This is a genomic window from Delftia sp., from assembly GCF_059499305.1.
Genome location: NZ_JCABYI010000024.1, coordinates 180,367 through 236,579, shown reverse-complemented (window position 1 = coordinate 236,579; position 56,213 = coordinate 180,367). Strand labels below are relative to the sequence as shown.

At 66.5% G+C, this 56,213-nt stretch carries 51 protein-coding genes and 1 tRNA gene (2 of these 52 only partly in view); 28 read left to right on the top strand and 24 right to left on the bottom strand.

The features are described from left to right. Positions 1–302, bottom strand: the start of a protein-coding gene (hemA, locus tag AC5I49_RS15315; RefSeq protein ID WP_017405531.1) for a glutamyl-tRNA reductase. The gene continues 1,024 nt to the left of window position 1, outside the view; the window shows 302 of its 1,326 coding nt (coding positions 1–302); it begins with the start codon at positions 300–302; its stop codon lies off the left edge, out of view. A gap of 72 nt (positions 303–374) precedes the next feature. Here hemA and AC5I49_RS15310 point away from each other — a divergent pair, with 72 nt between their 5' ends. Continuing rightward, positions 375–650 (top strand): hypothetical protein, encoded by a 276-nt coding sequence (locus AC5I49_RS15310; RefSeq protein WP_016445659.1) that lies wholly within the window; start codon positions 375–377, stop codon positions 648–650. Between the two features lie 55 nt (positions 651–705). On the opposite strand, the gene AC5I49_RS15305 is transcribed toward AC5I49_RS15310, so the two are convergent. Continuing rightward, positions 706–1,629 (bottom strand): LysR substrate-binding domain-containing protein, encoded by a 924-nt coding sequence (locus AC5I49_RS15305; protein ID WP_133072239.1) that lies wholly within the window; start codon positions 1,627–1,629, stop codon positions 706–708. Between the two features lie 140 nt (positions 1,630–1,769). Between AC5I49_RS15305 and AC5I49_RS15300 the strand changes: the two genes are divergently transcribed. After that, positions 1,770–2,762 (top strand): tripartite tricarboxylate transporter substrate binding protein BugE, encoded by a 993-nt coding sequence (locus tag AC5I49_RS15300; RefSeq protein WP_016445661.1) that lies wholly within the window; start codon positions 1,770–1,772, stop codon positions 2,760–2,762. Next, positions 2,762–3,667, top strand: coding sequence for an N-formylglutamate amidohydrolase (locus AC5I49_RS15295; RefSeq protein WP_310041521.1), 906 nt, complete (start codon positions 2,762–2,764; stop codon positions 3,665–3,667). The genes AC5I49_RS15300 and AC5I49_RS15295 overlap by 1 nt, the downstream gene beginning before the upstream one ends. On the opposite strand, the gene AC5I49_RS15290 is transcribed toward AC5I49_RS15295, so the two are convergent. From AC5I49_RS15290 to ugpB, 6 genes are all read right to left on the bottom strand, one after another. Then, positions 3,664–6,099: a DUF3772 domain-containing protein gene (locus AC5I49_RS15290; RefSeq protein WP_495789585.1), complete on the bottom strand. Its 2,436-nt coding sequence runs from the start codon at positions 6,097–6,099 to the stop codon at positions 3,664–3,666. The two genes, AC5I49_RS15295 and AC5I49_RS15290, sit on opposite strands and share 4 nt — an antisense overlap. A 150-nt stretch (positions 6,100–6,249) precedes the next feature. After that, positions 6,250–7,014, bottom strand: coding sequence for a glycerophosphodiester phosphodiesterase (gene ugpQ / locus AC5I49_RS15285; RefSeq protein WP_016445664.1), 765 nt, complete (start codon positions 7,012–7,014; stop codon positions 6,250–6,252). Positions 7,015–7,104: 90 nt separating this feature from the next. Continuing rightward, complete coding sequence (gene ugpC / locus AC5I49_RS15280; protein ID WP_016445665.1) at positions 7,105–8,115, bottom strand: sn-glycerol-3-phosphate ABC transporter ATP-binding protein UgpC; 1,011 nt, start codon at positions 8,113–8,115, stop codon at positions 7,105–7,107. A gap of 86 nt (positions 8,116–8,201) precedes the next feature. Further along, complete coding sequence (ugpE, locus tag AC5I49_RS15275; protein WP_310041515.1) at positions 8,202–9,050, bottom strand: sn-glycerol-3-phosphate ABC transporter permease UgpE; 849 nt, start codon at positions 9,048–9,050, stop codon at positions 8,202–8,204. A gap of 2 nt (positions 9,051–9,052) precedes the next feature. Next, the gene (gene ugpA, locus AC5I49_RS15270; protein ID WP_016445667.1) at positions 9,053–9,934 is read right to left on the bottom strand and encodes a sn-glycerol-3-phosphate ABC transporter permease UgpA; all 882 of its coding nucleotides are present in this window, start codon (positions 9,932–9,934) and stop codon (positions 9,053–9,055) included. Positions 9,935–10,057: 123 nt separating this feature from the next. Then, positions 10,058–11,362 carry a sn-glycerol-3-phosphate ABC transporter substrate-binding protein UgpB gene (gene ugpB / locus AC5I49_RS15265; RefSeq protein ID WP_012207263.1) on the bottom strand — a complete coding sequence of 435 codons (1,305 nt, stop codon included), beginning with the start codon at positions 11,360–11,362 and terminating at the stop codon, positions 10,058–10,060. Between the two features lie 421 nt (positions 11,363–11,783). Between ugpB and AC5I49_RS15260 the strand changes: the two genes are divergently transcribed. From AC5I49_RS15260 to AC5I49_RS15160, 21 genes are all read left to right on the top strand, one after another. Beyond that, positions 11,784–15,698 (top strand): DUF3683 domain-containing protein, encoded by a 3,915-nt coding sequence (locus AC5I49_RS15260; protein ID WP_016445668.1) that lies wholly within the window; start codon positions 11,784–11,786, stop codon positions 15,696–15,698. After that, on the top strand, positions 15,698–16,153 hold the full coding sequence (locus AC5I49_RS15255) for an HIT family protein (RefSeq protein ID WP_034364054.1): 456 nt from the start codon (positions 15,698–15,700) through the stop codon (positions 16,151–16,153). Before AC5I49_RS15260 ends, AC5I49_RS15255 begins: the two co-directional genes overlap by 1 nt. Positions 16,154–16,163: 10 nt before the next feature. Then, positions 16,164–16,586 (top strand): gamma-butyrobetaine hydroxylase family protein, encoded by a 423-nt coding sequence (locus AC5I49_RS15250; RefSeq protein WP_047217082.1) that lies wholly within the window; start codon positions 16,164–16,166, stop codon positions 16,584–16,586. Positions 16,587–16,825: 239 nt separating this feature from the next. Then, positions 16,826–17,557: a bifunctional demethylmenaquinone methyltransferase/2-methoxy-6-polyprenyl-1,4-benzoquinol methylase UbiE gene (gene ubiE, locus AC5I49_RS15245; protein ID WP_012207259.1), complete on the top strand. Its 732-nt coding sequence runs from the start codon at positions 16,826–16,828 to the stop codon at positions 17,555–17,557. A 53-nt stretch (positions 17,558–17,610) separates the two neighbouring features. Further along, positions 17,611–18,633: a Tim44 domain-containing protein gene (locus tag AC5I49_RS15240; RefSeq protein WP_495789584.1), complete on the top strand. Its 1,023-nt coding sequence runs from the start codon at positions 17,611–17,613 to the stop codon at positions 18,631–18,633. A gap of 30 nt (positions 18,634–18,663) precedes the next feature. Beyond that, entirely contained in the window at positions 18,664–19,302 is a 639-nt protein-coding gene (locus tag AC5I49_RS15235; RefSeq protein WP_026062830.1) for a ubiquinone biosynthesis accessory factor UbiJ, read from the top strand. Beyond that, entirely contained in the window at positions 19,299–20,864 is a 1,566-nt protein-coding gene (gene ubiB / locus AC5I49_RS15230; RefSeq protein ID WP_016445674.1) for a ubiquinone biosynthesis regulatory protein kinase UbiB, read from the top strand. Before AC5I49_RS15235 ends, ubiB begins: the two co-directional genes overlap by 4 nt. 58 nt (positions 20,865–20,922) lie before the next feature. Next, positions 20,923–22,371 carry a high affinity choline transporter 1 gene (locus AC5I49_RS15225; protein ID WP_034364059.1) on the top strand — a complete coding sequence of 483 codons (1,449 nt, stop codon included), beginning with the start codon at positions 20,923–20,925 and terminating at the stop codon, positions 22,369–22,371. Positions 22,372–22,547: 176 nt separating this feature from the next. Then, the gene (locus tag AC5I49_RS15220; protein ID WP_267178046.1) at positions 22,548–24,566 is read left to right on the top strand and encodes a DUF7933 domain-containing protein; all 2,019 of its coding nucleotides are present in this window, start codon (positions 22,548–22,550) and stop codon (positions 24,564–24,566) included. A 219-nt stretch (positions 24,567–24,785) separates the two neighbouring features. Continuing rightward, positions 24,786–25,103, top strand: coding sequence for an FmdB family zinc ribbon protein (locus tag AC5I49_RS15215; RefSeq protein WP_016445677.1), 318 nt, complete (start codon positions 24,786–24,788; stop codon positions 25,101–25,103). Between the two features lie 16 nt (positions 25,104–25,119). Then, entirely contained in the window at positions 25,120–25,743 is a 624-nt protein-coding gene (locus tag AC5I49_RS15210; protein WP_016445678.1) for a DUF502 domain-containing protein, read from the top strand. 41 nt (positions 25,744–25,784) lie between these two features. Then, the gene (gene aspS, locus AC5I49_RS15205) at positions 25,785–27,587 is read left to right on the top strand and encodes an aspartate--tRNA ligase (protein ID WP_016445679.1); all 1,803 of its coding nucleotides are present in this window, start codon (positions 25,785–25,787) and stop codon (positions 27,585–27,587) included. A gap of 78 nt (positions 27,588–27,665) precedes the next feature. Next, a complete protein-coding gene (locus AC5I49_RS15200; protein WP_016445680.1) occupies positions 27,666–28,487 on the top strand; it encodes a CsgG/HfaB family protein in 822 nt (273 codons plus the stop codon). Between the two features lie 8 nt (positions 28,488–28,495). Then, the gene (gene nudB / locus AC5I49_RS15195; protein WP_047468134.1) at positions 28,496–28,972 is read left to right on the top strand and encodes a dihydroneopterin triphosphate diphosphatase; all 477 of its coding nucleotides are present in this window, start codon (positions 28,496–28,498) and stop codon (positions 28,970–28,972) included. Between the two features lie 27 nt (positions 28,973–28,999). Next, complete coding sequence (locus tag AC5I49_RS15190) at positions 29,000–29,770, top strand: endonuclease/exonuclease/phosphatase family protein (RefSeq protein WP_016445682.1); 771 nt, start codon at positions 29,000–29,002, stop codon at positions 29,768–29,770. A 129-nt stretch (positions 29,771–29,899) separates the two neighbouring features. Next, a complete protein-coding gene (gene folE, locus AC5I49_RS15185; protein WP_016445683.1) occupies positions 29,900–30,622 on the top strand; it encodes a GTP cyclohydrolase I in 723 nt (240 codons plus the stop codon). Positions 30,623–30,727: 105 nt separating this feature from the next. Next, on the top strand, positions 30,728–31,609 hold the full coding sequence (locus AC5I49_RS15180) for an EamA family transporter (protein WP_016451038.1): 882 nt from the start codon (positions 30,728–30,730) through the stop codon (positions 31,607–31,609). A gap of 14 nt (positions 31,610–31,623) precedes the next feature. Further along, on the top strand, positions 31,624–32,478 hold the full coding sequence (locus AC5I49_RS15175; RefSeq protein ID WP_203400989.1) for a DUF429 domain-containing protein: 855 nt from the start codon (positions 31,624–31,626) through the stop codon (positions 32,476–32,478). A gap of 42 nt (positions 32,479–32,520) precedes the next feature. Next, complete coding sequence (locus AC5I49_RS15170) at positions 32,521–33,165, top strand: LysE family translocator (RefSeq protein ID WP_495789583.1); 645 nt, start codon at positions 32,521–32,523, stop codon at positions 33,163–33,165. Between the two features lie 97 nt (positions 33,166–33,262). Then, on the top strand, positions 33,263–34,288 hold the full coding sequence (locus AC5I49_RS15165; RefSeq protein ID WP_026062612.1) for an AraC family transcriptional regulator: 1,026 nt from the start codon (positions 33,263–33,265) through the stop codon (positions 34,286–34,288). A 142-nt stretch (positions 34,289–34,430) separates the two neighbouring features. After that, positions 34,431–35,444 carry a Bug family tripartite tricarboxylate transporter substrate binding protein gene (locus tag AC5I49_RS15160; protein WP_495789582.1) on the top strand — a complete coding sequence of 338 codons (1,014 nt, stop codon included), beginning with the start codon at positions 34,431–34,433 and terminating at the stop codon, positions 35,442–35,444. Here the strand turns inward: AC5I49_RS15160 and AC5I49_RS15155 are convergent. The 6 genes from AC5I49_RS15155 to AC5I49_RS15130 all read right to left on the bottom strand — a co-directional run bounded on the left by AC5I49_RS15155 (position 35,431) and on the right by AC5I49_RS15130 (position 42,398). Then, complete coding sequence (locus AC5I49_RS15155) at positions 35,431–36,882, bottom strand: amidase (protein WP_016445689.1); 1,452 nt, start codon at positions 36,880–36,882, stop codon at positions 35,431–35,433. The two genes, AC5I49_RS15160 and AC5I49_RS15155, sit on opposite strands and share 14 nt — an antisense overlap. 100 nt (positions 36,883–36,982) lie before the next feature. Then, on the bottom strand, positions 36,983–38,476 hold the full coding sequence (locus AC5I49_RS15150; protein ID WP_034364072.1) for an ABC transporter substrate-binding protein: 1,494 nt from the start codon (positions 38,474–38,476) through the stop codon (positions 36,983–36,985). A gap of 136 nt (positions 38,477–38,612) precedes the next feature. Continuing rightward, entirely contained in the window at positions 38,613–39,455 is an 843-nt protein-coding gene (locus tag AC5I49_RS15145; protein WP_212644863.1) for an ATP-binding cassette domain-containing protein, read from the bottom strand. Next, positions 39,452–40,507, bottom strand: coding sequence for an ABC transporter ATP-binding protein (locus AC5I49_RS15140; protein WP_212644864.1), 1,056 nt, complete (start codon positions 40,505–40,507; stop codon positions 39,452–39,454). Before AC5I49_RS15140 ends, AC5I49_RS15145 begins: the two co-directional genes overlap by 4 nt. Before the next feature lie 14 nt (positions 40,508–40,521). Further along, complete coding sequence (locus AC5I49_RS15135; protein WP_212644865.1) at positions 40,522–41,439, bottom strand: ABC transporter permease; 918 nt, start codon at positions 41,437–41,439, stop codon at positions 40,522–40,524. After that, positions 41,436–42,398, bottom strand: coding sequence for an ABC transporter permease (locus AC5I49_RS15130; protein WP_016445694.1), 963 nt, complete (start codon positions 42,396–42,398; stop codon positions 41,436–41,438). Before AC5I49_RS15130 ends, AC5I49_RS15135 begins: the two co-directional genes overlap by 4 nt. Positions 42,399–42,688: 290 nt before the next feature. Between AC5I49_RS15130 and AC5I49_RS15125 the strand changes: the two genes are divergently transcribed. Continuing rightward, positions 42,689–42,952, top strand: coding sequence for a YfhL family 4Fe-4S dicluster ferredoxin (locus tag AC5I49_RS15125; protein WP_016445695.1), 264 nt, complete (start codon positions 42,689–42,691; stop codon positions 42,950–42,952). A gap of 4 nt (positions 42,953–42,956) precedes the next feature. Here the strand turns inward: AC5I49_RS15125 and pth are convergent, their stop codons facing one another. The 7 genes from pth to AC5I49_RS15090 form a co-directional block, all read right to left on the bottom strand. Beyond that, positions 42,957–43,580: an aminoacyl-tRNA hydrolase gene (gene pth / locus AC5I49_RS15120; protein WP_016445696.1), complete on the bottom strand. Its 624-nt coding sequence runs from the start codon at positions 43,578–43,580 to the stop codon at positions 42,957–42,959. A gap of 124 nt (positions 43,581–43,704) precedes the next feature. Further along, positions 43,705–44,334, bottom strand: coding sequence for a 50S ribosomal protein L25/general stress protein Ctc (locus AC5I49_RS15115; protein WP_046240492.1), 630 nt, complete (start codon positions 44,332–44,334; stop codon positions 43,705–43,707). Between the two features lie 172 nt (positions 44,335–44,506). Next, a complete protein-coding gene (locus AC5I49_RS15110; RefSeq protein ID WP_026063011.1) occupies positions 44,507–45,466 on the bottom strand; it encodes a ribose-phosphate pyrophosphokinase in 960 nt (319 codons plus the stop codon). A gap of 44 nt (positions 45,467–45,510) precedes the next feature. Continuing rightward, positions 45,511–45,587: transfer RNA gene (locus tag AC5I49_RS15105), tRNA-Gln, on the bottom strand. A gap of 29 nt (positions 45,588–45,616) precedes the next feature. Further along, positions 45,617–46,480 (bottom strand): 4-(cytidine 5'-diphospho)-2-C-methyl-D-erythritol kinase, encoded by an 864-nt coding sequence (gene ispE / locus AC5I49_RS15100; protein WP_461608407.1) that lies wholly within the window; start codon positions 46,478–46,480, stop codon positions 45,617–45,619. A gap of 71 nt (positions 46,481–46,551) precedes the next feature. Then, on the bottom strand, positions 46,552–47,064 hold the full coding sequence (locus AC5I49_RS15095; protein ID WP_047326560.1) for an outer membrane lipoprotein LolB: 513 nt from the start codon (positions 47,062–47,064) through the stop codon (positions 46,552–46,554). Between the two features lie 44 nt (positions 47,065–47,108). Then, positions 47,109–48,896: a tetratricopeptide repeat protein gene (locus AC5I49_RS15090; protein ID WP_026062311.1), complete on the bottom strand. Its 1,788-nt coding sequence runs from the start codon at positions 48,894–48,896 to the stop codon at positions 47,109–47,111. A 62-nt stretch (positions 48,897–48,958) separates the two neighbouring features. Here AC5I49_RS15090 and mutM point away from each other — a divergent pair, with 62 nt between their 5' ends. The 3 genes from mutM to mutY all read left to right on the top strand — a co-directional run bounded on the left by mutM (position 48,959) and on the right by mutY (position 53,197). After that, positions 48,959–49,786: a bifunctional DNA-formamidopyrimidine glycosylase/DNA-(apurinic or apyrimidinic site) lyase gene (gene mutM / locus AC5I49_RS15085; RefSeq protein WP_016445702.1), complete on the top strand. Its 828-nt coding sequence runs from the start codon at positions 48,959–48,961 to the stop codon at positions 49,784–49,786. 338 nt (positions 49,787–50,124) lie between these two features. Next, positions 50,125–52,122: a dynamin family protein gene (locus AC5I49_RS15080; protein WP_017405122.1), complete on the top strand. Its 1,998-nt coding sequence runs from the start codon at positions 50,125–50,127 to the stop codon at positions 52,120–52,122. A gap of 4 nt (positions 52,123–52,126) precedes the next feature. Further along, positions 52,127–53,197 carry an A/G-specific adenine glycosylase gene (gene mutY, locus AC5I49_RS15075; RefSeq protein ID WP_495789581.1) on the top strand — a complete coding sequence of 357 codons (1,071 nt, stop codon included), beginning with the start codon at positions 52,127–52,129 and terminating at the stop codon, positions 53,195–53,197. A 22-nt stretch (positions 53,198–53,219) separates the two neighbouring features. On the opposite strand, the gene AC5I49_RS15070 is transcribed toward mutY, so the two are convergent. The 3 genes from AC5I49_RS15070 to creC form a co-directional block, all read right to left on the bottom strand. Further along, the gene (locus tag AC5I49_RS15070; RefSeq protein ID WP_495789580.1) at positions 53,220–53,480 is read right to left on the bottom strand and encodes a hypothetical protein; all 261 of its coding nucleotides are present in this window, start codon (positions 53,478–53,480) and stop codon (positions 53,220–53,222) included. After that, positions 53,477–54,910 carry a cell envelope integrity protein CreD gene (creD, locus tag AC5I49_RS15065; RefSeq protein ID WP_495789579.1) on the bottom strand — a complete coding sequence of 478 codons (1,434 nt, stop codon included), beginning with the start codon at positions 54,908–54,910 and terminating at the stop codon, positions 53,477–53,479. Before creD ends, AC5I49_RS15070 begins: the two co-directional genes overlap by 4 nt. A gap of 124 nt (positions 54,911–55,034) precedes the next feature. After that, positions 55,035–56,213 carry the 3' portion of a two-component system sensor histidine kinase CreC gene (gene creC / locus AC5I49_RS15060; RefSeq protein ID WP_495789578.1) on the bottom strand. It continues 282 nt past the right edge of the window, so the window shows 1,179 of its 1,461 coding nt (coding positions 283–1,461); the start codon falls outside the window, past its right edge — the gene reads right to left on this strand; it ends in the stop codon at positions 55,035–55,037.

Below are 56,213 nucleotides of genomic sequence, written 5' to 3'. Positions count from 1 at the left end.
ACATGGCCGTCTTCCAGCAGATAGGAGTGCGAGCGCAGCAGTTCGGACGAGATGCCGCCGCTGTTGGCCAGCCAGTGCAGCGTATGGTCCATGGCCGGCATTTCGGCCGCGCAGTAGATCTCGGTACGGTTGCAGGTGGAGAGAATGGCGGTCTCGACGGCGCTGTGCTGGCGGCCGGGGCCGGTCAGCGATTCGCGCAGGCCCTGCAGCGTGGGCACGATCTGGTCGAGCGCGAACGCGAAACGTCCCCGCATATCGAGCGGAGCCGTGTGGTGGTTGATGCCGAGTGCCCAGACTGCCATAACCCGGGATTATAAAATTTCGCGCAGTTTCAGGCATCCCTGATCACAACACCCTGGAATCGGAGCCCGTAGATGGGATGGATTGCGAGTACGAATCATTGGCTGAACTTCCTGGCGCCTGCACTTTTCCTGTCGCCGGCCCTGATGTTGTGCGCGCTTTTGATCTATGGGAAATCGCAGCAATCCATGGCCTGGTGGTCACAGGTTGCTATCAATTTCATTGTTGGTGCACTGGTGCTGCTGGCGGGGCTGTGGTGGTTCGGGCGCGATGCAAAGATGGCCACCTATGCTGCGCTGGTCGTGGTGATGGCGCTTTGCCAGTGGGTGTTTTCACGCGGCTGGCGCTGATGGCTGACAGCAAAGATTGATGCAGATCAACGGAAGAGGGCGTTTCTCCTGGCGATCAAGGGACTGAGACTGCGGCTGGAGGCACGGCGCCCGGCGCGGCCTGCTCCAGCAGCCATTCGCGGAACTGCGCAAAGGCTTCGGAAGGTGCCCGCGTGGCGGGACGGCACAGAAAGTAGCCGCGTTCGATGTGGACGGGCGCAGGCAAGGCAAGGGCCACGCGGCCGGCGGCCAGGTCTTCCTCGACCAGGCAGCGCTGCACCAGGGCCACGCCCATGCCGGCGGCCACGGCCTGTACCAGCAGGGCCACCAGCTCGAAGTCGGCTGCCGGTGCGGGGCAGGGTCCGGGCAGGTTCAGGTGGGACATCCAGCGGGCCCAGTTGCCCGGATAGTTGGTGTGGAACAGCAGCGGGCGTGCTAGCACGTCCCGGGGGCTGCGGATGGGCCGCGGGCCCTGCAGTTCTCTCGGATGGCAGATGGGCACCAGATCGCGGCCCACCACATAGTCGGCCACCACATGGGCGGGCCAGGGCTCGCTGCCCACGCGCAGCCAGCCGTCTATCTCGGCGGCCGACAGCGGATCGTCGCGCCGATAGGGCGCGAACGACAGGGCGATGCCCGGATGCAGGGCGTTGAAGTGCGGCAGGCGCGGAATCAGCCAATGGCTGAACAGCGTGGGCACCACCGACAGGCGCAGTTGCGGGCCGAAGTGGCGCCTGCGTGCGGCCGCGGATGCCGATTCGATGGCGTGTACGGCGGGCTCCACGGCCTGCAGGTATTCGCGGCCGGCTTCGGTCAGCACGCTGCGCCGGCCCTGGCGCTCGAACAGCGCAAAGCCCAAGTGCTCTTCCAGCCGGGCGATGGCGCGGCTGATGCCGCCCTGGGTGACATACAGCTCCCGGGCCGCCAGCGAGTAGCTGCCCAGGCGCGCCGCCGCCGCGAAGGCGTGCAGCTCGGAAAGCGAGGGGGAGTGCATGCGCATGACGGGCGCAATTATGACGGTTGGTCATGGTTGCTTGCCGTCTTGTCTCTTTTCGCGCGTGCGGCGGCTGTCCAGAATCAGCGCCTGTTCCGCAGAGCCCGTGCTTTGCCGCCACCCCCAACCAAGATAGGAAACATCCCATGGCAATGCGCCGCACCCTGTTGTCCAGCCTGGCCGCCTGCGCCGCCACCGCTCTTCTGGCTCCCGCCGCTTGGGCCCAGGGCCCGGCGGCCGACTATCCCAGCCGTCCGATCCGCCTGGTCGTGCCGTTCGGAGCCGGTGGCTCCACCGACATGGTGGCGCGCCTGCTGGCCGAGAAGATGAGCGTGATCCTCGGCAAGTCCGTGGTGGTGGACAACCGCGGCGGGGCCGGCGGCTCCATCGGCGCTTCCGAAATCGCGCGTGCCGCGCCGGACGGCTACACCATCGGCATGGCCACGGTGAGCACGCACGGCTCCAACCCGGCGATCTTCCGCAAGCTGCCCTATGACCCGATCAAGGACTTCGCGCCCATCACCAATGTGATGTCGGTGCCCAGCGTGTTCGTGGTCAACGCCAGCGTGCCCGCCAAGACCATGAAGGAGTTCATCGCCCTGGCCAAGGCCAACCCGGGCAAGTACAGCTTTGCATCGCCGGGCACGGGTTCGCTGGGCCACGCCAATATCGAGAACTTCATGAACCTGGCGGGCATCGACCTGCTGCACATCCCCTACAAGGGCGCGGGCCAGGCCATCACCGATGCGCTGGGCGGCCAGGTCAATGCCATGACGGACAACCTGCCCTCCACGCTGCCTCACATCAAGGACGGCAAGCTGCGACCTCTGGCGGTGCTGGCCTTCAAGCGCGCCGATGTGCTGCCCGACGTGCCCACGTACACCGAGCTGGGCTTTGCGCAGATGGGCGATGGCGGCTGGTTCGGCCTGGTTGCGCCGGCCGGCACGCCGCGCCCCATCATCGACAAGCTCAATGCCGCCGCGCACAAGGCCATGGCCATGCCTGACTACCTGGAAAAGCAAAAATCCATCTCGGGCGAATCCATGGGCAACACGCCCGAGGAATTCGCCAAGCAGATCAAGGCCGCCATCGAGCGCTACACGGCCGTGGCCAAGCGCGCCAACATCAAGCTCGACTGATGGACCGCATGGCACAGTCGGATTTTCTGCGCCCCCGGCCGGACACCCCGGTCGTGGTGCATCCCGCCACCGGCGAGGTGCTGCCCATCGTCTGCGACTCGCCGCACAGCGGCACCTCCTATCCCGAGGATTTCGGCCATGCCGTGCCCATGTCCCTGCTGCGCCGTGGCGAGGACACGCATGTGGCCGCGCTCTGGGACCAGTGGCCCGCGCATGGCGCGACGCTGATCGAGGCCACCTTTCCGCGCACCTACATCGACCCCAACCGCAGCGAGGCCGACCTGGACCCGGCCCAGATCGACGGCCAGTGGCCCGTGCCCCTGGCGCCCAGCGTCAAGACGCGCCAGGGCCTGGGCCTGATCTGGCAGCGCATCAGCCGCGACGGCGTGGCAACGCCGCTGTATGACCGTCCGCGCACGGTGGCCGAGGTGGAGCACCGCATCGCGCGCTACTGGCACCCCTACCATGCGGCGCTGGCGCAGGCCATCGATGGCAGCGTGCAGCGCTTTGGCGGCGTCTGGCACCTGAACCTGCACTCCATGCCCAACGATGTCTACAAGCGCCTGGGCCGTACCGACGCGCCGCCGCTGGCCGACTTCGTGCTGGGCGACCGCGACGGCACGACCTGCGCGCCCGAGTTCATCCAGCTGGTGGGCGAGACGCTGGCGGGCTTTGGCTACAGCGTGGCCTACAACGAGCCCTACAAGGGCGTGGAGCTGATCGGGCGCATAGGCCAGCCGCACCTGGGCCGGCACAGCCTGCAGATCGAGATCCGCCGCCCGGTCTACATGGACGAGGACACGCGCGAGCCCAATGCGGGATTCGAGCCGCTGCGCGGCCATCTGCGTGAGCTGATGGCCGTGGTCGCGGCGCATGTGCGATCGGAAATGGCAAGGCGCGGCTAGGCCGGGCTGGCCGGATCACCGGGCATGGTCGGCGTGCCCGGCGTGCCCGGCGTGCCCGGCGGACCTGTCACCACGGGTGCCGCCACCGAGGTGGTGGCCGGTGGCGACAGGTACAGGCCTGCGCCCTTGAGCGAGGCCAGGATGCTGAACAGCACATCGCTGCGCACGCCACCCGCATTGCGCGGATTGCCGACGTAGCCGATGGCCAGGAAGGTCAGCGTGCCGTTGGCAATGCCTTCTAGCTGCACCAAAGGCTCGGGCGTGTCCAGGATGCCTTCATGCGCGCGAAAGGCTTCCAGGATCAGGGTGCGCATGCGCTCGGCATCGGTGTCCAGCGGTGCGGGAAGGCGCAGCAGCACCCGCCCGGGCGCGCCGGCCAGCGTCATGTTGCGCACGGTCTTGGTGATGAATTCCGAGTTGGGCACGATGACGGTGGAGCGGTCGCCCAGCTGGATCTCGGTCGCGCGCACGTTGACGCGGCGCACGTCGCCCTCGGTATCGCCCAGCACCACCCAGTCGCCCACCTTGACGGGCCGCTCGGCCAGCAGGATCAGGCCCGAGATGAAGTTCTGCACGATGGCCTGCAGGCCAAAGCCAATGCCCACCGACAGCGCGCTGGCCACCCAGGCGATGCGCTCCACGCTAATGCCCAGCCCCGCCAGCGCCACGGCCACCACGAAGATGCCGCCCACATAGCCCAGCAGCGTGGTGATGGAGCTGCGCATGCCAGGCTCCAGCGAGGTGTTGGGGAAGTAGCGGTCCGTCAGCCAGCGCTTGATCACGCGGATCACGATCAGGCCCGTGACGATCACCGCAAACGCGGTGAACAGGGCCTGGGGCGCCATGGTGAAGTCGCCCACCTTGAGGCTGTGATTGACCGTGCTGCCACGGCGGAACACCTCGTCGGGCCCCGTGCCCAGCGGGGCCAGCAGGGCGATCACCATGTAGAACAGCAGGGCCACGCGCAACAGTCCCGAGACCAGGACCGAGGCCTGGTCCAGCAGCCGCCCCTCGATGCCCAGGCCCTGGTTCAGCCGGGTGCCGAAACTGCCCTTGGACGACAGAAGGGCCTCGCACAGATCATCGCCGAGCTGGAACAGCAGGTAAGTGGTGGCAAAGACCACGCCAGTCCACACCATCTGGCGTGCCAGCGTGCCGGCCAGCGCCACATAGCCGGTCACGGCCAGTGCAATGGTGGCAATGCTGGCCACCGCCGCGCAGGCCACGAGCAGTCCCACCCACAAGGGCCGGGGCGGCGCGGGCTCCGCCTGGGCGCCGTCTTCCTGCGCCACTGGCGCCGGCGCGCGCAGATGCCGCAGGGCCAGCATGACCACGGCCGAAATCAGCAGGGCCGACAGGGCGTGCACCGTGACCTCGGCGGCCAGGCTGGCGCCGATGATGGCGTTGACCTCGGTCACCAGGCCGTTGATCGCGGCACCTGCCGCAATCCACCAGGGGTAGGGGCTGAGCCGCTCGGCCAGCTCGTCCGACACGCCGGGCAGGCGCCATGAGCTGCGCTTGCGCGACAGCAGGGTCTGGCCCAGCGACACCACGAAGGCGCCGAACAGCGTGACCTGCACGCTGGCCTTGGCCAGCGCGTCCAGCGACTCGCCGAAGCCATCGCTGGCCTTGAGCACGCTCCAGGCCAACTGCGCCGCCAGGCCGATCAGCAGCGTGTTGATCACCACCGTGGCTGCCGCGCGCAGCGAGCGGCGCAGGCGGCCGCTGGGCAGGCGTGCGGGCGCGGCGCGCACCAGCAGGCGCTCGGCCAGCCAGGGGCCGAGCAGGGCGATCAGCAAGGCAGCGGCCAGGCTGGCGATAAAGCCGCCCCGGCGATCGGAGGCCAAGGTAGAGCTCACCGATTGGCGCAGCTCGCGCCCCAGCCCCTGCAGGCGCGCCGCGTCCAGGGGCGCGGCGGTGCTCAGATTGCGCCAGAAGGGGCGGCCCAGCGGTGAATCGGTGCGGGCCGTCAGCGCGGCCTGGAATTGCTCGCGGCGCTGGCGTATCAGCTCGTTGCCGCGCTGGTCGGCATCGACCGACACCAGCCGCGCGAGTTTGAGTTCGGAATCCACGGCACTGCGTTGCTTGGCCAGGCTGGCGCGCTGCTCGGCCACATCGGGCGCATCGGCGGGGGCGCCTTTTTCGGGTGCTGGTCCCAGGCCGGCCAGGCGCGAATCGATATCGGCCAGTTCCTCGGTGCGGCGGGCCGCCACCTGGTCGGCTGCCGTGCCAATGGCTGCAGCCTCGTCCAGCAGCTTGCGGCCGTCATCGTCCTCGGCCAGCTTGCGGGGAATGGCGTCCAGCTGCTTGCGCAGATCGTCTACGCTGGGCAGGGCGGGCCGGCCGTCTTCTGCGGTCGCGCCCGCGGCTGTGGCGCCGTCCTGGGCCAGGGCCGGGCCGGGTGCAGACAGGAGCAGCATCGCCAGAGCCATCAGCCAGATGGCCAGGCATGGGCGAAGGGCCTGTGCCCACGTGGGGCGCTGCGGAAGAGGGCTGCAGGGCGGTGTCATGGACGCACATTGTGCGGCGGGCCGCTGCAGCGGTTGTTTCCAAAGGTCCGGCCCCGCCAGCCGGCAGCCGTCTCAGCGCGATGCGGGACTGAACATATCGACACGGTCGGTGATGACGCCGTCCGTGCCCAGGTCGATCAGGCGCTGTGCGGCCCATTCGTCGTTGACCGTGTAGCTGCTGCAGCGCAGGCCCGCGCCATGCACCTTGGCGACCAGGGCTGCATCCCACAGCGCGTGGTTGAGCACCATGGCTGCGCAGCCCAATTCCAGCGCGGTGCGCAGGTCGGCGTCGCCCGTGGCGTCTGCCAGCCTGTCCACCAGCAGGCCGCGCGGAATGTGGGGCGCCGTGTCGCGTGCGCCCTTGAGGGCATCGGTCTTGAACGAGGTGAACAGCGGCGGGACCCGGTCCTGGGGCCAGATGCGGTTCATCAGCTCGCCCGTGGCGCGGCCCGTGGCCTCTTCCTGGCCGGGCGTGGGCTTGATCTCCACGTTCAGGAAAAAGTGGTTGGCCAGGCACCAGCGCGCCAGGGCTTCCAGCGTGGGCAGGGCCTCGCCCGCGTAGGCGCGCGAATGCCAGCTGCCGGCGTCGAGCTGGGCGATCTCGCCCATGGACAGGTCGCCACCCGTGCCGTGGCCGTTGGTGGTGCGCTCCAGCGTGGCGTCGTGCATCAGGAACAGCACGCCGTCGGCAGACAGCTTGGCATCGCACTCGAACATGCGATAGCCGTGCGCGGCGCCCAGGCGGAAAGCGGCCATGGTGTTTTCGGGCGCCAGCTTGCCGGCGCCACGGTGGGCCACCCACAGGGGGTAGGGCCAGGATTTCAGGTTCTCGGTCATGGCGAGTCCGTCAAAAGAAGGGAGCTTGGATGGAAAAAGAGAGCCTCTGGGGCTCTCTTGGAAAAGGTCGGAGAGCCGGCCTTCAGGGGATCAGATCCGCTTGCCGCTTTCTGCGTCGAACCAGTGCAGGCGACGCTCTTCGGAAGGACGCACGCGCATGGTCTCGCCGGACTTGGGGAAGGGCGCGCCTTCGTCGATGCGTACCGTCATCGTCTCGCCATTGAGCGAACCATAGACCAGGCGCTCGGCGCCCAGCATTTCCACGGTGTCCACCTTGATTTCCCAGCCGCCTTCGTTGACGACGACCAGGTGCTCGGGGCGGATGCCCAGGATGCGGCCGGCCGTGCCGCCGGGCGCGTTCTTGAGCAGGTTCATCGGGGGCGAGCCGATGAAGCTGGCCACGAAGGTGGAGGCAGGCGTGTGGTAGACCTCTTCGGGCGTGCCGAACTGCTCCATCACGCCGCCGTTCATGACGATCATGCGCTGGGCCAGGGTCATGGCCTCGACCTGGTCGTGGGTCACGAACAGGCTGGTGATGCCCAGCTCGGCGTGCAGCTTCTGGATCTCGATGCGGGTCTGGCCGCGCAGCTTGGCGTCCAGGTTGGACAGCGGTTCGTCGAACAGGAAGACCTTGGGCTGGCGCACGATGGCGCGGCCCATGGCCACGCGCTGGCGCTGGCCGCCCGACAGCTGGCGCGGCTTGCGGTCCAGCAGGTGCGACAGCTCCAGGATCTTGGCGGCCTTGTCCACGCGGCGCTTGATCTCCTCGGGCGGCACCTTGGCGATCTTCAGGCCGTAGGCCATGTTCTCGTAGTTCGACATATGCGGGTACAGCGCATAGTTCTGGAACACCATGGCGATGTCGCGCTTGGCCGGTTCCACGTCGTTGACGACCTTGTCGCCGATCAGCAGCTGGCCGTCGGAGATCTCTTCCAGGCCCGCCACCATGCGCAGCAGGGTGGACTTGCCGCAGCCCGAAGGGCCGACGATGACGACGAACTCGCCGTCCTGGATTTCGGCGTTGACGCCGTGCAGTACCTGGTTGGCCGACGGGCCGTGGCCGTAGCGCTTGATCAGGTTGCGAAAGGAAATGGATGCCATACGAAGATTCTGGTTGAGTCGCAGAGCGAAGGGCGCTGGCGCTTGCTCTGCGGGGTTCTATACGGTGGGTGGGGGCGGTGGACGGCTTACTTTTCGGTGTCCACCAGGCCCTTGATGAACCAGCGCTGCATCAGGATCACCACGGCAGCGGGCGGCAGCATGGCCAGCAGGGCCGTCGCCATCACCACGTTCCAGTCGTTGCCGGTATCGCCGCTGGCCACCATGCGCTTGATGCCGATGACCACGGGATACATGTCTTCCGAGGTGGTCACGAGCAGCGGCCACAGGTACTGGTTCCAGCCGTAGATGAACTGGATCACGAACAGCGCCGCGATCGAGGTCTTGGACAGCGGCACCAGCACATCCTTGAAGAAGCGCATGGGGCCGGCGCCATCGATGCGGGCGGCCTCCACCAGCTCGTCCGGCACCGTCAGGAAGAACTGGCGGAACAGGAAGGTGGCCGTGGCCGAGGCGATCAGCGGAATCGTCAGGCCGGCGTAGCTGTTGAGCATGCCCAGCGTGGAGACGACTTCGTAGGTGGGGCCGATGCGCACTTCCACGGGCAGCATCAGGGTCACGAAGATCAGCCAGAAGCAGATCTTCTTGAACGGGAAGCGGAAGTACACCAGTGCGAAGGCCGACAGCAGCGAGATCGCGATCTTGCCCACGGTGATCACCATGGCCGAGACGAAGCTGATCCACATCATGCGTGCCACGGGCGCGCTGGAGCCAGGGCCCGAGCCGCCGAACAGCGCGGCCTTGTAGGTTTCCCAGAAGTTGCTGCCGGGCACCAGGGGCATGGGCACCTGGATGATGTCCTGCGGCGTGTGCGTGGAGGCCACGAAGGCCAGGTACAGCGGAAAGCCGACGATCAACACGCCCAGCACCATGATCAGGTGCGAGAAAAAGGTCAGAAGAGGACTGCGTTCAACCATGATCAGTACTGCACTTTCTTCTCAACATAGCGGAACTGGATCACGGTGAGTGCAACCACGATCACCATCAGCACGACGGATTGGGCAGCCGAGCCGCTCATGTCCATGGCCTTGAAGCCATCGTGATAGACCTTGTAGACCAGGATGGAGGTGTCCTGGCCCGGACCGCCCTGGGTCGTGGCGTCCACGATGCCGAAGGTGTCGAAGAAGGCATAGACCACGTTCATCACCAGCAGGAAGAAGGTGGTGGGCGACAGCAGCGGGAACTGGATGTCCCAGAAGCGGCGCATGGGGCCCGCGCCGTCGATGGCGGCGGCCTCGATCAGCGACTTGGGGATGGACTGCAGGCCCGCAAGGAAGAACAGGAAGTTGTAGGAGATCTGCTTCCAGATCGCGGCGATGACGATCAGCGTCATGGCGTTGCCGGAGTTCAGCAGGTGGTTCCAGTCATAGCCGATCATGCGCAGCGCATAGGCCACGACGCCGATGGACGGCGAGAACATGAACACCCACAGCACGCCTGCCACGGCGGGCGCCACCGCATAGGGCAGCAGCAAGGCGGTCTTGTAGGCGAGCGCACCCTTGATCACGCGGTCCGCAAAAATGGCCAGCATCAGCGACAGCGCGATGCCGAACACCGCCACCAGCAGGGAAAAGATGGCCGTGGTCTTGAACGAGGCCAGGTAGGCAGGGTCATCCAGCAGATGCTGGAAGTTGGCGAAGCCCACCCATTCGGTGGAAAAGCCAAACGTATCCTGCGCCTGGAAAGACTGCACGATGGCCTGGCCTGCGGGCCAGAAAAAGAAGACCAGCACGATGACCATCTGTGGTGCTATCAGCAGCCACGGCAGCCAGGCGGATCGAAAAAGAACGCGTTTTTCCATGACGGAACTCGGTAGAACAAAACAGCCCGCAAACCGGATGGCCGTGGGGCCGCCGGTTGCGGGCCTGTGATGCACGGTGCGGGCTGCCTGCGCAGCGGCCACGCCGCAGATCACATGGGAGGATTACTTGTTGGCCCGGGCGAAGCGGCCCAGTTGCTCGTTGCCACGGGTGACAGCGGTGTCCAGTGCCTGCTGGGGAGTCTTCTTGCCGGTCCAGATCTGTTCGGTTTCCTCATCGATGATGGTGCGGATCTGAACGAAGTTGCCCAGGCGGATGCCGCGCGACTTGTCGGTGGTCTTGCGGATCATCTGCGTCACGGCGGTGTCGGTGCCGGGATGCTTTTCGTAGAAGCCCGAAGCCTCGGTCAGCTTGTACGCAGCGGTGGTCACGGGCAGGTAGCCGGTGCGCTGGTGGCTGGCGGCCTGGATCTTGGTGTTGTTCAGGAAGTTGAAGAAGTCAGCCACGCCCTTGTAGCGTTCGGCGCTCTTGCCAGCCATCACCCACAGGGAAGCACCGCCGATGGCCGTGTTCTGGGGGGCGCCCTTCACATCGGCGTAGTAGGGCAGCTGCGACTGGCCGAAGGCGAACTTGCCTTCCTTGACCACGCGGGCGTACAGGCCGGAGGAGCCCGTGATCATCGCGCACTCGCCGGAAGCGAAGGCGGCGTCGGGCACGTTGCCGCGGCCCTTGTAGACGAAGCTGCCGTCCTTGGCGGCCTTGGCCAGGTTCTCGAAGTGCTTGACGTGCAGCGGCGAGTTGAACACCAGCTTGGCATCGGTGCCGTCAAAGCCGTTGTTCTTGGTCGCGTACAGGGTGTTGTGCCACAGCGAGAAGCTCTCCAGCTGGGTCCAGCTCATCCAGCTCGTGGTCAGTGCGCAGCGGTGGCCCGAGGCCTTGAGCTTTTCAGCGGCGGCGAACACTTCGGGCCAGGTCTTGGGAGGCTTGTTCTCGTCCAGGCCCGCCTTCTTGAAGGCGTCCTTGTTGTAGTAGAAGATGGTGGTCGAGCTGTTGAGCGGGTAGCTCATCATCTGGCCGTTGGGGGCGGTGTAGTAGCCGGCCACGGCGGAGATGTACTCGCCCTGGTCGAACTTGAAGCCGCCGTCGTTCATGACCTTGGTGACCGGAACCACGGCACCCTTGGAGGCCATCATGGTGGCCGTGCCCACTTCGAAGACCTGCAGGATGTCAGGTGCATTGCCGGCGCGGAACGCGGCGATGGCAGCTGTCATGGACTCGTCATACTGGCCCTTGTAGGTCGGCACGATCTTGTACTGGGTCTGGCTGGCGTTGTACTCCTTGGCCAGGTCGTTCACCCAGTCGCCCAGGGCCGCGCTCATCGAGTGCCACCACTGGATTTCGGTTTGGGCTTGTGCCGAGATGGTGGTGGCCGCGATCGCGGCCGCCATGGCCAGTTGCTTCAGTTGCATGAGGACTCCTCTAGTTCGGTGACGGTTTCAGACCGCTGCCACGGTAAGGCAGGGGCATGACATGTCTGTGTCATTGTTTTCGGATGCTTCTTACCGCACTACAGGCCAAACCCGGTGAGCCGCTGGTCCCGTATGTCAGTCGTGTGACAAAAAATGACACGCGAAGCGGCGCTATTTTAGGTCAATACCATTTCGTTTCAAAAGCACGGGTTGTTCGTATTGGCTCGTTTGTGCTCTTTCTGTATAAGGCCGGTTCGCCGGGGCGTGTCTGCCCCGTGGTGTTGGCGAGGGCTGGCGTCTCAGGGCAAGACGGCGAGCCGCCCAGAGCCCCGTAGGAAGCGGGCCTTCGAGGGGCTCGCTTAAAATTGCGCTCCCACTTGGCTTAGCGGCGCCCCTAGAGCGCCAGACACGGTCTACCCCCATGAATGTACCGATTGCGTTGGCGGCCCTGCAGGCACAGGCAGCCGAACCTGCACGTCTGCGAGAGATTCCCTACAACTACACCTCGTTTTCCGATCGCGAGATCGTGATCCGCCTGCTGGGTACTTCCATGTGGGATGTGCTCAACCAGCTGCGCCAGGAGCGGCGCACGGGCCGCTCCGCCCGCATGCTCTACGAGGTGCTGGGGGACATCTGGGTCGTCCAGCGCAATCCCTACCTGCAGGACGACCTGCTGCACAGCCCCGATCGCCGCAAGGCGCTGGTGGAAGCACTGGAGCACCGCCTGGGCGAGATCGACAAGCGCCGTGCTCCGCAGCAGGACCCCGTGCGCGATGCGCTGGTGGGCCAGCTGGTGGATGCGGCGCGCCGCGCCGTGCATGAGTTCAACGCCACCTTCGTCGAGGCCGAGCAACTGCGCCGCCGGGTGCAAAAGAGCCTGGGCCGCCACACGGCCAAGGACAACATCAAGTTCGACGGCCTGTCGCGCGTGGCCCATGTGACGGACGCCACCGACTGGCGCGTCGAGTACCCCTTCGTCGTGCTCACCCCCGATACCGAAGCCGAGATGGCCGCCCTGGTGCGTGCCTGCATCGAGCTGCGCCTGACCATCATTCCGCGCGGCGGCGGCACGGGCTACACGGGCGGCGCGATCCCGCTGACCTGGCGCAGCGTGGTGATCAACACCGAAAAGCTCGAGGCCATGACGGAGGTGGAGATGCGCCGCATCCCCGGCGTGGACCACGAGGTGCCCACCATCTTCACCGAGGCCGGAGTGGTCACGCAGCGCGTGGCCGATGCGGCCGAGCGCGCGGGCTTCGTCTTCGCCGTGGACCCCACATCGGCCGAGGCCTCGTGCATCGGCGGCAACGTCGCCATGAATGCGGGCGGCAAGAAGGCCGTGCTCTGGGGCACGGCGCTGGACAACCTGGTGTCCTGGCGCATGGTCACGCCCGATGCGCAGTGGCTGGAAGTCACGCGCGTGGGCCACAACCTCGGCAAGATCCATGACGCCGAGATGGCCAGCTTCGAGCTGCAGTACTTCGAGGCCGACGGCAAGACCCCCATCCGCAGTGAGCGCCTGGACATTCCCGGCCAGAAATTCCGCAAGGAAGGCCTGGGCAAGGACGTGACCGACAAGTTCCTGTCGGGCCTGCCCGGCATCCAGAAGGAAGGCTGCGACGGCCTGATCACCAGCGCGCGCTGGGTGGTGCACCGCATGCCCGAGCACACGCGCACGGTCTGCATGGAGTTCTTCGGCAACGCCAAGGACGCCGTGCCCAGCATCGTCGAGATCAAGGACTTCATGTTCGCCGAGCAAAAGCGCTCGGGCGTGCTGCTGGCCGGCCTGGAGCACCTGGACGACCGCTACCTGAAGGCCGTGGGCTACGCCACCAAGAGCAAGAAGGGCAACGGCCATCTGCCCAAGATGGTGCTGCTGGGCGACATTGCCGGCGACAACGCCGACGATGTGGCCCGCGTGGCCGCCGAGGTGGTGCGCATCGCCAACTCGCGCAACGGTGAAGGCTTCACCGCCGTCAGCGCCGAGGCGCGCAAGAAATTCTGGCTGGACCGCAAGCGCACGGCCGCCATCTCGCGCCACACCAACGCCTTCAAGATCAACGAAGACGTGGTGATCCCGCTGCCCCGCATGTGGGAGTACACGGACGGCATCGAGCGCATCAACATCGAACTGTCGCTGCGCAACAAGCTCAAGCTGTGTGACGCGCTGACGGACTTCTTCCAGCACGGCGACCTGCCCCTGGGCAAGCAGGACGATGCGGGCGACATCCCTTCGGCCGAACTGCTGGAGGACCGCGTGCAGCAGGCCCTGGCCCTGGTGGCCGACGTGCGCACGCTGTGGCAGGGCTGGCTGGACAACGTGGAAAACCTCTTCCAGCAACTGCAGGATCACACGCTGCGCGCGAGCTGGAAGACCCAGCTGAAGGCGCCCATGGCCCAGATCTTCGCGGGCGCGGCCTTCCAGCCGCTGCTGGCCGAAGTCAATGCCATTCACCAGCGCGTGCTCAAGGGCCGTGTCTGGGTGGCGCTGCACATGCACGCCGGCGACGGCAACGTGCACACCAACATTCCGGTCAACAGCGACGACTACGAGATGCTGCAGACCGCCCATGAGGCCGTGGCGCGCATCATGGTGCTGGCCCGCCATCTGGACGGCGTGATCTCGGGCGAGCACGGCATCGGCATCACCAAGCTGGAATTCCTCAGCGACGACGAACTGGCGCCCTTTGCCGCCTACAAGCAGCGCGTGGACCCCGAAGGCCGCTTCAACAAGGGCAAGCTGATCCGCAACGAGAAGCTGCAGGCCGTGGTGGGCCAGAGCCATGACGGCCGCTCGCCGCGCGAATCGCTGATGTTCGCCGACCTGACCAACGCCTACACGCCCAGCTTCGGCCTGATGGGGCACGAGTCGCTGATCATGCAGCAAAGCGACATCGGCGCCATTGCCGACTCGGTCAAGGACTGCTTGCGCTGCGGCAAGTGCAAGCCCGTGTGCGCCACCCATGTGCCGCGCGCAAACCTGCTGTACAGCCCGCGCAACAAGATCCTGGCGACCTCGCTGCTGGTCGAAGCCTTTCTGTACGAGGAGCAGACGCGCCGCGGCGTGTCGCTGCGCCACTGGCAGGAGTTCGAGGACGTGTCGGACCACTGCACGGTCTGCCACAAGTGCTTCAACCCCTGCCCGGTGAAGATCGACTTCGGCGACGTGACCATGAACATGCGCAATCTGCTGCGCAAGATGGACAAGAAGAGCTTCCGGCCCGGCAACAAGCTGGCCATGGCCATGCTCAACGCCACCAACCCGGACACCATCAAGTTCATGCGCTCGGCCATGGTCGGCGTGGGCTTCAAGGCCCAGCGCCTGGCCTCCGACGTGCTCCACAGCCTGGCCAGGAAGCAGACCCAGCATCCGCCGGCCTCGGTGGGGCGTGCGCCGCTCAAGGAGCAGGTGATCCACTTCGTCAACAAGAAGCTGCCGGGCGGCCTGCCCAACAAGACGGCGCGTGCCCTGCTGGACATCGAGGACAAGGACTACGTGCCCATCATCCGCAGCCCGCAGACCACGAACGCGGACACAGAGGCGGTGTTCTACTTCCCCGGCTGCGGCTCCGAGCGCCTGTTCAGCCAGGTGGGCCTGGCCACCCAGGCCATGCTCTGGCATGCCGGCGTGCAGACCGTGCTGCCACCGGGCTACCTGTGCTGCGGCTATCCCCAGCGCGGCAGCGGCCAGTTCGACAAGGCCGAGAAGATGATCACGGACAACCGCGTGCTCTTCCACCGCGTCGCCACCACGCTCAACTACCTGGACATCAAGACCGTGGTGGTCAGCTGCGGCACCTGCTACGACCAATTGCAGGGCTACGAGTTCGGCAAGATTTTCCCGGGCAGCCGCATCATCGACATCCACGAGTACCTGCTGGAAAAGGGCGTGACGCTGCAGGGCAAGGAGGGCTACCTCTACCACGACCCCTGCCACTCGCCCATGAAGCTGCAGGACCCCATGAAGACCGTCAAGGCCCTGGTCGGCGACGGCGTGATCAAGAGCGAGCGCTGCTGCGGCGAATCGGGCACGCTGGGCGTCACGCGCCCCGACATCTCCACGCAGATCCGCTTCCGCAAGGAAGAGGAACTCAAAAAGGGCGAGGCCGCGCTGCGCGCCAGCGGCGCCCTGGCCGAGAAGGACAACGTGAAGATCCTCACCAGCTGCCCCAGCTGCCTGCAGGGCCTGTCGCGCTACGGCGGCGACATGAACAACGGCCTGCTGGAGGCCGACTACATCGTGGTCGAGATGGCGCGCCAGATCCTGGGCGAGAACTGGATGGCCGAATATGTTCAGCGCGCCAACGCCGGCGGCATCGAACGGGTTTTGGTCTGATGGCTGCTTCCGCTTCCTGCCCCCTGTGCGCCACAGAAGGCGGCCTGCCCGTCTGGCGCGGCCGGCGCCTGCGAGTGATTCGCGCCCAGGAAGAGGGCTTCCCGGCCTTCTACCGCGTGGTCTGGAATGCGCATGTGGCCGAGTTCTCCGACCTGGATGCCGCCGACCGCCAGCACTGCATGGATGCCGTGGTCCTGGTCGAGCGCGTCTTGCGTGAGCGCCTTGCGCCGGCCAAGATCAACCTGGCGGCGCTGGGCAACATGGTGCCGCACCTGCACTGGCATGTGGTTGCGCGTTTCGAATGGGACAGCCATTTCCCGGGCTCGGTCTGGGCTGCTGCCCAGCGCCCGCGCAATGGCGAGCGCGAGGCCGAGGTGGCAGCGCGCTTGCCAGCCATAGACACGGCGCTGTCGCAGGCACTCGATGCCTGGCAGCAGCACCCCGCCACTGAATGAGGAGCACCGCATGGCCGGCCTGACCCCTGACACCCCAACTCCCGAAGCCCTGACCGTGCACGGCGCATCGCGCGTGCTGGAAGTGGCCTATTCCGATGGCGCAAGCTTTCGCATTCCCTTCGAGCTGCTGCGCGTGTACTCCCCCTCGGCCGAGGTGCAAGGCCATGGCCCGGGCCAGGAAGTGCTGCAGACCGGCAAGCGCGACGTGGCCATCACGGCCATCGAGCCCGTGGGCAACTACGCCATCAAGCCCTTCTTCAGCGACGGGCATGAAAGCGGCCTGTACACCTGGGAATACCTCTACGAACTGGGCCGCCGCCAGGACGAGTTCTGGGCGCAGTACCTGGACCGGCTACAGGAGTCCGGCATGGACCGCGACACGCCCATGCCCGGCAAGGCCGGCGGCGGCGGGCACGGCTGCGGCAGCCACTGACGCAGTACGCACGCAGGGGCCGGGGCGCGGCGTCTGCCGCGCCGTTCCCACAGCGCCACATTCAGGACCTTTGCACAGCACAGGGTTATTGGGGGTGGTGCTATATTAAAAATAGCTTGAAAGTCTTTGTTTGAAGGCGTTTCAAGCTGTTTGTTCTTGATAACCCTTGCCCGGCAAAGCCCGTGGCCACACGGGGTTGTCGCTGTACGCATTACTACTGCTTGCTTAGCATCGTTGTTATGAGCACCACACATTTCGGATTCCAGTCGGTGGACGAGCGCGAGAAGGCCAGCCGCGTGCGCGGCGTGTTCGACTCGGTCGCTTCGCGCTACGACGTCATGAACGACCTGATGTCGGGTGGTCTGCACCGTGCCTGGAAGGCCTATACGGTGATGGTGGCCAATCTCAAGGAAGGCGACAAGGCGCTGGACATCGCGGGCGGCACGGGCGATCTGGCCCTGGCCTTCGCCAAGAAGGTCGGCTCCACCGGCCAGGTGGTGCACACCGACATCAACGAAGCCATGCTGCGCGTAGGCCGGGACCGGCTGATCAACAAGGGCGTGATCCTGCCCACCATGGTCTGCGATGCCGAGGCCCTGCCGTTTCCGGACAACCATTTCGATCTGGTCAGCGTGGCCTTCGGCCTGCGCAACATGACGCACAAGGATGCGGCGCTCAAGGAAATGAACCGCGTCCTGCGCCCCGGCGGCAAGCTGCTGGTGCTGGAATTCTCCAAGGTGGCCAAGCCCCTGGAGAAAGCCTACGACTGGTACTCCTTCAAGATTCTTCCGGCCATGGGCAAGCTCGTGGCGGGCGATGACGCCAGCTACCGCTATCTGGCCGAGTCCATCCGCATGCACCCCGGCCAGGAAGATCTCAAGCGCCTGATGCAGGAATGCGGCTTCGGCCATGTGGACTATCACAACATGACGGGCGGCATTGCCGCGCTGCATGTGGGAATCAAGTGCTGAGCGCGTGAGGTGCTCGGTGAGGTGACGGCAACACGATTATTCGAGGAGATGACATGAAAAAGCTATGGTCTATGGTCTTGGTTGCGATGCTGGTGGTGGTCCACGGCACGGCCGACGCCAAGCGCATGGGCGGTGGCGGATCGGTGGGCAAGCAGTCGAGCAACGTGACGCAGCGTGAAGCCGCGCGCGCGCCGACACAGAACACGCCGCCGCAGAACCCCGCCACACAGAACGCTGCAGGCAAGCCGGCCACTGCACCGGCAGCTGCTCCCGCCAAGAAGCCCTGGGGCGCCATGCTTGGCGGCCTGGCCGCTGGCCTGGGCCTGGCCTGGCTGGCGAGCTCGTTGGGCCTGGGCGCCGCCTTCGGCCAGTTCCTGCTGATCGGCCTGCTGGCCCTGGTCATCATGGTGGTGGTGGGTATGGTCATGCGTTCGCGCCGTGCAGCGGCTGGCGCGCAGCAGGCATCGTCCAGCCCCTTTGCCTTCCAGAACGCAGCGCCTGCCGGTGCCGGCAATATCGGTGGCAACGTGGACAGCGCACCGCTGGCACGCCAGTACAACCCCGAGAAGGTCGGCAACGACGCATCGGCCCGTCCCTGGGAGCAGAACCATCAGCCGGCCGCCCTGGCTGCAGGCTCGGGCTCCGGCGTGCAGATCGGCTCGGCCCTGGCAGGCTCGCAGAACTGGGGTGTGCCTGAAGGCTTCGATACCGAGGGCTTCCTCACCGCTGCCAAGCGCAACTTCGTCACGCTGCAATCGGCCTGGGACCGCTCCGACATCGCGTCGCTGCGCGCCATGATGACCGACGAGATGCTGACCGAGATCCGTGGCCAGCTCAGCGAACGCGAGGCCCAGCGTCCCGGCCAGCCCAACCAGACCGACGTGGTCATGATCGACGCCCAACTGCTGGGCATCGAGGACCTGGGCAATGACTACATGGCCAGCGTGGAATTCTCGGGCATGATCCGCGAGGACGCCTCGGCAGGTCCCACACCCTTCCGCGAAGTCTGGAACATGACCAAGCCCAAGAGCGGCAGCAGCGGATGGCTGGTCGCCGGAGTCCAGGCATTGCAGTAATTCCTCTCACTTCGGGAATAATCGGGGACTATGGCAACACAGTCCCCTTTTTCTTTCCTGAACGGCCTCATGGAACGCGTGATGGCCGGCCCGCAACCGCCGCAATGGCTGGTCAGCGAGGTGCATCAGCGCATCGTGCTGTTCCTCAACCATGTGCTGATGCAGGAAAAGGAGGCCACCGAGCGCCTGGTGCGGCAAAAGGGCCGCGTGGCGCGCGTTCAGTGGCGCGGCTACTCCATGGCCCTGCAGATCACGCCGGCCGGCCTGTTCAACGTGGCGCCTGAAGACGCGCAACCCGATCTGCTGCTCGAAGTGACCGAGACCTCCGCACTGGCCCTGGCCCAGGTGGCCCTGCGCGGCGACAAGCCCTCCATCCGCATCGAAGGCGACGTGCAACTGGCCGCCGACATCAACTGGCTGGTGGACCACGTCGAATGGGATGTGGAGGAAGACCTCGCCCGCATCATCGGCGATGCGCCCGCGCACACCGTGGCCAAGGTGGCCCGCAGCGCTGCCCAGGCACTGCGCCAGTTCGTGGGCGCCCGCATGGCCGGCAAGCCCGATGCCGATGCCCCCGCCCCTGAAGCCGCACGTTCGGCAGCGCCCGCCAGCGCGCCCGTTGGTTCACCCGTGGTGTCCCTGCCCGGTTTCGAGAACGACAAGCCATGAGCCGGTTTCTTCGCGGGCTGACCATCCTCTGGGTGGTGTTCCGCTACGGACTCGACGAGCTGGTGCTGTCGAGCTTCGAGCATCCCTGGATGCGCCGCGCACGCGCGGTGCTCACCCTGGGCCGCCGGCTGGACAAGCCGCGCGGCCAGCGCCTGCGCGAGGCGCTGGAGGAACTGGGCCCCATCTTCGTGAAGTTCGGTCAGGTGCTGTCCACGCGCAGCGACCTGATGCCGCCCGACGTGGCCGAGGAGTTGGCCCGGTTGCAGGACCGCGTGCCGCCCTTCGATTCGCAGATTGCGGTGGACACCATAGAGCGTGCCTTCCGCAAGAAGCTGGACCAGATCTTCGTGAGCTTCGAGCGCGAGCCGGTGGCCAGTGCCTCCATCGCGCAGGTGCACTTTGCCGTGATCAGCGACCGCAACGGCGTGCAGCGCGATGTGGCCGTCAAGGTGCTGCGCCCGGGCATGAAGGCCGTGATCGACAAGGACCTGGCGCTCATGCACATGATGGCGCGCTGGGTCGAGCGCCTGTCGGCCGACGGCAAGCGCCTCAAGCCCCGCCAGGTCGTGGCCGAATTCGACAACTACCTGCACGACGAGCTGGACCTGATCCGCGAAGCCTCCAACGCCGCGCAGCTGCGCCGCAACATGGAAGGCCTGGACCTGGTACTGATCCCCGAGGTGTACTGGGATTTCTGCCGCAACGACGTGATGGTCATGCAGCGCATGAAGGGCGTGCCCATCAGCCAGGTCGAGCGCCTGCGCGAGGCCGGGGTCGACATCCCCAAGCTCGCACGCGACGGCGTGACCATCTTCTTCACCCAGGTGTTCCGCGACGGTTTCTTTCACGCCGACATGCACCCGGGCAACATCATGGTCAGCCTGGAGCCCGAGACCTTCGGGCGCTATATCTCGCTGGACTTCGGCATCGTCGGCACGCTGACCGAGTACGACAAGGAATACCTGGCGCAGAACTTCACGGCGTTCTTCCGCCGCGACTACAAGCGCGTTGCCGAGCTGCACATCGAAAGCGGCTGGGTGCCGCCGAGCACGCGCGTGGACGAGCTGGAAGCCGCCATCCGCGCGGTGTGCGAGCCGTATTTCGACCGTCCGTTGGCAGAGATCTCGCTGGGCATGGTGCTGATGCGCCTGTTCCAGACCTCGCGCCGCTTCCATGTCGAGATCCAGCCGCAGCTGGTGCTGCTGCAAAAGACGCTGCTCAACATCGAAGGCCTGGGCCGCCAGCTGGACCCCAATCTGGACCTGTGGAGCACCGCCAAGCCCTTCCTCGAAAAATGGATGCTGGACCAGATGGGCCCGCAGCGGCTGTGGCGCGAGCTGCAGGCCGAGGCGCCGCGCTACGCCAAGCTCATTCCCGAGCTGCCGCGCCTGATCCATCGCCGGCTCACGCGCAACTCCGGCGAGCACGACGAACTGCTCAAGGAACTGCTGCAGCAGCAAAAGCTCACCAACCGCCTGCTTCAGGCCATCGTCAGCGCGGGCATAGGCTTTGTGATCGCGCTGATCCTGCTGCAACTGGTGGTGCGCCTGCGCTGGTACTGAGAACACCGACGGGTTTCAAGCCCTCTGACTTTTCCCACTTTGAATCAGGAGTGCCAGCGTGCTGCTCTCAATGGTGATCGCCTACCTGTTCGTGACCATAGCCATTGGCCTGTGGGCGGCCAGGCGGGTCAAGAACACGGCCGACTTTGCAATTGCCGGGCGCCATCTGCCCATGTACATGATCATCACCACCACGTTTGCCACGTGGTTCGGCTCGGAGATCGTGCTGGGCGTGCCCGCCAAGTTCATCGAGGGCGGCCTGCGCGGCGTGGTCGAGGACCCGTTCGGCGCGGGCATGTGCCTGATCCTGGTGGGCCTGTTCTTCGCGGGCAAGCTGTACCGCATGACGCTGCTGACCATCAGCGACTACTACCGCCACCGCTATGGGCGCTCCATCGAGATCGTCTGCTCGCTGATCATCATGCTCAGCTACCTGGGCTGGGTCTCGGCCCAGGTCACGGCCCTGGGCTTGGTGTTCAACCTGCTGTCGGGCGGCACGGTCAGCATTCCCGTGGGCATGGCCATCGGCGTGGTGTCCATCCTGGCCTATACGCTGTTCGGCGGCATGTGGTCGGTGGCGGTGACGGACTTCCTGCAGATGATCATCCTGGTCGTCGGCCTGGTGGTGCTGGCCTGGTTTGCCAGCGACATGGCTGGCGGTGCCGGCAAGGTCATCGACCTGGCCGTGAGCCGTGATCTGTTCCAGTTCTGGCCCGAGCCCAGCTGGCATGAAATCCTCTTCTTCTTTGGCGCGGCCATCACCATGATGCTGGGCTCCATTCCCCAGCAGGACGTGTTCCAGCGCGTGATGTCGGCCAACAGCGAAAAGGCCGCCACGCGCGGTACCGTCATCGGCGGCACGGCCTATATCTTCTTTGCCTTCGTGCCCATGTTCCTGGTGACCAGCGCGCTGATCATCATGCCGCGGGAGGCGGCGGAACTGCTCGGGCAGGACCCGCAGAAGGTGTTGCCCACCCTGGTCATGGACAAGATGCCCTTCGTCATGCAGGTGCTGTTCTTTGGCGCGCTGCTGTCGGCCATCAAGTCCTGTGCCTCGGCCACGTTGCTGGCACCCAGCGTGACTTTCACCGAGAACATCTGGCGCCAGTTCCGCACCCAGGCCAGCGACCGGGAAATGCTGCTGGCCATGCGCATCAGCGTGCTCGTCTTCAGCATCTGCGTGCTGGCCTACTCGATCAAGATGGAAGGAACGCCCATCTATGAGTTGGTCTCCAGCGCCTACCAGGTGCCGCTGGTCGGTGCCTTCGTACCCCTGGTCTTCGGGCTGTACTGGAAGCGCGCCACCACGCAGGGCGCCATTTGCGCCGTGGCACTGGGCATTGGCGTGTGGGTGGTCTTCATGGCCACGCCGGCTTTGCACGAGGCATTTCCGCAGCAATTGGCCGGACTGCTGGCGGCTGTGACGGGGATGTTGGCCGGGTCACTGGCACCCCAGTGGCTGGCCAATCGCAGCGCAGACATTCTTGAGTTCAGGCCCGAAAGGTAAACGCATGCCTGAATGTGACCTGGAAAACAATTGATCACAATTATCGATAGTTATTTTCTATAAAGTTGGCGCTTGGGATCATGGAGGTCCCAAGATGCTGACATGTGCGGTATGAAGCACAGATCCTGACAGTACGGCGGACCTCCGAAATCAAACGCTTGGGAGGAAGCACTGTCATGAGAACACTGGAACTGATTGCGAAGACTTGCCGGCTGAGGCTGCGGACTGCTGCCGGCGTCCGATTGCGATGGGGAGGGCTTGGAGGCGCCTTGCTTGTGCCAGCCCTGTGCGGCCAGGTGGCAATGGCTGCACCGAGGATCCCGGTCGCGCCGGTCATCGTCTGGAGCGAGGATTTCGAAAACCCGCAGACACCCCCCATCGCCACGGAGGGGCGGGATCTGCTGGCCTACAAGGGCGCGGACCCTGCGGGGCAGACGTACACCGCCGACCCCCTGTACCGGATGAGCGCCAACCAGTGCAATGGCATAGTCACGTCCTTCAGCCAGGATCCGAATTCGGCGGCCATGATTGCGGCGTGCGCTGTCCAGGGCAATTGGAACAGCCTGCAGCAGATGGCCGAGGTCGTCGGGCGCTATCAGGGCCAGAGTGCGGCGGCTGCACGCAACAATCACGTCATGGCAATGCTTACAGCGAATGGGACCTTTCCTGCTGGCGCAATTGCCTTTCGCACCGCCACCAATATTGCACAAAGTGCCAGCAGCAGATTTCTCACGGCCCGTACCGATGTGGTGGCGACCTTCTGCTCGTCGGGATTTACAGCCCCGCTGCTGCGTTTTTCTCTGATCAATGACGCTGGTACGGAACTGCCCATCTCCACGACCGCGATCAATCCATGCGTGGGTGGACAGTCATTCAATACAACCTCTATCGGTGTTTCCGGCCCCCAGACCGCTGTGGCCCAGACAGTGACCTCTCCCGGAGCCCTGCTCTTCAGCGGAGCTTCTGTCGGGTTTGTCCTGCACAACGACCAGACCAGTTTCATGGGCAACGATTCGTCGATCGACAACGCGCAGATCATCGACGTGACGCCGCAGCTGGACAAGGCCTTCTCGCCTGCCAGCATCCAACTCGGGCAGGTCTCCCGGTTGACCATGACCATCACCAATACGACCGATCTGCTGCGCAAGCAAGGCTGGTCGTTTACCGACAACCTGCCTGCAGGACTGGTTGTCGAGGGCAATGCCAGCACCACCTGCCCCGGCACGAACGTGCAGGCAGCAGCAGGTGGCAGTACCGTGACCGTGTCCAACGGAGACCTGGCCCAGGGTGCCGCCTTTTGCGAGGTGAGCCTCGACGTGCGTCCGACCGCGACAGGCAGCTTCACCAACGGTCCTTCCAACCTCTCCCTGATCGGCCTGAACCAGCCGGCCACACTGGTTGTGCTGGCGGTTGAGCCAACGGCCGACATGCAGGCCAGCACCATCACGCTTCCCACGACCATGACGGTGGGCGCACCAGTATCCGGCAGCTTCAGCTGCACCAATGCCGGCCCCAGTGAGGCCACGGCGGCCTCGTGCGTGATCTCCGGCCTGCCCGCCGGGGCGACCACGTCCTGCACACCCAGCGTTCCCACGGCCTCGCCATTGGCATCGGGCGGCAGCATTGCCTGCACGGTGCAGTTCACGCCCACCACAACGGGCACCATCGCGGCCTTGGTGACGGCGAGCAGCAGCACCGTGGATCCGGTGCCGGCCAACAACACCAAGGCACACCCCTTCAATCCCGTGGAGCGGGCCGACATGCAGGCCACCAGCGTCACGCTGCCGGCCACCGCCAACGTGGGTGTTCCCGTGAAGGGTTCTTTCGTCTGCACGAATGCCGGCCCCAATGCGGCGGCCTTTGCCAATTGTTCCATCGCAGGGCTGCCGGCAGATGCCAGCACCTCATGCACGCCTGCGGTGCCGACAGGCACGCCGCTGGCCTCTGGCGCAAGCATTGCCTGCACGGTGAGCTTCACGCCCACCACGCAGGGCAGCCTCACAGCCACCGTGACGGCGGTCAGTGGAACCACGGACCCGGAGCCGGCCAACAATTCGCGTGACCAGGAGTTGGTGGTTGCTGCCGCGTTGGCGCCGGAGCCGGTCCCCGCCACCGGGGTGCCTGCCCTGGTGCTGATGGGCCTGGCCGTCATGCTGGCGGGCCTGGGAACGCAGCGAGGCCGGGTACGGCGCTGAGCACGGATGCGGCAAGCCCCCGGCAGCGGGGGCGGTCGGGCCTGATGGAATGCCAGTCTCCGCGACTGGCATTTCTCATTGGAGGCCACCAGTTGCCGGCCCTGTACGCGCGCCTTGTGGCCTGCCCCGCCTGGGCCATTGGGCTTGAGACAGCCGCAGTATCGGACGGATGCCTATAATCGAAAGTTTTGCATCTTCCCTCGTATTAGCATTAGCGCCATGCCTATTTATGCATACAAGTGTGGCTCCTGCGGTCATGCCAAGGACGTGCTGCGGAAAATCTCGGATGCCCCGCTGACGACCTGTCCGGCCTGCGGGGCCGAGACCTTCTCCAAGCAGCTGACAGCTGCCGGCTTCCAGCTCAAGGGCTCGGGCTGGTATGCGACCGACTTCAAGAACAGCGGTGGCAAGAGCGCCGCCGCACCGGCTCCCGCAGCCGATGCTCCTGCCTCGGATACTTCTGCCGCACCAGCGGCAACTGCGTCCGCGCCCGCTGCGGCCCCTGCATCTGCCTCCGCGCCCGCAACGGCCCATTGATCAAGGCTTGCATTTCATGTCCGCTCTGCGCAAATGGCTGTTCGCCGGCCTGCTGGTGATCGTTCCGCTGGTGATCACGCTGGGCGTGCTCAACTGGATCATCGGCACGCTCGACCAGACGCTGACCATCCTGCCCGAGGCCTGGCATCCGGATCGGTTGCTGGGCTTCCATATCCCCGGCTTCGGTGTCGTGCTGACGCTGCTGATCCTGCTCGTGGTCGGTGCGGCGGCCAGCAACTTCATCGGCCGCAAGCTCGTGTCCTGGGGCGATGCGGTGGTCAGCCGCATTCCTGTGGTGCGCTCCATCTATTCCAGCGTCAAGCAGGTGTCCGATACCGTGTTCTCGGACAGCGGCAATGCGTTTCGCACCGCCGTGCTGGTGCAGTGGCCTCGTGAAGGCGTCTGGACCGTGGCCTTCGTCACCGGCTCGCCCAGCGGGGAGGTTGCCGCATACCTGCGCGACGAATACCTGAGCGTCTTCGTGCCGACCACGCCCAACCCGACGGGCGGCTATTTCGTCATCGTTCGCAAGAGCGATTGCATCGAACTGGAAATGAGCGTGGATGCCGCGCTCAAGTACATTGTTTCCATGGGCGTGGTGACTCCACCGGATCTCGCAGTGCCCGCGGAACCCAAATAACAAACTGTCGCGCCCTTGCCGGGCGCAGGAAGCTTTTCATCATGGCCATGCGCTCCCACTACTGCGGTCTCGTGACCGAAGCCCTGATGGGCGAAACCGTTACCCTGTGCGGCTGGGTGAACCGTCGCCGCGACCATGGCGGTGTGATCTTCATCGACCTGCGCGACCGCGAAGGCTATGTGCAGGTGGTCTGCGATCCCGATCGCGCCGAGATGTTCAAGACCGCCGAAGGCCTGCGCAACGAGTTCTGCGTGCAGGTCAAGGGCCTGGTGCGCGCACGTCCCGAAGGCACGACCAACGACAAGCTCAAGAGCGGCCAGATCGAAGTGCTGTGCCATGAGCTGAACGTGCTCAACGCCTCGGTCACCCCGCCGTTCCAGCTGGACGACGAGAACCTGTCCGAGACCGTGCGCCTGACCAACCGCGTGCTGGACCTGCGCCGCCCCTACATGCAGCGCAACATGATGCTGCGCTACCGCACGGCTATCCAGGTGCGCAACTTCCTGGACAAGGAAGGCTTCATCGATATCGAAACGCCCATGCTGGGCAAGAGCACGCCCGAAGGCGCGCGCGACTACCTGGTGCCCAGCCGCGTGCACGACGGCGAGTTCTTCGCCCTTCCGCAGTCGCCCCAGCTGTACAAGCAGATGCTGATGGTGGCCGGCTACGACCGCTACTACCAGATCACCAAGTGCTTCCGCGACGAAGACCTGCGCGCCGACCGCCAGCCCGAGTTCACGCAGATCGACTGCGAGACCTCGTTCCTGGGCGAAGAGGAAATCCGCGCCATCTTCCAGCGCATGATCACCGAGGTCTTCAAGACCCAGCTGAACGTGGATCTGGGCGAGTTCCCGATGATGACGTACCAGGAAGCGGCCTTCCGCTTCGGCTCGGACAAGCCCGACCTGCGCGTCAAGCTCGAGTTCACCGAACTGACCGAGGTCATGAAGGACGTGGACTTCAAGGTGTTCTCCACGCCCGCCACGACCAAGGGCGGCCGCGTGGTGGCACTGCGCGTGCCCGGCGGCTCGCAGATCTCGCGCGGCGAGATCGACCAGTACACCGAATTCGTCAAGATCTACGGCGCCAAGGGCCTGGCCTGGATCAAGGTCAACGAAGTGGCCAAGGGCCGCGATGGCCTGCAGTCGCCCATCGTCAAGAACCTGCATGACGCAGCCCTTGCCGAAATCCTCAAGCGCACGGGTGCACAGGACGGCGACCTCATCTTCTTCGGCGCCGACAAGGAAAAGATCGTCAACGACTCCATTGGCGCGCTGCGCCTGAAGGTGGGCCACAGCGACTTCGGCAAGGCCAACGGCCTGTTCGAGGACCGCTGGGCGCCGCTGTGGGTGGTGGACTTCCCCATGTTCGAGCACGACGAGGAAAACGACCGCTGGGCGGCCGTGCACCACCCGTTCACCTCGCCCAAGGACGGCCACGAGGAACTCATGGTCACCGATCCGGGCAACTGCCTGGCCAAGGCCTACGACATGGTCCTGAACGGCTGGGAGCTGGGCGGCGGCTCGGTGCGTATCCACCGCGCCGACGTGCAGAGCAAGGTGTTTGACGCGCTCAAGATCTCGCCCGAAGACGCTCGCGCCAAGTTCGGCTACCTGCTGGACGCGCTGCAGTACGGCGCCCCCCCGCACGGCGGCCTGGCCTTCGGCCTGGACCGCCTGATCACGCTGATGACGGGCGCCGACTCCATCCGCGACGTGATCGCCTTCCCCAAGACCCAGCGCGCCCAGGACCTGCTGACGCAGGCACCTTCGCCCGTGGACGAAAAGCAGCTGCGCGAGCTGCACATCCGCCTGCGCAATCCGCTGGCGGCCACGCAGGGCTGAGGAGCAGGCTTCACGGCTTGACAGGAACGGCAGGAGCTGGCGCAGCTTCTGCCGTTTTTCTTTTTGCGGAGAGCTTTCATGCGTTTTCAAGGCATTGCATCGGTGGCGCTGGCGTTGGCGGTGTCGGCAGGGCTGGGCCTGTCCGGTTGCGGCGAGAAGAAGACCGAGCTGGGGCAGGGCGGTTCGGAGATCACGGGCTCTGCCGGGCCGCTGGGGGCGAACAACGGGTCGCGCGAACTCGTGCGCTGCGATGCGCCCGTGGCCACGCTGGCCCTGGCCGAGAATCCCAACGGCTACGTCATGGGCTCGGGCTATCAGCTGCCGGCCTCGCCCGTTCCGCTGGTCAAGCTGCTGGCCCAGCAAAGCGGCTGCTTTCGCGTGGTGGACCGGGGAGCGGGCCTGCGCGGCACGGTGCAGGAGCAGGACCTGAAGAATTCCGGCGTGCTGCGCGAGAACTCCACGGTGCGCAAGGGCCGGGGCTACGAGGCCCAGTACACGCTGACGCCCAGCCTGACCTTCAGCGAGCAGGACGCGGGCCGCGGGCTGGCCGGCGTGGTCGCCATGATCCCGGTGCTGCGAGACATTGCAGGGCTGGCCGGCCTGGTCGAGCAGGTCAAGTTCAAGGAGGCGCAGACCGCGCTGCTGCTGTCGGACAACGAAACCACCGAGCAGGTGGCCGCTGCCACGGGTGCAGCCCGCACCACCGATCTGGGCGTGGGCGGCATGGTGCTGGGCCGCCTGGGCGCTGCGGGCGCGGGCTGGAGCAATACCAACGAGGGCAAGGTCATCGCCGCTGCCTTTCTGGATGCGCACAACCAGCTGGTCTTCCAGGTGCGCGCGCTGCAGGCCAAGGAGCTGCCACCGCCGGTGGCCACCAAGGCCGGGCAGGGCAGGAACTGAGGCCAGCCATGGCCGGCCACAAGATCCCCGAGTCGGTGCTGGTCGTCATCCACCGTGATGACGGCCAGGTGCTGCTGATGCGCCGCACGGCACCGGCGCCTGAGGGCGGGGAGTTCTGGCAGTCGGTGACGGGCAGCAAGGACCATGAGGGCGAGTCCTGGCGCGAGACCGCGGTGCGCGAGGTGCGGGAAGAGACCGGCATCGATGCCGAGGCGCCCGGCTGCCTGCTGCAGGACTGGGCGCTGGAGAACATCTACACCATCTACCCTGCCTGGCAGCACCGCTATGCGCCCGGTGTATGGCACAACCGCGAGAGGGTTTTCGGGCTGCGGATTCCGTCCTACACCCCTGTGTTCTTGAATCCGAGGGAACATACCGCATCTGCTTGGCATCATTGGCGTGAGGCTGCCCAGCGCTGCTATTCACCGTCCAATGCGGAGGCCATCTTGCTGCTTCCACGTTTTTCCCCAACGAAGCCGGACTGAACCCCTCACCTGCGTTCCCGAACCGCCATGACTGAAAACGCGAATTCCCATCAGGTGGACCCCGGCCCGTCGATACTGCGCGTCGCGACCTACAACATCCACAAGGGCGTGCAGGGCATGGGTCCCGCGCGCCGCCTTGAAATCCACAACCTGGGCCACGCCGTGGAGCAGCTCGATGCCGACATCGTCTGCCTGCAGGAAGTGCGCAAGATGAACCACAAGGAGGCCGCGTACTTCGAGCGCTGGCCCCAGGTGTCGCAGGCGGAGTACCTGGCTCCCCTGGGCTACGAGGCCGTCTACCGCACCAATGCCTACACGCGCCATGGCGAGCATGGCAACGCGCTGCTCACCCGCTGGCCCGTGGTGGGCCATCAGCACGAGGACATCTCCGACCACCGCTTCGAGCAGCGGGGCCTGCTGCATGTGGAGGTGGAGGTGCAGAACCGGCGCGTGCACACCATCGTGGTGCACCTGGGGCTGATCCCCGGCAGCCGCGTGCGCCAGGTCTCACAGCTCAAGCGCTTCATCGAGCGAGAGGTGCCGCCGGGCGCGCCCGTGGTGGTGGCTGGCGACTTCAACGACTGGGGTGGCCAGATCAAGCGCATGCTGGGCGGTTTCGGCCTGTACGAATACGACGAATTGCCCAGCGTGCCCACCTATCCCTCGCGCCTGCCGCTGGCCCAGCTGGACCACGTCTATGTGCGCGGCCTCACGCCGCTGGGCCTGCATGTGCCCAAGGGGCGCATCTGGTGGCGCATGTCGGACCATCTGCCGCTGATTGCGGAATTCCGCCTCTAGCCCTGGCCGCTCTGACACACGCCACTCTTTTGCTATCGAATTGATAGCTTTCGGGGCGGGCAGAACCTGCGTTTGGGTGGAAAATCCCTTGCGTGCCATGCTGCGGGTTTCGCTGTTACCATGCCAGCCATGTTCAGAGAACTCGTCGACATGAAACAAGACAGCCAGGCCGAGGGCACCCCCGTCTCGGTCAAGATCCGCGAACGACTGAAGCAGGCGCAAAAGCGCTTTCATGCGAACGACAACATCTCCGAATTCATCGAGCCCGGTGAACTCGAGCAGCTGCTCGACGAAGTCCAGGAAAAGATGCAGGGCGTGCTCGACAGCATGGTCATCGACACCACGCACGACCACAACACGCGCGCCACGGCGCGCCGCGTGGCCAAGATGTATGTCAACGAGGTGTTCCGGGGCCGCTACGTGGCGCAGCCCGCCATCACCGAGTTCCCCAACGCCGAGCACCTCAACGAGCTGATGATCGTCGGCCCGATCACGGTGCGCAGCGCCTGCAGCCACCATCTGTGCCCGGTGATCGGCAAGATCTGGATCGGCGTGCTGCCCAACAAGAACACCAATGTCATCGGCCTGTCGAAGTACGCGCGGCTGGTGGACTGGATCATGGGCCGTCCCCAGATCCAGGAAGAGGCCATCATCCAGCTGGCCGACCTGATCCTCGACAAGACCCGCCCCGACGGCCTGGCCGTGGTCATGGAGGCTTCGCACTTTTGCATGTCCTGGCGCGGTGTGCGCGAGATGGACAGCAAGATGCTGAACTCCGTCATGCGCGGCGCCTTCCTCACCAACCCGGAACTGCGCCGCGAGTTCCTCTCGCTGGTGTCCAGCCGCAAGTAAATCCCCGGGGTGGCGTCCCCGGACGCCTCACACAACACCCCAGGCTGCGCAGTGCGCGGCCTTTTTTCTTTCCCGCGCCCCGCCCCGCTTTCCCCGGACCTGCCCATGTCGCTGCAAGCCTTTGCCCTGATCATCATTGCCGGCCTCATCCATGCCGGCTGGAACATCGTGGCCAAGAAGGCGGGCGGTGATTCGCGCTTTGCCTTCTTCACCTCGGTCATCATGATGGTGATCTGGGCGCCGCTGGGCTGGTGGGTGGGGCGCGATGTGGTGCCCACATGGGGCCGCAACGAATGGCTGGTGGTGCTGGCCAGCGGCCTGCTGCACGTGGCCTACTACGTGACCTTGCTGCGTGGCTACCGCAGCGCGGACCTCACCGTGGTCTATCCGCTGGCGCGCGGCTCGGGGCCGCTGCTGTCGTCCATGGTGGCCATCCTCTTTCTGGGTGAGCGGATTTCCTCGTTGGGCGTGCTGGGCATTGCCGGCGTGGTGGTCGGCGTCTTCCTGATCGCGGGAGGCCCCGGCCTGCTGCGCGCGCGCCATGATCCCGAAGCCCGCGAACGGCTCAGGATGGGCCTGTGGTACGGCCTGCTGACGGGCGCCTTCATCGCCAGCTACACCGTGGTGGACGGCTATGGCGTGAAGCTGCTGCTGATGTCGCCCATCCTCATCGACTACATGGGCAACTTCGTGCGCGTGTTCCTGCTGGCGCCCGTGGTGCTGCGCGACCTGCCCACGGCCCGGCATCTGTGGCGCGCGCAGTGGCGCTTCGCGGCCCTGGTGGCGCTGATCAGCCCCATCGCCTACGTGCTCGTGCTCTACGCCATGCAGGATGCGCCCATGTCGCACGTGGCGCCTGCGCGCGAAGTCTCCATGCTGTTCGCGGCGCTGATCGGCGGGCACATGCTGCGTGAAGGCGATCGCCTGGCACGCATTGCGGGCGCCGTGTGCATTGCCGTCGGTGTGACGGCGCTGGGCCTGGGCTGAGCACCATGGCGGCAATGCGGGTACTGGGCTGCGATTTCAGCAGCCGACCTACGGCGCGCAAGCCCATCACCATGGCCCTGGGCCGCCTGCTGGCTGGGGACACGGTGGTCCTGCAGGATTTGCTGGAGTTCGCCTCGCTGGACGCATGGGCCGCCTGGCTGGCCCGGCCTGCCGATTCGGCGCAGTCGGCCTGGGTGGGCGGTTTCGACCTGCCTTTTGCCCTGCCGCGCGAACTGGTGGAGCAGCTGGGCTGGCCCACGGAATGGGCGGCCTGCATGGACCACTACGCCGGCCTCACGCGCCAGGCCATACGCGAGCAGTTCAAGGCCTTTTGCGCGGCGCGGCCCGCAGGCGGAAAGTTCGCGCACCGGGCCACGGAAGGGCCTGCCGGTGCCAGCCCTTCCATGAAATGGGTGAACCCGCCCGTGGCCTACATGCTGCATGCCGGGCTGCCCTTGCTGCGCGCGGCCGGCGTGCACCTGCCAGGCCTGCAGCCTCCCGGCAAAGGCGATGCGCGCCGCGTGGCGCTGGAAGCCTACCCGGGCATGCTGGCGCGCGCCGTGATCGGCCGCCTCAGCTACAAAAGCGACGAACCCGCACGGCAAACGCCCGAACGCCATCAGGCGCGCGTGCAATTGCTGGCGGCGCTGGAGCGCGGCGACAACCCGCTGGCGTTGCGCCTGCGTATCGACGCCGAAGAAACCCGCAACCAGTTGCTGGCGGACGGCAGCGGAGACCGGCTGGACGCCGCAATCTGCATGCTGCAGGCCGCCTGGGCCGCGGCCCGCCATGCGCAGGGCGATGCGCTCTACGGGTTGCCGCACGACCTGGACCCGCTGGAAGGCTGGATCGTCACGGCCCAGGCCTGATCTGCGCCGCACTGAAATACTCGAATCGGGAAGAGACAAGCGATGCCCACCTTTGAAACCTTGCTGGCCTTTTTCGGCGTGGCCGTGCTGCTGGGCCTGAGCCCGGGGCCTGACAACCTGTTCGTGCTCATGCAATCGGCCCAGCGCGGCTGGCGCGTGGGCCTGTGCGTGGTACTGGGCCTGTGCCTGGGGCTGGTGGTGCATACGGCGGCGGTTGCGCTGGGTTTGGCGGCACTGGTGGCTGCGTCGCCCCTGCTGTTCACCGCCATCAAGCTGTGCGGCGCCGCCTACCTGGCCTGGCTGGCCTGGGGTGCGCTGCGCGCCGTGGCCCGGCCGGGCGAGATGCCGCAGGCCGGCGCAGCCGACCCGCTGACCCCCGCACGGGCGCTGCGCTGGGTGGGGCGTGGCGTGGTGATGAACCTCACCAACCCCAAGGTGCTGATCTTCTTCCTGGCCTTTCTGCCGCAGTTCGCGGACCCCGCGAGCGGCGGCGTGGCCACGCAGGTGATGGTGCTGGGCTGCGTGTTCATGCTGGCGGCGCTGCTGGTGTTCGGTGCCATCGCATGCTGCTCGGGCTGGTTCGGCGTGCTGCTGCAGCGATCCGTGCGTGCGCAGAACTGGCTCAACCGCGTGGCCGGGCTGGTGTTCCTGGGCATGGCGGTGCGGCTGGCGCTGGTGCAGCGCTAGGGCCTGTTCACACTAATGCGGGGCCGTGGCACAGTCCCTCCATGCTTTTTCGCTCACGCCCCTTGGCGCCATGAGCAGCGGCGTCCTCATCCAACCCATGCCACAGACCACGGCCCACACCATTGCCATCGTCCAGGTCCTGCAGATCGTGCAGGGCGTGCAGCGCAATGGCATGGATGTGCCAGCCATCCTGCGCCGCGCCGGCATTGCGCCTGCCCTGCTGGATGCGCCGCTGTCGCGCGTGACCCAGGCGCAGTACGCGGCGCTGATCCGCGTGCTGCGCCGCGTCTGCCGCGACGAGCTGTGGGGCCTGTGCCGCCATCCGCTGCCCGTGGGCAGTTTTGCCCAGGCCTGCCGCACCATGCTGCCCTGCCGCACGCTGGGCGAGGCATTGCAGGCCGGGCTGCGTTTCTACCGCCTGGTGCTGCGCGACTTCGCGCCCCGGCTGCAGGTCGTGGACGGCGTGGCCCGCATCGCCATGGTGTCGCTGCGCGAGCGCGATGCGCCGCTGGCCTATGCCGAGCGGTCCTTCTGCTTTCTGGGCTATGGCGTCATGTCGTGGCTGGTGTCGCGCAGGATAGAGCTGACGGGCGTGTGCGCGCCGGCCGGCGCCAGCATGCCGTATGGCACGGAGGCGCAGCGCCTGTTCCTGGCGCCGCTGCAGCGCGACCGCGACTTCACGGGGCTGGAGTTCGATGCGCGCTGGCTGGAGCTGCCCGTGGTGCAGACCCCTGAGAGCCTGGCCGAATTCCTGGACCAGGCGGCCATGGGCCTGGTCATCCGCTACCGCGACCGCACGCGCCTGGGCGAGCGCATCCGCCGCCTGCTGCGCCGCGATCTGGCGGGCGAGCTGCCTTCGCTGGAGCAGGTCGGCGCCGCGCTGTCCATGACGCCGCAGACGCTGCGCCGCCGCTTGCGCGACGAAGGCCTGGGTTTCCAATCTCTCAAGGACGACCTGCGCCGCGACGCGGCCATCGAGCTGCTGAACCGGCCGGAGCTGACGCTGGCCGATATCGCCGCGCGCGTGGGGTTTGCCGAGGCCAGCACCTTCCACCGCGCCTTCAAGGGCTGGACCGGCCTGCCGCCGGGCGCCTACCGGCAGGCCCAGCATCGCGGCCGCTGATCTTTTTTGCCAATCATTTTGAGACGATCGGCGATTGGTGGCTGAAGGCCTGGTGGCCACACTGTCCATGGACCCTGCCACTGCGGCAGGGCACACCGCCCCGCCAACGAGGGCGGAGCACCGAAGGACAAGGAGACAAGCCATGGAATCGAGCCGACGCGGCTGCCTGCGGGCGGCGCTGGCATGCGCTGCCAGCGCCTCACTGGGTGCCGCCCTGGGAACGGCATCGCCGATCGCCTTTGCACAGCCGGCAGGCGGTGCCTACCCGTCCAAGCCGCTGCGCATGGTGATTCCCTACCCGGCAGGCGGTGGCACCGACATCATCGGGCGCATCATTGCCCAGCAACTGAGCCAGGCCTGGGGCCAGCCCGTGGTGGTGGAGAACCGGCCGGGCTCCAGCGGCATCATCGGCGGCGACGTGGTGGCCAAGTCGCCGCCAGACGGCTACACGCTGCTGCTGGGGATCACGGCCATGATCCAGTCGCCTGCGCTGTACGCCAGGATGCCCTATGACGTGCTCAAGGACTTTGCCCCCGTATCGCAGGTGGCCCTGTCCTCGGACCTGTTCGTGGTGCCGCGCGACGTGCCGGCCACGACGCTGCAGGCGTTCATCGCCCTGGTCAAGGCCCATCCGGGCAAGTACAGCAACGGCAACTACGGCAACGGCACCTCCTCGCACATGCATGGCGAGCTGCTGCGCGCCAGGGCCGGGCTGGACCTGGCGCTGATTCCCTACAAGGGCGCGGCGCCGCTGGTCAACGACGTGCTGGGCGGGCAGCTGTCGTCGGGCTTCATCGATGTGTCCTCGGCCAATGCGCACCTGAAGTCGGACAAGATCCGCATCCTGGCCATCACCGGCATGCAGCGCCACCCGGCGCTGCCCGAGGTGCCCACGTTTGCCGAGCTGGGTCTGGCCGGCTTCGAGGCCAATGGCTGGTTCGCCACCTTCGTGGCGGCGGGAACGCCCCGGCCCATCGTGGACCGGCTCTCGGCGGAGGTGCGGCGCATCGTGGCCACGCCCGAACTCAGCGGCCGCCTGGCCTCCATGGGCCTGCGCCCGGTGGGCGGCACGCCCGAGGAATTGGCCTCCGTCATGGCGCGCGACATGCCGCGCTGGGCGCGCATCGTGAAGGAGGCGGGAATCAGGCTGGAGTAGCCGATGCAGTCTGCGCCCGGTCCTGGCCCGACTGAACGGGCTGTGGCCAGGCAGGCTGGGGTGGGCGCAACTGCTCCAGCACCCGGCTGAGCCGGAGCACGCCCAGGTCGTCGAACCGGCGGCCTGCGATCTGCACGCCTATGGGCAGCTGCCCGTCATGCCCGCAGGGCACGGATGCGGCGGGCTGTTCGGACATGTTGTAGGGCACGGTAAAGGCAATGTGCTCCAGCGGCCGCAGCGGGTCGTTGGTGGGGCTGGGCAGGTGGGCCGGGAAAGCCGTGATCGGCGCCACGGGCGACAGCACATAGTCGTAGGCCGCCGTGGCCCGCACCGTGGCCGTGCGCAGAAGGTGCGACTGCTGGCTGGCCACGAACAGCTGCGTGGCTGTCAGTGGCGCGGCACTGTCGGCCCATTCGCGGATGAAGGGCAGGATCACGCGGCGCTGCGCATCCGTCAGCGACTGGATTTCCACATGCGATCGCATGCGCCAGAAATGGTCGAGGCCGTCGAGCATGTCGCGGGTGAGCCAGGGCTCGATGCGCTCGATGTGCGCGCCGGCCGATTCCAGCCAAGCCGCAGCCTGCTCCACCACGGCGCGCACGCGGGGCTGCAGGGGCAGGCCGCAGCCGGCATCCAGCAGCAGGCCTATGCGCAGGCCGCGCACCTGGGCAGGGTCCATGTCGAAGCTGTGCCATGCAATCTCCTGGTGCGGCAGGCCCATGCTGTCGCGTGCATCGGGCAGGGACAGCACCTGCATCATCAGCGCGGCGTCGGCCACGCTGCGGGTCATGGGACCTGCGCAGCGGCCGGTGTATGGCGGGTCGATGGGCACGCGGCCCAGGCTGGGCTTGAGGCCGAAGATGCCGCACCAGCCCGCCGGCAGGCGGATGGAGCCGCCGATGTCCGTGCCCACGTGCAGCGGCCCGTAGCCGGCCGCCGCAGCGGCGCCCGCACCGGCGCTGGAGCCGCCCGGCGTCTTGTCCGGATCCCAGGGATTGAAGGTGTTGCCGTGCAGCGAGGACAGGCCGGACGACAGCATGCCGTAGTCGGGCATGGTGGTCTTGGCGAAAAGGATGGCGCCTGCCTCGCGCAGGCGCGCTGCGGGTGGGGCATCCAGCGGGGCCGCGACCTGCGGCATGGCGGCCGTGCCCACGGGCGTGGGATCGCCGCGCGTGGCGATGTTGTCCTTGACCGTGGCGGGAACGCCGTCGAGCAGGCCGGCCGGCTCGCCGCGCAGCCAGCGGGCCTCGCTCTCGCGGGCCCGGGCCAGGGCGGCCTCGGGGCGCAGCAGGTAGGTGGCGTGCAGGGCCGGCTCCCAGCGCTGCACATGGGCCAGCAGGTCGTGCATGACCTCGACGGGCGAGAGGCTGCGGTCCCGGTAGGCGCGCAGCAGCGCATGGGCGGGCAGGTCGTGCAGGGCCTGTGTCGTTCCAGTCATCGCGGCTTCCTCGAAGATGGCGGTTCTTGCGGCAGATCTGGCGCAGTGTGGCCCGGTGCCACCGGCGCGCCTGTCGCCTGTGGCTCAGCCTGTGCGCGGTTCAGGTGGCCCAGGACAGTGCTGAGAGATCGTTGACGAAGACGGGCATGTCCTTCCACAGTCCGCGCAGGTTCTTGTTGGCCACGGTGACCCATTGGGGCGTGTAGAGGAAGGCGTGCACGCAATCCTGGGCCAGCAGGCGCTGCGCATCGCCCAGCAGGCGCGAGCGGTCGGCGGGGCGCGAGGCGTTCTTGATCTTGTCGTACAGCTCGTTGAACTGGGACGACTGGTAGCCCCAGTAGTAGTCGGGCTTGGCGAAGTTGCCCAGGTCGAAGGGCTCGACATGGGAGATCAGCGTCAGGTCGTAGTTCTTGAGCGTGTAGGTGCCCGACAGCCACTGCGCCCATTCGACGTTCTGCAGCTTGGCTCGGATGCCGATCTTGGCCAGCTGCGCGGCAATCACCTCGCCGCCCTGGCGCGCGTAGGGCGTGGGCGGCAGGGTCATGGTCAGCTCCAGCGGCGTCTTGACGCCGGCCTCGGCCAGCAGCGCCTTGGCCTTTTCCACGTCGAAGGGGTTGATGCCCGTGGTGTCCACGTAGCCGAAGGCCGTGGGCACGTAGTAGCTGCCAATGGGCAGGCCGTAGCCGTCGCCCGCGCCGTCGATGACGGCCTTGCGGTCGATGGCGGCGGCGATGGCGCGGCGCACCCGCGCATCGTTCAAGGGCTTGCGCGCGTTGTTCATGGCCAGGATGGTCTTGGCCCGCGAGCCGCTGACCACGACCTGGAAGCGCCCGTTGGCCTTGAACTGGGCCACGCTGCGCGGCGTGACGCGCGGGAAGGCGTCGACATCGCCGGCCAGCAGTGCGGCCACCTGGGCTGCAGGGTCGGAGATGAAGCGGAAGGTGGCACGGCGAATGCGCAGGCCGGGGGCCGTGCGGTACCGGGGCCAGGCCGTGAGCGTGACCGAGGCGCCCTTGTTCCAGTTGCCCAGCTGGTAGGGGCCCGTGCCCACGGGGCGCGTGGCGTTGGTGGCAGCGCTCTTGGGCTCCACGATGATGGAGGTCGCCTGCCCCAGCACGAAGAGGAAGTCGGGGTCGATGTCCTTGTTGGTGACGACCACCGTGTGGTCATCCACCACGCGCGTGGACAGGGCGGCGAAGGTGCGCTTGTCCTTGTTGGTGCTCTTGTCGTCGCCCGCGCGGTCGAAGGAGTACTTCACGCTGTGGGCGTTGCAGGGCTCGCCGTTCTGGAAACTCACACCCTTGCGCAGGCGGAAGGTGTAGGTCTTGAGGTCGGGCGAGACCTCCCAGCTTTCGGCCAGCAGCGGGGAGACGCTGCCGTCCGGATTGATCTTGGTCAGCGTCTCGAACAGGTTGTAGAGCACGATCTCGCCAATGGACGATGCGGCGCCGGCCGTGGGGTCCAGCCCCGGCGGCTCCAGCGTCATCGCCAGCGTGACACTGTCCTTGCGGCCCTGGGCCAGCGCAGGCCAGGGCATCAGCAGGGGCAGGCCGGCAGCAGCGGAGCTGGCCAGCAGGGAACGGCGATTGAACATGAACAGGTCTCCGGAAATTCTTGCAGATGGGTCATGGGCCGCTGGCTGCGGCCTGCAGCAGTGTTTTTACACCAGCGCGCGCGTGCGCGTGGCCATGAGGGCCCGGTCCGCGCCGGTGGTTGTCAGCTTTCGGCTTTCAGGCTCGGTGCTGCAGGGCGATGCGTGGCACGGCCCGTACCAGGGCCTGGGTGTAGGGATGCTGCGGGGCGTGGAACAGTTGCTGCGGAGCCCCGCGCTCGACGATGCGGCCTTCGCTCAGCACGATGGCGTCGTCGCACAGGTGCTGGACCACGGCCAGGTCGTGGCTGATGAACAGGTAGGACAGGCCCAGCTGCTGCTGCAGATCGCGCAGCAGGTTCAGTACCTGGGCCTGCACCGAGACGTCGAGGGCGCTCACGGGCTCATCGGCCACGATGAGGCGGGGTCGCGTGACCAGGGCGCGTGCAATGGCGATGCGCTGGCGCTGGCCGCCCGAGAATTCATGCGGGTACTTGTCCAGGTCCTGCACGCGCAGCCCGACCTGCTCCAGCGTGGCGCGGGCCAGGTCGCGCCGGGCTGTGCGCTCGGGCGGTGCAGGCTGGGCGGTCAGGGGCTCGCAGACGATGTGTTCCACCGTCATGCGCGGGTCCAGCGAACCGTAAGGATCCTGGAACACCATCTGGAAATCGCGGCGCGCCATGCGCAGTGCCTGGTTGCCGAGCCGGTGCAGATCCTGGCCCAGCAGCTGCACGCTGCCGGCGCTGGGCGTGTCCAGCGCCATGATCAGGCGTGCCAGCGTGGACTTGCCGGAACCCGACTCGCCCACCACGCCCAGGCTGCGCCCCGCCGTCAGCGTGAAATCCACGCCGCGCAGCGCATGCACCTGCTCCGGCGCGCGCCACAACGAGCGGCGTGGCAGACGGTAGCTGCGGGCCAGGTCCGTCACCTGCAGCAGGGGCGGATCGGCAGCGGCCGGTGCCTGGCGGTCGTGCTCCGTCATGTGCTGCGGCCCTGCGTATGCATGCCCGGCGCAATGGCCTCGGAGCGCAGGCAGCGCACCACATGCGGCTGTGCCCAGGCCTGCAGGGCAGTGGGCGTGGGCCGCTGCGGGCGCTCCAGGACCAGGGCGCGCGGGCGCTCGCTGTGGCAGGTGGGCTCGGTATAGCTGCAGCGGCCCGCGAAGGCGCATCCGGCTGGCAGGTCCACCAGCTCGGGCACGGTGCCGGCAATGGTGGGCAACCGCGCCGGCGGCTGGTGGCCTGGTCCCGAAGGCTCCAGCTGCGGCCTGGCGGCGAACAGGCCGCGCGTGTAGGGATGGGCGCGGCGCGCGAAGATGGCCTCGGTCATGCCGCTTTCGACCACGGTGCCGCCGTACATCACCTGCAGCTGCTCCACGTTTTGCGCGATCACTCCCAGATCGTGCGAGATCAGCAGCAAGGCCATGGAGTGCTCTGCCACCAGTTCCTGCAGCAGATTGAGAATTTGCTGCTGCACGGTCACGTCCAGCGCCGTGGTAGGTTCGTCGGCGATCAGCAGGTCGGGCCCGCAGGCCAGGGCCATGGCGATGGTGATGCGCTGGCGCTGGCCGCCCGAGAACTGGTGCGGATAGTCGTCAAAGCGCTGGGCTGCGCGGGCAATGCCCACGCGCTCCAACAGGGCCACTGCGCGCTCGCGCGCGGCCTGGCGGCCCAGGCGCTGGTGGTGGCGCAGCGGCTCGGCCACCTGGCGGCCGATGCCGTACACGGGGTTGAGGGCCGTCATGGGCTCCTGAAACACCATGGCCATGCGGTTGCCGCGCAGGCGGCACAGCGCGCGCTCGTCCATGTCCAGCAGCTCCTGGCCGTTGAGCCGGATGCTGCCGTCCACCTGCGCATGCTCCGGCAGCAGGCCCATCAGCGCCAGGGCGGTCAGCGACTTGCCGCAGCCCGACTCGCCGATCAGGCCCAGCGTGGCGCCGCGCTCCAGGATGAATTCCAGGTTCTGCACGGCACGCGCGCGGCCGCGCGGGGTCTGCAAGGTGATGGTGAGGCCGGAGACTTCGAGCAGGGGCATGGCGCGTGTCTTCCTCAGCGCTGGCGCGACAGGCGCGGGTCGAGCAGATCGCGCAGCCCGTCGCCCAGCAGGTTGAGCCCGAGCACGGACAGTGCAATGGCCAGGCCCGGCCACACGGCCAGCAGCGGCGCCTGGAACATGAGGGTCTGGGCCTCGCTGAGCATGCGGCCCCAGGACGCCTGGGGCGGCTGCGTGCCCAGGCCCAGATAGGACAGGGCGGCCTCCGCCAGAATGGCCAGCGCGAACTGTATGGTGGCCTGCACCACCAGCACGGGCAGGATGTTGGGCAGCACATGGCGCCAGGTGATGCTGGCGCGGCCATGGCCGCAGGCGCGTGCAGCCAGCACGTATTCACGTGCCCAGACCGCCTTGGCCGATGCCCGCGTGATGCGCGCAAAGGTGGGAATGTTGAAGATGCCGATGGCAATGATGGCGTTGACGATGCCCGCGCCGAACACGGCCGTGAGCATGATGGCCGACAGCAGCGCAGGAAAGGCGAAACTGAAATCGACCAGCCGCATGATGGCCTCTTCCACCCAGCCCCGGCAGGCCGCGGCGACCAGTCCCAGCACCACGCCCATCGACAGCCCGATGCCCACGGCGATCACGCCGACCAGGATGGAACTGCGCGCGCCCAGGAACAGCAGCGAGGCCACATCGCGCCCATAGGCATCGGTGCCCAGCCAGTGCAGGCTGCCGGGTGCGGCCAGCTTGGCATCCAGGTCCATGTCGTAGGCCGAGCCCGGCGTCCACCACAAGGACAGCAGCGCGGTGAGCAGCAGCAGCGCGGTCAGCATGGCACCCAGCATGAAGCTGCGGTGGCCCAGCATGCGCCGGCCCAGGCTGGCCGGCCTGCTGAGGGTGACCGCCCGCGTGGGCCGATGGCCCGGTGGCGCAGCGGTCGGCGAAACAGGGTTGCCTGGCTGGCTCATATGTCGCTGGCCTCGATGCGTGGATCAATGGCTGCGTACAGCACATCCACGATGAAGTTGATGACCACCACCATGGCCGCCAGCAGCAGCACGCAGTTGCGCACGACGATGAGGTCGCGGTTGGCGATGGACTGGAAGATCAGCCGGCCCAGGCCCGGCAGGTAGAACACGTTCTCCACCACGATGGTGCCGGCCAGCAACTGGGCAAACTGCAGCCCCATGACCGTGAGCACGGGAATCATGGCATTGCGCAGCACGTGGCCCCAGAGCACGGCGCGGCGCGGCAGGCCCTTGGCGCGGGCCGTGCGCACGAAGTCCTCGCGCAGCACTTCCAGCACGGCCGAGCGCGTGATGCGCGCCAGGATGGCCGCCTGCACCACGGCCAGCGAGATCGCCGGCAGCAGCAGGGCCTGCAGTGCGGGCAGGACGCCGCCGCCATCGGCCTCGCTCCAGCCTGGAAAGCCGCCTGCGGAAAACCATTGCAGCTTCACCGAGAACACCAGGATCAGCAGGATGGCGAACCAGAAATTGGGGATGGCAATGCCGATCTGCGCCAGGCCCATGACGCCCAGGTCGCCCCATCGGTTGTGGCGCGAGGCGGCATAGATGCCCGCTGCCAGGGCCAGCACGGTGGTGATGAGCATGGCCATCACGGCCAGCGGGGCGGTCACTGCCAGGCGCTCCAGCACCAGATCGCTGACCGGTGTGCTGTAGGCGTAGCTCAGTCCCATGTCGCCATGCAGCAGCCCCTGCAGCCACTGCAGGTAGCGCTGCCAGGCTGGCTGGTCCAGTCCCAGCTGCTCGGCCAGCGCCTGCACGGCCTCGGGGGCGGCATCGGGCCCCATCAGCGTCTGGGCCGCATTGCCGGGCAGCACTTCCAGCACGCCGAACACCACGGCCGAGGCGCCCAGCAGCGTGGCTGCCAGCATCAGCAGGCGCTTGAGCAGGAAGACGCTCATGGGCAGTCGGCCTTGGCACGGTGTTGGGCTGTCACGTCGGCGGAATGTGTGTGGGTGGTTCTTGGCGGGCCCGAATGGTAATGCGCACGGCCCATGCGCGCAGCATAGCGGCCTTTGAAGGTGCATCGCTCCGTGCCGATCCGGCGCGTATGCTTGCCCGTGCAGCCTTCATGCGTATGAAGGGGGCAGGATAATGGCGCAATGACTGATGCCACCTTGCTGCAAGGCCCGTTCGGGATGCAAGGGCCTGCCCGGCCCGGAGCGTGGCGTGCGCTTGCGAGGGACCTGCCATGGCTTTGATGATCACCGACGAATGCATCAACTGCGATGTCTGCGAACCCGAGTGCCCCAACGATGCAATCTCCATGGGCGAGGAGTACTACGAGATCGAGCACAGCAAGTGCACGGAATGCGTGGGGCATTTCGATGAACCCCAGTGCGTGCAGATCTGCCCCGTGGCCTGCATTCCCGTGAATCCCGCCCACGTGGAAGACCGCGAGACGCTGATGCAGAAATACCTGCGTCTGCAATCCCAGGCTCCCGCCGCTTCCTGATCGCTCAGCCCTTGTCGCTCTCGGCTGTGGCCGGGCGCACGGGCTTGGGGCGTGGAGGCTTGGTGGTGTGGATCAGCAAGGTCGCCTTGTCCATGTCGCCCGCCTGCAGCTCGGGCCAGGCCTTGAGCGAATGGGCAATGCTGTCCTCGATCAGCTGGCGCTGGTCGGGCGCGGGCTTCTTGAGCACCCAGTTGGCGACTTCGGCCTTGTGCCCCGGGTGGCCTATGCCGATGCGCAGCCGCCAGTAGTCGGCCGAGCCCAGCTGGGCATGGATATCGCGCAGGCCGTTGTGGCCGCCGTGGCTGCCGCCGCGCTTGAGCTTGACCTGGCCTGGGGCGAAGTCCAGTTCGTCATGGACCACGAGGACCTCCTCGGGCTGGATCTTGAAAAAGCGCGCCAGCGCGCCCACCGATTTGCCGGACAGGTTCATGAAGGTCTGCGGCTCGAGCAGCCAGACACTCTCGCCACGCACGCTGGCGCGGGCCATGAGGCCGAAGTAGCTGCGCTCGGGCACCAGGTGGACCTTGAGTTCGCGCGCCAGCGCATCTATCCACCAAAAACCCGCGTTGTGGCGGGTGTCCTCATACTCCGGCCCGGGATTGCCCAGGCCGACAAACAATTTGATCATCGGGCGATTATCTCCATGGCGGCCGCAGCAGGCAGGCGATGGTGTTCACCATGCAAAAGGCCCACGCGAGGTGGGCCTTTTGCAGGTTGCGGCAGCCGCAGCCGCCGCAAGGGAAAGCCAAGAATTACTTCTTGCCCTTCTTTGCCGGAGCGGCCGGAGCCGCTGCGGGAGCTGCGGATGCATCAGGAGCCACTTCGGGCAGCTTGATGGAGATCAGGGCCGGGTTCTTGTTGGAGCCGCGCACCACAGCCTTCACGCCGTTGGGCAGCTTGACGTTCTGCAGGCCCAGGGTCGACTTGGAGGTCAGGCCGCTCAGGTCCACCTTGATGAACTCGGGCAGTTGGGAGGGCATGCACACCACGTCCAGTTCATGGATCAGGGGAGTGATGGTGCAGTTCTCGACCTTGACGGCCTGGGACTGTTCCATGCCTTCGAAGTGCAGCGGCACCTTCAGGTGAACCTTGGTCTTGTCGTCAACGCGCTGGAAGTCCACGTGCAGGATCAGCTGCTTGTAGGGGTGGAATTGCACGTCGCGCAGCACGACCTTGGAGGTCTGGCCGTTGACTTCCATATCCAGAACGCTGGAATGGAACACTTCCTTCTTCAGGGCGTGCCACAGGGCGTTGTGATCGATCTCGATCAGTTGGGCTTCGGCAGCACCGCCGTAGACGATGCCAGGGGCCTTGCCCGAATTGCGCAGACGGCGGCTCGCACCCGTACCTTGCTTGGCGCGCTCAAAAGCGACGAATTGCATAACTAACTCCTAGATGGATGGACCGCGACCAGCCTCATCCGTTGATAAAAGAACGCCTGCCCCGTGCGGAACAGGCTGCTCTTGCGGTGTCCCGGGATGGTCCTGAAACCATCCCGGAACGCGCAAACCTCCCGAAGGAGGTTTGCTGGTTCAGACCACAGGGGCCGATATTTTATTCGGAGAACAGGCTCAGCACCGAATCGCCGGTGGAAATCCGCTGGATTGTCTGGGCAATCAGGGGGGCCACGGACAGTTGGCGGATCTTGCCGCAAGCCTGGGCTTCGGCGCTCAGAGGAATGGTGTTGGTCACCACGACCTCGTCCAGTGCACTGCCGTTGCCGATGCGCTCGATGGCCGGACCCGAGAAGATCGGGTGCGTGCAATAGGCGTAGACGCTCTTGGCACCACGCTGCTTGAGCACTTCGGCTGCCTTCACCAGGGTGCCGGCGGTGTCGATCATGTCATCCATGATCACGCAGTTGCGGCCGTCGATGTCGCCGATCACGTGCATGACTTCGGAGACGTTGGCCTTGGGGCGGCGCTTGTCGATGATGGCCAGGTCGCAGCCCAGCTGCTTGGCCAGCGCACGGGCACGGACCACGCCACCCACGTCGGGCGAGACAACGATCAGGTCTTCGTAGTTCTTCTGGCGCAGATCGCCCAGCAGCACCGGCGTGGCATAGATGTTGTCCACGGGGATGTCGAAGAAACCCTGGATCTGGTCTGCGTGCAAGTCCATGGTCAGCACGCGCTCGACACCCACGGCCTGCAGCATGTTGGCCACGACCTTGGCCGTGATCGGCACGCGGGTGGAGCGCGGGCGGCGGTCCTGGCGGGCATAGCCGAAGTAGGGAATCACCGCGCAGATGCGCTCGGCCGATGCACGCTTGAGGGCGTCCACCATGACCAGCAGTTCCATCAGGTTGTCGTTGGTCGGTGCGCAGGTCGATTGCACGACGAAGACGTCGCGCGTACGCACGTTCTGCTTGATCTCGACGGCGACTTCTCCATCGGAGAAGCGACCCACGTCGGCTGCACCCAGCGTGGTGCCGAGGTGCTGAACGATTTCAGCGGCCATGCCAGGATTGGCATTGCCGGTGAAGACCATGATGTCAGGATGATGTGAATGCATTGAGCGCCCCAGTACGATGGGTTTGCCTTGACGCGAAAGACGTTTGGCAGGGGAGGAAGGACTCGAACCCTCGCATGCCGGAATCAAAATCCGGTGCCTTTACCAACTTGGCGACTCCCCTACACAGGCCCTCTGCCGCAGGCAGACAGCCTATAAACTCTCATCTTTGAGCCAATCCTTGAGGGGATGGGCCTGCAGATTCCTGCAAACTCTGACATTCCAGGCGCCTGGGGCATTCTGGAAGTCGATTGTTTGCGTCAGTGGTGCAAATACTGCACTTCCCGAGCCCGTCATTCTAGCACGCAGTTTGAAGGACTTGAGCCAATCAATGGCTTTTTTCACTTCAGGCTGCAGCCTTTCGGCGACGGGCTGCAAGTCGTTCTGGCCAAAGCCATAGTGATCTGCAGCAAAGTCGGCGATTGTAGCATGGGCATGATCGCGCTTGAGGTCGGGGGCGCGGAAGATGGACAGGGTTTCCAGTCCCGCCTCGGGCTTGACCACCACGAACCGCTGGGGCGGCAGGGCATGGCTGTGCTCCAGCGGCGTGATGTGCTCGCCTATGCCCTCCACCCAGGCGGAGCTGCCGCACAGAAAGAAGGGCACATCTGCGCCCAGACCCAGTCCAATGCGTTGCAGTTCGCGCCGGGTCAGGTTCAGTTGCCACAGGCGGTTCAGCGCCATGAGGGTGGATGCCGCATCCGACGATCCTCCGCCCATCCCGGCCTGTGCCGGCAGGCGCTTTTCCACGCCTATGTGCACGCCCTGGCTGCAGCCGGTGGCCTGTTGCAGCGCGCGTGCGGCCCGCATGATGAGGTCGTCGGCAGGAAGGGGCATGCCCGAGAGGTCCTCGCGGCTGACGTTGCCGTCGCCGCGCTTGTCGAAGTGCAGCGTGTCGTGCCAGTCCAGCAGCATGAAGACCGATTGCAGCAGGTGGTAGCCATCGTCTCGGCGGCCGGTGATATGGAGGAACAGGTTGAGCTTGGCCGGAGCCGGCACGTCGTGGAGCGAGCGCATGGGCTGGAGAGGATGAGAGGGGTGGAGGCGGGTGCGGCGGGATGCGGGGCAGAGGGCGCGCCCGGCGCAAATCAGGGTGTGTCGAGCACGATGCGCAGCGCTGCCGGCGGCTGCGGGTCATGGCGCCGGGCGGACAGGCGGCCCTGCTCCATGCGGGAGAGGTCGACCTGCCAGCCTGCGGCTGCGGTGGCCCGGCCCTGCAGCCAGTCGAACAGGGCGGCGATGGGTAGGTCGCTGCCCGTCAGCTCTTGCACCAGCGTGGGCAGCGAGTCCGAGGTCTTGCGGTCCTCGCCTTGCTGCAGGCTGGCCTGTCCTGGCGCCCAGAGCAGGCGTGCCAGCGTCGATCCCAGGGGGGTGAACAGCAGCAACTCGCCGCGCTGGGGTGTGCCCAGCAGCTCGAAGCCTGCGCTGAAGGATTGGTTCTGCGCATCTTCCACCTGCAGCGCCAGTCGGCCCGACCAGTGCCCGGCGGCGGCCGGTGCTGCTGCATCGGCCTGGAGCTGGCGGGGTGGCAGGGCGCAGCCGGCCAGAGTCAGCAGCGCCGTGGCAGCAGCCGTGGCGCACAGCTGCCGGCGGATGAGCATGGGGCGCAAACGATGGGGCACGGGGTGGGGCACGGCGCGGCGGCTCAAAGCGAGACGCCCAGGCGGCGCAGGGTGTCGCGCAGCGTGGTGTTGTCGGGGCTGGAGGCCAGGCCCTGGCGCCAGATCTTCTGCGCGCGTTCGCGATCGCCCTTGACCCAGAGCACCTCGCCCAGGTGCGCCGCGATCTCCACGTCGGGGCGGGAGGCGTAGGCGCTTTCAAGCAGCTTGAGCGCTTCGTCCAGGTTGCCTTGGCGGAATTTCACCCAGGCCAGGCTGTCGGTGATGAAGGGGTCGCCTGGCGACATCTCCAGCGCCTTGCCCACGAGCTTTTCTGCTTCGTCCAGATGGATGCCGCGCTCGGCGAAGGAGTAGCCCAGCGCGTTGTAGGCATGCTGGAAGTCGGGCCGACGCGCGATGATACCGCGCAGCAGCCGCTCCATTTCGTCATGCTTGCCGATGCGCTCCGCGAGCAGGGCCGTGTCGTAGGCCAGTTCGGCGTCTTCGGGGTCCTGTTTTTGCAGCTCGGCCTGCAGCGCATAGGCCTGGGCATTCTGATTGGCGTCGCGCAACAGCTGCACTTCGGCCAGACGCTTGAGCCGTTGCTGACTGGGGCCGCTGGCAGGCACGGCTTCGATCAGGGCGCGCGCTTCCTTGAGCTTGCCCTGGCGTGCAAGCAGGCTCGCTCGGCGCGCCTGCACGCTCAGCAGGTTGGGGGCATCGTCGATGCGGCGCAGCAGGGCGTCGGCCTCGTCGAACCTGCCTTGCTTTTCAGCGATCTGTGATTGCAGCAGGTAGTACTGGGACTGGCCGGCGCTGCGCGCCACGCCGGCAGGAATCTGCGGCACGAGCTTGCCGAAGCGCTCGGTGGACGCCTGCGCCGCACCCACATCGTTCGTTTGCAGCTGCAGGGCGGCCAGCGTGGCCCAGGCTTCGGCGTAGTCGGGCGAATCCATGGTGATGGAGACCAGTTGCTGCCGGGCCTCGTCCAGGCGCTGCTGACCCAGCAGCACGCGGGCATAGGCCATGCGCATCTGTGCCGAAGGGTTCTTGGCCAGGTAGCGCTTGACGATGGGTTCCGCCTCCGGCATGCCGGCTTCCAGCAGCTCCATGGACAGCAGGGCCACGGGGCCTGTGTCGGGCGTCAGCGCCTGGGCCTTTTGCACGGCCTGCATGGCTGCGGCCTTTTGCCCGGCGCCCAGGCGCATGTGGCCGATGGTGGCCCAGGCCAGCGGGCCGCTGGCCGGATTGTCGGTTTCGCCGGCCATAGCCTGCTCGACCACATCGGCAGCAAGGGCCTTGTCGCTGGCGTTGTTGTAGAGCTGGGTGATGCCCAGATAGGTGGCAGGCTTGGACGGAGCGGGCGTGGCCTCGATCTCGCGCTTGAGATAGCTGCCGGTATCGGCGATGCGGTTCAGCGCAACGAGGATCTGGAGCACGAAGCGGTTGGCATCGCGTGACTGGGGAAAGGCGTCCAGCCAGGCGCGGGCATTGGCCAGTGCGCGCTCACCGGAGCGCGACTGCAGCGCCAGTTCCGTGCCACGGCGGTACAGCTGCTCGCTGCCGCTGGTGCGCGCAGCCTCCATCATCATGGCCTGGGCATCGCCCAGCGCGCCTTCGCTGGCAGCGATTTCGCCGACCAGGATCTCGTAGAACAGTTCGGCGTTGAGCGCTGCGCGCTCCTCTTCGGCAGACGCGGCGGCGGACGATGGAGGTTCCGGGGATTCCGTCTCGATGGTGGCTGCGGTCTTGCCAGGCAGAGCCCAGGCAGTGGCGGAACCCATGGCCAGGGCTGCTGCCACGGCGAGTCCCTGAAGGCGAAGGCGATGATCCATCGAATCATAATAATCGAAGCCTCGGCCCGCATTTCGCACAACCTCAGTACAACCCGGATCGCATGCCCGAATTGCCAGAAGTAGAAGTCACGCGGCGTGCGTTCGCCTCGCAGATCGCCGGAGCGCGCATTGAATCCGTGGCGCTGGGCAAGCCATTGCGCTGGCCTCTGGGCATTGCCCCCGAGCTTCTGACCGGGCGCGAGGTGCACAGCGTGCGCCGGCGCGGCAAGTACCTGCTGATGCAACTGAGCGAAGGCCTGCTCATGCTGCATCTGGGCATGTCGGGCAGCCTGCGTTTCGTGGCGCCGCACGAGTTGCCGCTGGGTCCGGCGGGCGCACATGACCATTTCGATCTGCACACCAGCAAGGGCCAGCTGCGCCTGCACGATCCGCGCCGGTTCGGTGCGGTGATGTATGTGCCGGCCGAGAACGATCCCTGGGCGCGCAGGCTGCTGGACCATCTGGGAATGGAGCCGCTGGATGACAGCTTCCTGTTCGAGACCTTCAAGGCCGGTCTGAAGGCCAGCCGTACGCCCATCAAGCAATTGCTGTTGAGCGGCAGCGTGGTGGTGGGCGTGGGCAATATCTATGCGTCCGAAGTGCTGTTCATGGCACGCATTGCGCCCACGCAGCCGGCCTGCGAGGTGGGGCCGCGCAAGGTGCGTCGGCTGTTCGAGGAGATTCGCCGCGTGCTGGAACTGGCGGTGGAGCAAGGGGGCACGACGCTGCGTGATTTCTCGGCGCCCGACGGTATGGCAGGCCACTTCCAGCTGCAGGCCAAGGTGTATGGCCGCGAGGGCCAGCCCTGCACGCATTGCGGCTCGCCCATACAGCTGCTGCGCCAGGGCCAGCGCAGCACCTACTTTTGCGCGCGGTGTCAGAAAGCGTGAGATGGCCTCAAAAAGAGGAGCGGATTCTCAACGTCTCGTAACGCTTGTGGAGGCCAATCTGCGCGAGATTCATATCGGGTCTGTGCGGGAGGCTCACATTTCTGAAAAATCACCCCTCAGCCGCGCTGGATTGATGGTGAAATATTGTTTCATTTGTAAATAAACGATGTTTTGCCCTGAATCCCCCCGTTCCAGGGGCCGGCCTTGGGGCGCAGCTGCGGGCAAAACGGGGCGACGGTGCTATATTTTGATGAGAAAAGGCATCACGCTTGCGGCGCAATGTCGAGGCGATCACTAAGCATCGGCAGGCATTGGCGATGCAATGGCGGGGGAAACACGTGGGACCATCATTCAACGAGCAATTCGACCAGCACGGCGCATGGCGCCGTGGCTTTGCGCAGCAATTGCATGCGCTGCGCGAATGGTTGCAGTCCCAGGAGCTGCTGGATGTCGCTGTGCAGGAGCGGCTGCAGCGGCTGGAAGCACAGGTGCGCGGCGACAAGGTCATGGTGGCCTTCGTGGCCGAGTTCTCCCGCGGCAAGTCCGAGCTGATCAACGCAGTCTTCTTCGCCCACTACGGCCGCCGCCTCATGCCGGCCAGCGCAGGTCGCACCACCATGTGCCCGGCCGAGCTGGGCTGGGAAGCCGAACTGCAGCCCAGTCTGCGCCTGCTGCCCATCGATACGCGCGAATCGCTGGAAAGCCTGGGCCAGTGGCGCGCCCGGCCCGAGGCCTGGCTGCAGCTGCCGCTGGATGTGAACAATGCCCAGCAGATTGCCGACACGCTGGCCAAGGTGGCCGAGGTGCGCAAGGTGTCGGTGGATCTGGCGCGAACCTGGGGCTTCTGGCATGACGATGACCAGGGCGGCAATCCCTTCGTGGATGAGCAGGGCCTGGTGGAGGTGCCCATGTGGCGCCACGCGCTGATCAACATGCCCCATCCCCTGCTCAAGCAGGGGCTGGTCATTCTGGATACGCCCGGCCTGAATGCCGTGGGTGCCGAGCCCGAGCTGACCGTCAACCTCATCCCCCAGGCCCATGCCGTGGTCTTCGTGCTGGCGGCCGATACCGGCGTGACCAAGTCCGACCTGGCCATCTGGCGCGACCATGTGCTGCCGCCCGATGCGGCGTCGGGCCAGCAGGCCCTGGCCGATTCGCGGCTGGTGGTGCTCAACAAGATAGATACGCTGTGGGATAGCCTCAGCTCCGCGACGCAGGTGCAGGCCCAACTGCAGCGCCAGCGCCAGGAATCGGCCCAGATGCTGGGCCTGCCTGTGGAGCGGGTGTTGCCCGTGTCGGCACAAAAGGGCCTGGTGGCCAAGGTCTCCGGCAACGAGGCGCTGCTGCAGGCCAGCGGGCTGCCCATGTTCGAGAACATGCTGGCCGAGGGCATCATGGGCCAGCGCCAGAAGGTGCTGCAGACGGCTGTCAGGGCCAATGTGCAGCAGTTGCAGGTCGAGGTGGAGCGCGTGCTCAATATCCGCCGCCGCGACCTGGACGACCAGATGGCCGAGCTGCGCAGCCTGCGCGGCAAGAACGCCAGCGTGATTGCCTCCATGCGCAACCGCATCGAGAGCGAGCAGCGCGATTTCGATGCCAGCGCCGCCAGGATCCAGGCCGTGCGCCTGGTGCACATGCGCATGCTGCGCGACATCTTCCGCCAGCTCGGTTCCAGCGCGCTCAAGCAGGAACTGGTCGATCTCAAGGAGGCGCTGGAGCAGCGCGGCCTGAAGCTGGGCGCGCGCAAGGTCTACGCGGAAACCTTCGAACGCCTGCGCACCGTGGCGACGCGGGCCCAGGCGCAGGCCGGCGAGATCCAGTCCATGCTGGGCGCGACCTTCAAGGAACTCAATGCCGAGTTCGGCTTCTCGCTGCAGGCTCCTGCGCAGCTGGAGCTGACCGAGTTCGGTGGCGACCTGCAGCGCATCGAGGCCAGCTACACCCAGTACCTGGGCCTGGGCCACGCGCTCAGGCGCAGCAATCCCGCGTTTGCCCAGCGGCTGATCAAGGCCCTTGCCATGCGTCTGCGCACGGTCTTCGAGTCTGCGGCCAACGACGTGGATATGTGGAGCAAGTCCGCCACGGCCCAGCTGGATGCCCAATTGAAAGAGCGCAAGCGCAGCTTTGCCCGCCGCATCGAAGCGGTGGACCGCATCCAGAATGCGGCTTCGGGCCTGGTCGAGCGCATTGCCGAAATCGAGGCCGCCGACGAACAGCTCACGGCCTTGCAGCTGCAGCTGGGACAGGCCACCATGGAACTGCTGCAACCCCTGTCGCCCACTCCCGCCTTCCCCGGCCTGGCAAAGGCTGCACAGGAAACTTCACTGACTGCTTGATATCTTGACCTTTCCCTCGATTGCCACGCCCGTCGTGCAGTGGCAGGCGTCGCATGGACGCAATCACCTGCCCTGGCAGCAGACGCGCGATCCCTACCGCGTCTGGCTCTCTGAAATCATGCTGCAGCAGACCCAGGTGAGCACCGTGCTGGGCTACTACCAGCGCTTCCTTGATGCCTTTCCCGATGTCGCCAGCCTCGCGGCCGCACCGCAGGATGCCGTGCTGGCGCTGTGGAGCGGCCTGGGCTACTACAGCCGTGCGCGCAACCTGCACCGCTGCGCCCAGGCCGTGGTCCAGGAGTGGGGGGGGGCCTTTCCACGCAGGGCCGAGGATCTGGCCACGCTGCCCGGCATAGGCCGGTCCACGGCGGGCGCCATCGCGTCCTTTTGCTTTTCCGAGCGCGTGCCCATCCTCGATGCCAATGTGCGGCGCGTGCTCACGCGCGTGCTGGCCTTCGATGCCGATCTGGCCCTGGCCAGGAACGAGCGCGAACTGTGGGACCTGGCCCAGCAGCTGTGCCCCACCGAGGACCTGCAGCAGGCCATGCCCCGCTATACCCAGGGCCTGATGGATCTGGGTGCCACCATCTGCACGCCGCGCAAGCCCAGCTGCCTGGTCTGTCCGCTGCAGCCGCAGTGCCGGGCGGCCCGCTTCGGCAATCCCGAAAACTACCCCGTGCGCACGCGCAAGCTCAAGCGCAGTTCCGAGGCCTGGTGGCTGCTGATCGCCGTGGACGGGCAAGGCCGCGTCTGGCTGGAGCGCCGCCCGCAGCAGGGCATCTGGGCGGGCCTTTATGCGCCTCCCGTGTTCAATGAACGCGAGGCGCTGGAGCAGGCCGCCGCACGGCACTGGCCCGCCGCACGATCCGCCGACTGGACCGAGCTGCCGGCTTTCCTGCATGTGCTCACCCACCGTGATTTGCATCTGCATCCGGTGCGCGTGTCTGTCCATGGCAGCGGCCCGGATGCTGCCATGGCAGACGGCCGGGGCTGCTGGGCCGATGCCAGGGCCTGGGCCGACATGGGCCTGCCGGCCCCGGTGCGCAAGCTGCTGGATGCGCAGTTTGCGGGCTGAAGCCCAAGGCCGCCGCGTCTTCCTAGAACGTGCGGCGCGGCAGGAGCAGGGCGCAGCGCAGCAGCATCCACGCCAGCCATTGTTCACGTGCGCCCGGCTTGCGCCGTGCGCGTGCGGCGGCCTCGGCAATGTGCAGACGCAGGCTGAACAGGGCCTGGCGGTCGCCCCTTTGCACCGCCTGGTGCCAGGCCTGCTCGCAGCGCTGGCGTTCCAGCGCCTGATCGAGCGGGCTGCGCATGCCGGGCACATCGGCCGTGCCAGGGGTGTCGGTGAGGACGTTCATGGCTGCAGCGCTCCCACGGTTGGGCGGGTGCCTGCGTCTGCATCGCCGCGGTCGCCATCCTGCCGGCCAAAGGCATACCAGTCCACATGCCGTGTGCAGACCATGATCAGGGCCAGCACGGCGAACAGCGCGATGGAGCCCACGATGAGCGCGCTTTGCTCCAGCTGCAGCAGCACATACAGCAGGCCGTAGAGCGAGGCGATTCCCGCAGCAAACGGCAGGCCGCGCTGCAGGCTGCCCAGGATGTGGCTGGCGTAGTAGGCCAGCAGCAGCACGCAGGCCGAGGCAGCAATGCCGTAGGCGCTGGCAAATCCCATGTGCTCCGACAGGCTGATCAGCAGCAGGAAGAAGCTGCACAGCGCCGATCCCACCAGCAGGTACTGGATGGGGTGCACGCGCAATTGCTTGAGCACCTCGAACAGGCCGACGGCCACAAAGGTCAGCACCACGAAGAGCAGGCCGTACTTGGTGGCCCGGTCGCTCAGCGAGTAGGCGTTGATGGGATCCACGAAGTCGGTGTCCAGCGACTCCAGGCAGGGGCCGCTGCTGGGCGCGTGCGCCGTGGCGGCGTATTCCTCCATGTCGCGGCGGCCTGGCTGGCACAGCGGCTGCTGGTCGGTGAAGGCCTGGCGCGCCGAAGAGGCCAGTGCCGAGAGATTCCAGCTGGCGTTGAATCCCTTGTCGCTGACTTCACGCCGGTTGGGCAGGAAGCTGCCGCCGAACGAGGGGTGGGGCCAATCGGCCGACAGCTGGACCTTGCTGTGGCTGCCCAGCGGCACGAAGGCCAGCTTTTCGGTGCCCACCAGTTCCAGGGCAATCTTCAGCTCAAGGGGCTCGTCCTTCTTGAGCAGGGCAGGCGCCAGCTCCGCCTGCAGGCCTTGCGAGTAGCGTTCCAGCGAGGTGCCGGGTCCCACGTCCAGGCTCTTGCCGCCGGCCTCGATGGTGGCCGAGCGTATACCGCGCGGATCGGTCAGCGACAGCGCCACGCGCAGTGCGCCGCAGCGCACGGCCTGGTTGGCTGCCGCTTCGAGGGACGGCTTTTCCAGGTACTGCGCGGCATGGGTGAAGCTGGCGCTGATGCTGTCCTGCATGGCGTAGGTGCTGACCTGGTGCAGGCCGCGCGAGCGCTCTTCCATGCGTGCCGTTGCCTCATGGCGCAGTTGGTCGGGCAGCAGCATGCGCTGGAACTGGCGCGTGGTCCATTCCGTCTTGCTGCCCTTTTCTATGCCGGTGGTCTCGGTGCAGTTTTGCACCAGCACCGGTCCCATCAGCGTCTGGCGTCCGGCCAGGCTGGCGACCACGCCCTGCACGGCGTTGTCGCGGTTGCGTATGCGGTCGCGCACCACGTCATGTACCAGGCCCAGGCCCAGCATCAAAAGGCCCAGCATGACCAGCAGGGCCACGCCTTTGGCAAGCAGTCGGTTCTTCATTCCACATCCCGTTCGTTGATCGTGGACGCAGTCTGGGCGGGGGCTGTGTGGCCGGAATGAAGTCTGTGAAGTGAAGGTGAAGTCGGGTTCGCGCCTCCAAATCCGAGTGAACAGGCCCTGGCGGTCAGGGTGCCCGCAGTGGCCAGTTCAGCGTGACACGCAGCCCGGGCTGGGCGTTGGTGGCCTGCATGCTGCCGCCGTGCAGCAGCATGATGCGCAGCACGATGGACAGGCCCAGTCCCGTGCCGCTGCGCTCCCCGTTGGGGCGGGGGGTGGTGAAAAAGCGTTCGCCCAGCCGGCCGAGTAGCGCCTCGGGCACACCGGGGCCGTGGTCGCGCACGCTGACGCGGCCGGGCTCCAGGTCCACGTGGATGCTGCTGCCTTCGGGGGCGAAGTCGATGGCGTTGCTCAGCAGGTTGCTGAGGGCCAGCACCACCAGGTCCTGCTCCCAGGGGCCGCTGCTGTCCTGGCCGTGCAGCACTAGCCGGATGCGGCGCTGGTGCGCTGCGCTGTGCACTTGCGCCATGGCCTGTTCGGCACAGGCCTGCAGGCTGCAGGCCGTGTGCGCGTGCAGGGCGCGGCGCTGCTCCAGCTGGCTCAGGCGCAGCAACTGGTCCACGAGGTTCTGCAGGCGCTGGCACTGGTCCACCACCTGGCGCGCGAACAGCTCGCGGTCGGCGGCGGGCAGGTCTTCCTGCAGCAGCTCGCCTGCGCCACGGATGGCGGCCACGGGGCTCTTGAGTTCGTGCGTGAGGGCGCGCACATAGCCCTCGATGTAGTCGCGCCCCTCCAGGCGGCTGCGCATGTTCTCCATGGCACGGGCCAGTTCGCCCAGCTCGCCGGGCATGCGTGGCGCCTCGGGCATGGGCGGGGCGGTGGTGGGGGAGGCGGCCTCGTTGAGCGTGGGCGCCTGTACCTGCTGGGCATAGCTGCGCAGGCGCCGCACATGGATGACCAGCCACCAGGTCACGGCAAAGCCCACGCCGGCCGACAGCAGCAGGAACAGCAGGCCGCCGCGCAGCATCTTGCTTTCCGCGCTGTCAACGATCTTCTGCACCGAGTGCGCGGGCTTGGAGGCCGTGAGCACGCCCGCAATGCGGCCTTCCACCATGATGGGTGCCGACACATACATGACGCTGCTGGCCTCGTCGTTCTGCACCTCGCGCGTGGTGCGTGCGCCGTATTCGCCGCGCAGCGTGCGGTACACGTCGCGCCAGCGCGAGTAGTCGGCGCCCTGGTCCAGGCCGGCCGAGTCGAGCAGCACCAGGCCTTGCTGGTCGGTGATGGTGACGCGCATGTCCAG

What these genes read in the sequence shown, in the direction of transcription:
- AC5I49_RS15310 (WP_016445659.1), top strand. Translation starts at nt 375, where the DNA reads ATGGGATGGATTGCGAGTACGAATCATTGGCTGAACTTCCTGGCGCCT.
- AC5I49_RS15305 (WP_133072239.1), bottom strand. Translation starts at nt 1,629, where the DNA reads ATGCGCATGCACTCCCCCTCGCTTTCCGAGCTGCACGCCTTCGCGGCG.
- AC5I49_RS15300 (WP_016445661.1), top strand. Translation starts at nt 1,770, where the DNA reads ATGGCAATGCGCCGCACCCTGTTGTCCAGCCTGGCCGCCTGCGCCGCC.
- AC5I49_RS15295 (WP_310041521.1), top strand. Translation starts at nt 2,762, where the DNA reads ATGGACCGCATGGCACAGTCGGATTTTCTGCGCCCCCGGCCGGACACC.
- AC5I49_RS15290 (WP_495789585.1), bottom strand. Translation starts at nt 6,099, where the DNA reads ATGGCTCTGGCGATGCTGCTCCTGTCTGCACCCGGCCCGGCCCTGGCC.
- ugpQ (WP_016445664.1), bottom strand. Translation starts at nt 7,014, where the DNA reads ATGACCGAGAACCTGAAATCCTGGCCCTACCCCCTGTGGGTGGCCCAC.
- ugpC (WP_016445665.1), bottom strand. Translation starts at nt 8,115, where the DNA reads ATGGCATCCATTTCCTTTCGCAACCTGATCAAGCGCTACGGCCACGGC.
- ugpE (WP_310041515.1), bottom strand. Translation starts at nt 9,050, where the DNA reads ATGGTTGAACGCAGTCCTCTTCTGACCTTTTTCTCGCACCTGATCATG.
- ugpA (WP_016445667.1), bottom strand. Translation starts at nt 9,934, where the DNA reads ATGGAAAAACGCGTTCTTTTTCGATCCGCCTGGCTGCCGTGGCTGCTG.
- ugpB (WP_012207263.1), bottom strand. Translation starts at nt 11,362, where the DNA reads ATGCAACTGAAGCAACTGGCCATGGCGGCCGCGATCGCGGCCACCACC.
- AC5I49_RS15260 (WP_016445668.1), top strand. Translation starts at nt 11,784, where the DNA reads ATGAATGTACCGATTGCGTTGGCGGCCCTGCAGGCACAGGCAGCCGAA.
- AC5I49_RS15255 (WP_034364054.1), top strand. Translation starts at nt 15,698, where the DNA reads ATGGCTGCTTCCGCTTCCTGCCCCCTGTGCGCCACAGAAGGCGGCCTG.
- AC5I49_RS15250 (WP_047217082.1), top strand. Translation starts at nt 16,164, where the DNA reads ATGGCCGGCCTGACCCCTGACACCCCAACTCCCGAAGCCCTGACCGTG.
- ubiE (WP_012207259.1), top strand. Translation starts at nt 16,826, where the DNA reads ATGAGCACCACACATTTCGGATTCCAGTCGGTGGACGAGCGCGAGAAG.
- AC5I49_RS15240 (WP_495789584.1), top strand. Translation starts at nt 17,611, where the DNA reads ATGAAAAAGCTATGGTCTATGGTCTTGGTTGCGATGCTGGTGGTGGTC.
- AC5I49_RS15235 (WP_026062830.1), top strand. Translation starts at nt 18,664, where the DNA reads ATGGCAACACAGTCCCCTTTTTCTTTCCTGAACGGCCTCATGGAACGC.
- ubiB (WP_016445674.1), top strand. Translation starts at nt 19,299, where the DNA reads ATGAGCCGGTTTCTTCGCGGGCTGACCATCCTCTGGGTGGTGTTCCGC.
- AC5I49_RS15220 (WP_267178046.1), top strand. Translation starts at nt 22,548, where the DNA reads ATGAGAACACTGGAACTGATTGCGAAGACTTGCCGGCTGAGGCTGCGG.
- AC5I49_RS15215 (WP_016445677.1), top strand. Translation starts at nt 24,786, where the DNA reads ATGCCTATTTATGCATACAAGTGTGGCTCCTGCGGTCATGCCAAGGAC.
- AC5I49_RS15210 (WP_016445678.1), top strand. Translation starts at nt 25,120, where the DNA reads ATGTCCGCTCTGCGCAAATGGCTGTTCGCCGGCCTGCTGGTGATCGTT.
- aspS (WP_016445679.1), top strand. Translation starts at nt 25,785, where the DNA reads ATGGCCATGCGCTCCCACTACTGCGGTCTCGTGACCGAAGCCCTGATG.
- AC5I49_RS15200 (WP_016445680.1), top strand. Translation starts at nt 27,666, where the DNA reads ATGCGTTTTCAAGGCATTGCATCGGTGGCGCTGGCGTTGGCGGTGTCG.
- nudB (WP_047468134.1), top strand. Translation starts at nt 28,496, where the DNA reads ATGGCCGGCCACAAGATCCCCGAGTCGGTGCTGGTCGTCATCCACCGT.
- AC5I49_RS15190 (WP_016445682.1), top strand. Translation starts at nt 29,000, where the DNA reads ATGACTGAAAACGCGAATTCCCATCAGGTGGACCCCGGCCCGTCGATA.
- folE (WP_016445683.1), top strand. Translation starts at nt 29,900, where the DNA reads ATGTTCAGAGAACTCGTCGACATGAAACAAGACAGCCAGGCCGAGGGC.
- AC5I49_RS15180 (WP_016451038.1), top strand. Translation starts at nt 30,728, where the DNA reads ATGTCGCTGCAAGCCTTTGCCCTGATCATCATTGCCGGCCTCATCCAT.
- AC5I49_RS15175 (WP_203400989.1), top strand. Translation starts at nt 31,624, where the DNA reads ATGCGGGTACTGGGCTGCGATTTCAGCAGCCGACCTACGGCGCGCAAG.
- AC5I49_RS15170 (WP_495789583.1), top strand. Translation starts at nt 32,521, where the DNA reads ATGCCCACCTTTGAAACCTTGCTGGCCTTTTTCGGCGTGGCCGTGCTG.
- AC5I49_RS15165 (WP_026062612.1), top strand. Translation starts at nt 33,263, where the DNA reads ATGCCACAGACCACGGCCCACACCATTGCCATCGTCCAGGTCCTGCAG.
- AC5I49_RS15160 (WP_495789582.1), top strand. Translation starts at nt 34,431, where the DNA reads ATGGAATCGAGCCGACGCGGCTGCCTGCGGGCGGCGCTGGCATGCGCT.
- AC5I49_RS15155 (WP_016445689.1), bottom strand. Translation starts at nt 36,882, where the DNA reads ATGACTGGAACGACACAGGCCCTGCACGACCTGCCCGCCCATGCGCTG.
- AC5I49_RS15150 (WP_034364072.1), bottom strand. Translation starts at nt 38,476, where the DNA reads ATGTTCAATCGCCGTTCCCTGCTGGCCAGCTCCGCTGCTGCCGGCCTG.
- AC5I49_RS15145 (WP_212644863.1), bottom strand. Translation starts at nt 39,455, where the DNA reads ATGACGGAGCACGACCGCCAGGCACCGGCCGCTGCCGATCCGCCCCTG.
- AC5I49_RS15140 (WP_212644864.1), bottom strand. Translation starts at nt 40,507, where the DNA reads ATGCCCCTGCTCGAAGTCTCCGGCCTCACCATCACCTTGCAGACCCCG.
- AC5I49_RS15135 (WP_212644865.1), bottom strand. Translation starts at nt 41,439, where the DNA reads ATGAGCCAGCCAGGCAACCCTGTTTCGCCGACCGCTGCGCCACCGGGC.
- AC5I49_RS15130 (WP_016445694.1), bottom strand. Translation starts at nt 42,398, where the DNA reads ATGAGCGTCTTCCTGCTCAAGCGCCTGCTGATGCTGGCAGCCACGCTG.
- AC5I49_RS15125 (WP_016445695.1), top strand. Translation starts at nt 42,689, where the DNA reads ATGGCTTTGATGATCACCGACGAATGCATCAACTGCGATGTCTGCGAA.
- pth (WP_016445696.1), bottom strand. Translation starts at nt 43,580, where the DNA reads ATGATCAAATTGTTTGTCGGCCTGGGCAATCCCGGGCCGGAGTATGAG.
- AC5I49_RS15115 (WP_046240492.1), bottom strand. Translation starts at nt 44,334, where the DNA reads ATGCAATTCGTCGCTTTTGAGCGCGCCAAGCAAGGTACGGGTGCGAGC.
- AC5I49_RS15110 (WP_026063011.1), bottom strand. Translation starts at nt 45,466, where the DNA reads ATGCATTCACATCATCCTGACATCATGGTCTTCACCGGCAATGCCAAT.
- ispE (WP_461608407.1), bottom strand. Translation starts at nt 46,480, where the DNA reads ATGCGCTCGCTCCACGACGTGCCGGCTCCGGCCAAGCTCAACCTGTTC.
- AC5I49_RS15095 (WP_047326560.1), bottom strand. Translation starts at nt 47,064, where the DNA reads ATGCTCATCCGCCGGCAGCTGTGCGCCACGGCTGCTGCCACGGCGCTG.
- AC5I49_RS15090 (WP_026062311.1), bottom strand. Translation starts at nt 48,896, where the DNA reads ATGGATCATCGCCTTCGCCTTCAGGGACTCGCCGTGGCAGCAGCCCTG.
- mutM (WP_016445702.1), top strand. Translation starts at nt 48,959, where the DNA reads ATGCCCGAATTGCCAGAAGTAGAAGTCACGCGGCGTGCGTTCGCCTCG.
- AC5I49_RS15070 (WP_495789580.1), bottom strand. Translation starts at nt 53,480, where the DNA reads ATGAACGTCCTCACCGACACCCCTGGCACGGCCGATGTGCCCGGCATG.
- creD (WP_495789579.1), bottom strand. Translation starts at nt 54,910, where the DNA reads ATGAAGAACCGACTGCTTGCCAAAGGCGTGGCCCTGCTGGTCATGCTG.